Below are 57671 nucleotides of genomic sequence, written 5' to 3'. Positions count from 1 at the left end.
CCGCTTACGCTTCGGCCGATGTGTTCGTGTTCCCCAGCCGTACCGACACATTCGGGCTGGTGATGATCGAGGCGCTGGCGTGTGGCACGCCCGTCGCGGCATTCCCGGTGACCGGGCCCGTCGATGTGCTCAATCCTGCGGTTGGGGCCATGCACGAAGATCTCGACACCGCGATCGCCACCGCGCTCACGCTCGATCGTACCGCCTGCGCGGCCTATGGCCAGACCTTCACCTGGGAAGCGAGTGCCCGACAGTTTCTCGGTGCCCTGGTCCCGGTCGATCATCCCGAGGCAATCGCAGCGTAAGGAGGAAAGCGACACGCTTGCCCTCCCCCAAGAACCGCTCTACACTGTTGTCCAGAATAAGCGGCCGCTCCGAAAGGGGCGGCCCTTTCCGTTTTTAAGGAGTTTTCCGTGGCCCAGCCGCTCATGCCGCACGCGACCGCGTCCTGGCTCGTCGACAATACATCGCTCAGCTTTGAGCAAATCGCCGAATTTTGCGGCCTGCATATCCTGGAAATCCAGGCCATCGCCGATGACACCGCCGCGACCAAGCTGACCGGTCGCGACCCGATCCGCGCGCACGAACTGACCCAGGCCGAAATCGACAAGGGCCAGGCCAACCCCGATTATCGCTTGCAGATCCTGAAGGGGCCCGAGCAGGTTCGCCGCACCAAGGGGCCGCGCTACACGCCGGTGTCGAAGCGGTCGGACAAGCCCGACGGCATTGCCTGGGTGATCCGCAACCATCCCGAGATCAGCGACGGCGCGATCAGCAATCTGATCGGCACGACGCGCACCACCATCGCCGCGATCCGCGACCGCAGCCACTGGAACATCGCCAATATCACGCCGAAGGACCCGGTGACGCTCGGCCTGACCACGCAGCGCGAGCTCGACGCGGCTGTGTCCAAGGCGGCCAAGGCGGCAGGTCTTGAAGCCCCGGTCGATACCCGATTGGAAGGCGACCGCGAGGCCCTGATCACCGAGCTGCGCGCGCAGCGCGACCAGCTTTCGCGCGACGCCGAAGCGGCTGAGCATGGCGAAACCGCCAAGCCCGCCGAGCCCACTGCCGAGACGCTGTTCAAGCGCTGAAAACCTTCTCCCCTCCCGGGAAGGGAGGGGTTGGGGGTGGGTTGCTCTCGGGGGAGCGCCGCGCTCTCCTCATGCCGACCCACCCCCGGCCCCTCCCTTCCCGGGAGGGGAGGAAGCAAGATGACCCAACCGCCCCGTTTCGCCTTCACCATTCACGCCACCGACGGCAAAGCCCGCACCGGCGAAATCGCGATGCGCCGGGGCACGATCCGCACGCCCGCCTTCATGCCGGTCGGCACAGCTGCCACCGTCAAGGGCGTGAAACCAGCCGACGTCCGCGCCGCCGGTGCCGATATCATCCTTGGCAATACCTATCATCTGATGCTGCGCCCCGGAGCCGAGCGCGTGGCGCGCTTGGGCGGGCTGCACGGCTTCATGGGCTGGGATCGCCCGATCCTGACCGATAGCGGCGGCTATCAGGTGATGAGCCTCAGCGACCTGACCAAGCGCGACGAGAGTGGCGTGACCTTCAAGTCGCATCTCGACGGCACCCGCCACACGCTCAGCCCCGAACGCTCGATCGAAATCCAGCGGCTGCTCGGCTCAGATATCGTCATGGCGTTTGACGAACTGGTGCCGACCACCTCGACGCCCGAAGTGCAATCCGCCGCGATGGCGCGCTCGATGCGCTGGGCCAAGCGCAGCCGCGATGCGTTCGACGGCGGCGGTGCCCATGCCGAAAATGCGGCGATCTTCGGTATCCAGCAAGGCGCGCTAGACCAGACACTGCGCGGCGACAGTGCGGCGGCGCTGATCGACATCGGCTTCGACGGATACGCCGTCGGCGGCCTCGCGGTTGGCGAGGGACAGGAGGCGATGTTCGGCTGCCTTGATTTCGCGCCCGGCCAATTGCCCGTCGACAAGCCGCGCTATCTGATGGGCGTCGGCAAGCCGACCGACATTGTCGGCGCGGTCGAACGCGGGATCGACATGTTCGATTGCGTACTGCCGACGCGCTCGGGCCGCACCGGCCAGGCCTTTACGCGCAGTGGCCCGCTCAACATCCGCAATGCGAAGTTCGCCGAGGACACAGGCCCGCTCGACCCGACCTGCGCCTGCCCGGTGTGCGCGACCTGGAGCCGCGCCTATCTGCATCATCTGGTGCGATCGGGCGAAATGCTGGGCGCGATGTTGATGACAGAGCACAACCTTTGGTTCTATCAAGCGCTGATGGCCGATCTGCGCCGAGCGATTGCCGAAGGACGGCTCAAATCCTTCGCCGATACGTTCCGGCAAGAGTATCGAAGCCAGAGCGAGAGGGACCAATGAGCGAAATCAACGAAATCGAAGCCGCCGCCCGCGACCATAAGCGCGTGCGCGATGCGGCTGAAGCCAAGTCGGAAAAAGGCGGCAATTGGCCGCTCGCCCCGATCGCGATCGGCGTCGGCGTGGGATCGGCGGCGTTGGCGGCGGTCTTGCTCTATGTGAACCGGCCCAAGAAGAACTAGCGCACTCCTCTGCCACCGGTGTCTCCCCTCCCTGGAAGGGAGGGGAGATAAAGCGGCAGTGTCCCACCCGATTGACACGCCCCCTGCCTCCGCGACACAAGAGCGCGTGCGCTTCCCTCCATCCGGAGCTTTCCCCATGCTGTCCCGTGCCGCCCTCTTGCTGGGCGCTGCCCTGCTTCCGCTGACCGCCGCCACCGCCAAACCTGCCCCGGCAGCACCCGCCGCAGCCATCAAGCCGATTGGCTTCACCGAACGCACGCTCGCCAACGGCCTTCGCGTCTATGCCATCCGCGACACGTCGACGCCCAACGTCTCGGTGCAAGTGTGGTACGATGTCGGCTCAAAGGATGACCCGGCCGGTCGCTCGGGCTTTGCGCACATGTTCGAACATCTCATGTTCAAGGCGACGCGGAATCTGGTCTCGGAGCAGATGGACCGGCTGACCGAGGATGTCGGCGGTAACAACAACGCCTCAACCAATGACGATTACACCGAATATCACGAGACGATCCCGGCCAACCACCTGCAGCGCCTGCTGTTCGCCGAGGCCGATCGCATGGCCGCGCTCGTCGTCGAGCCGAAGAGCTTTGCCTCCGAACGCGACGTGGTGAAGGAGGAACTGCGCCAAAACACCAATGCGCGGCCTTACGGCAAGCTGTTCTCGCTCTATTTCCCGGCGATCTCCTACACCCGCCACCCATATGCGCGCGGAACGATCGGCAGCCTAGATAACCTGCAGAGCGCGCAAATCGATGACGTGCGCGCGTTCCACGCGACCTATTACCGGCCCGACAATGCCGTATTGGTGGTCTCCGGCAATTTCGATCCCAAGCAGCTCGACGCCTGGGTCGACCAGTATTTCGCCGGGATCAAGCGCCCGACCACGCCGATCCCGCGTGTGACCGTGACCGAGCCCGAGCGCACCACCGCCACGCATTATGTCGTGCGCGAGGCCAATACGCCGCTGCCTGCGGTGATGATCAGCTACCCGATCCCCGCCGACAGCGACCCCGATAATGCCGCGCTGACGGTGCTCAACGCGGTCCTGTCGCAGGGTGAAAGCTCGCGGCTGTATGAGACGCTGGTCTATCGCGACCAGCTCGCGCAGAGCGCCGAAAGCGTGCTCGATTCCAAACAGGGGCCGGGCAATCTCGCGGTGTTCGCGATCCTGGCCGGAGGCAAGAAGGCCGCAGACGGCGAAACCGCGTTGCGCCGCGAAGTCGCCCGTTTGCGCAACACGCCCGTCAGCGCTGCCGAACTGGCCGAGGCCAAGAACGAAATCCTGACCGCTGCGCTTGAATCGCGCGAAACCGCCGAGGGCAAGGGGCGCACGATTGCCTCCTCGGTGATCATCGATCGCGACCCGCGCGCCGCCGACCGGCAACTCGCCGCGATCGGTCAGGTCACCGCCGCCGATATCCAGCGCGTTGCGGCCAAATATCTGCGCGACGAACGCTCGGCGACGATCCAGTATCTGCCCGAGGACAAGACCATCGCTGCGCCGCAGAACGACCGGATCGAAGTCGCCGATACCGTCGTGGTCAAGCCGCTGGTTGTGCCGGGCACGGTTGAGGTGGTGACGCCAGCGAGCGCGGCCGAGCGGATCGCCCCGCCACCGGCTGGCCCCGCCATCGCGGCGAGCGCGCCTGCCCCGCAGGAATTCAAGCTCGCCAACGGGCTGCGCGTGGTGGTGGTCGAAAAGCATGATCTCCCCCTGCTGAGCGCCTTGCTGATCGCGCAGGGCGGCGGCGCGGCGGATCCGGCCGATCGCGCCGGATTGGGCAGCCTCACCGCCGACTTGATGACCAAGGGCACCAAGACGCGCTCGGCCACCGAAATCGCGCGGCAAATCGAATCGCTCGGCGGGTCGATTTCGAGCGATGCGAGCTTCGACGGATCGAGCGTGACCGTAACCGTGAAATCCGACCAGGCCGCGCCTGCGCTCGCCATCCTGGCCGATGTGGCGCGCAATCCGGTGTTCGCATCCGAGGAGATCGAACGGGCACGGGCGCAGGCGATCGACGGCGTGCAGGTCGCGATCAAGAATCCGAGCCAGCTTGCCGGGCTCGTCGCCGCGCGCGCCGCGCTTGGCGATACCGAATATGGCCATCCGCTGTCGGGCACGCCGAACTCGCTCAAGGCGATTACCCAGGCCGACATCCGCCGCGCCTATGCCGAGGCCTGGGCACCCGGACGCAGCACGCTGGTGCTGGTCGGTGACGTGACCCCGGCGCAAGCGAAGACCTTGGCGGAGAGCAATTTCGCCAATTGGACCGCACCCGCCGCGCCACCGGAAGCGGTCACGCCGGTCGCCGCCTATCCCAAACCACGCGTGATCGTCGTCGACATGCCCGGCTCGGGCCAGGCAGGCGTGGTCGTCGCACGCCCGGGCCTCGCGCGCACAGACGCAGCCTATTATCCGGCGGCGGTCGCCAATACCGTGCTGGGCGGCGGCTTCTCTTCGCGGCTCAATCAGGAAATCCGCATCAAGCGCGGGCTGGCCTATGGCGCGGGCAGCAGCCTGCAAGCCGGACGCGATCCCGGTGCCATCGCCGCGCGCACTTCGACCAAGAACCCCAGTGCACCGGAGACGGTGTCGATCATCCTCGCCGAAATGAAGCGGCTTGGCGCCGAACCCGTCACCGCTGCCGAACTCGAAACCCGCAAGGCGGTGCTCGTCGGCAATTTCGGGCGCGCGACCGAGACCACTGGCGGGATTGCAGGGACGATCGGCAGCTATACCGTGCAGGGCGTGCCCCTCAGCGAGCTGGGGCGCTATACCCAGCGCGTCGCGGCGGTCGATCCTGCAGCGGTGCAGGCGGCGGCGGCAAAGCTGCTCGACCCAAGCGTGGCGAGCATCGTCGTGGTGGGCGACGCCAAGCTGTTCCTGCCCGAACTGCGCAAGACCTATCCCGACGCAGAAGTGATCGCGGCGGATGCGCTGAAGCTCGACAGCGCTTCGCTCAAATAGGGTCCGCGCGGCGAAACCCTTGCATTAACCAACAAGTGTTTCGCCGCGGGACGCCGCAAAATCGGTGGCATCGCGGGGCTCCGAGATCGGGTATGGGCGACGCGTGCGCGTGTGGACGATCCTCGGTTGGTTACAGACTCGGCGGCTGAGCAAGCTCGGCCTCGTCGGCCTGTGCGCGCTGATGCTGGCAGGCGTGTCGGCACACGCCGCCTTGCGCGCGATCGTCGATCAGCAGGCCAAGGCGTCCCGCAACGCCGCGCCGCCGACCGGGTATGAAGCCGAGGATCATTTCCCCGGTTCTGCCTATTTCTACACGGCCGATGAGGCACCCGTCCCGGCGCGCGGTGCGACCGGCACGATCGCGCTGCCAGACCTGCCCTTGCCCACCGGCGCAGCGACGCTGGCCCCCGACGGGTCGATCCACCCCGCAGCCCCCTTCTCGCTTGCCAATGTCAGCGCGACCGATCGCGGGCGGGCGCTGCAATGCCTGACCACCGCCATTTACTATGAAGCCGCGACCGAGCCCGATGCCGGGCAGCAGGCGGTCGCACAGGTGATCCTAAACCGCGTCCGCCATCCCGCCTTTCCGGCGACGGTGTGCGGGGTGGTGTTCCAGGGTTCCGATCATGCCGGATGCCAGTTCAGCTTCGCCTGTGACGGGTCGCTGCAACGCGGGACACCTGGCAAGGCGGCGTGGCTGCGCGCGCTGAAAGTCGCCGCCGCTGCGCTGGGCGGCCATGTCATGGCGCAGGTCGGGATGGCGACGCACTACCATACCTATGCCGTCACGCCGGCGTGGAACCGCAGCCTGGTGATGACGGCGGCGATCGGCGCACATTTCTTTCACCGCTGGCAAGGCTGGTGGGGCACGCCTGCCGCGTTCCGCCAGAGCTACGTCGGGGGTGAGCCGGTGCCGGGACCGCTGGCGCGGATCACCCCGACGCCCGTCATCGCCGCTGCGCCTCCGCCCCCAGCCGCCCCGAAGACGGCGAGCGCCGCGATACAGCCCGCCTATGCGCAAGCGAGCCTGCCAGTCGCGCCTCGCCCTGCCGCCGATACGCTGCCAGGCGACTCGCAAATCCTCGACCGCTGGAAGGATTCGGGCAAGCCGCTCCGCTAGCTCCGCGTCACCCCGGCCTTGTGCCGGGGTCTACCATGGTGTTCCTCCAACACCTGCAGGATTTGCCGCCCGGTGGCCCCCGGGACGAGCCCGGGGTGACGAAATGGGCGCGGTCCTCTCGCCTTACTTCCCTGCCCCCAGATATTTGTCGAACCACGCCAGCGTGCGCCGCCGCACATCGGCGGCGTTGACCGGATTGCGGATGCCGTGGCCCTCTTCGGGGTAGATCACCAGGCTGGTCGGCACGCCCATGTCGTGCAGGCCATGCCAATATTCGATCGACTGCGTCGGCGGCACCTCAATGTCGCGTTCGCCGACATAGATGAAGGTCGGGGTCTTGGCCTGCTTGATGAAATTGACCGCCGAGACATCCTCATAGGCCTTGCGGTCGTCGTACATCGTCTTGCCGAAGAACGGCAGCATCCACTGATCGATGCCGTTGGTGCCATAATAGCTCACCCAATTGCTGAGACCCGCCCCCGCGACGATCGCCTTGAAGCGGTTGGTCTGGGTGTTGGCCCACATCGACATGAAGCCGCCATAGCTGCCGCCCGTCAGGCCCAGACGGGCATCATCGACCGGCGCGACCTTCTCGACCGCGTCGATCCCGGTCAGGATATCGCGCAAGTCGCCGCCGCCGAAATCACGCTTGTTGGCGGCGGTGAACGCCTCGCCCTGGCCATAGCTGCCGCGCGGATTGGGCAGGAAAATGTAATAGCCCGCCGCCAGCAAATCGCCAAAGCCCCCGCCAAAATAGGGAACGTTCGCGGAGGAGGGACCACCATGCACGATCGTGACCATCGGCGCTTTCTTGGCCGGGTCGGCCCCAAGTGGCGCGAGCAGCCAGCCCTGGACGGTGAAACCGTCATTTTTCCACGTAATGCTGCGCGCGGTCATCGCCGCGGGGACAGCATCATTGTCATGGGTGATCTGGACCGGTGCTGTGACCGGCCCGGCAAAGATCGCCGGGGCATGGGTGAAGTCCTGCGCGACGGTGGCGACAGTCAGCCCGTCCGCGCTGAACGCGGCCTTGGCATCGCCCGCCGCGAGGCTGGCGGGGCGGCTCCAGCCGAGACCGTCGGCGCGTTCCCCGGCAAAGGTGAACAGCCCCATCCGGTCGCCGCTGAGCGCGGTGCCGCGGATAAACCGATCCTTCCACACCAGCGACGTAACCGTCAGCGTGCTGTGCGGCATAAGATTTTGCGGCTCGCCACCGGCGAAGGGCACGGTCCACACATCGCCGCCGACCGCGCCGAAATCGCTCATCAGCCCGCCAATATAGGCGACGGTCTTGCCATCGGGGGAAACGCGCGGGAAGTTGAGCTGCGTCGTCGGCTTGGCGATCGTGCGGACCGCGCCCGTTTTCGCGTCCACCGCATCGAGCGTCGCCACCCACCAATTGTTATCGCCATTGCCCAGCGCCGAGGTGACCACGAACCCCTTGCTGTCGGGCGTCCAGTCATATTCATAGATATAGCGATCGGCCGGGGACACCGGCTTCACCGCCTCCGCCGAGACCGGCGCGCCCGACACGTCGAACACCGCGATCCGCTGCTCGTCGCTCTTTTCGCCAATTTCGCCGATCTGGCGCACCCAGGCTTGCGCCGCGCCCGCTTCCTTGGCCGCACCGATTGTCACCAGCACCGCCAGCCGCGTCCCGTCGGGCGAGAAGCGCGGGGTTTGCGCGATGCCGCTGATCGTTGCCACGGTGCGCGCCTTGCCGTCGTGATCGAGCGCAAGCGTGACCGTGCCCGCCTTGCGATCGCGCGCGAGCCAGGCGAGGCTGCCATCGGGCGCGAAGGTCAAGCCAGACAGGCCGCAGGCGCTGGCGCACGGATCGAAGCTGCGCTGGACCTTGCCGGTCTTGGCGCTGCGCAGGGTGATGGTGCTTTTGCCCGTCGCATCGCTTTCGACCGTCGCAATCGTGTCGCCCTTTGCCGACAGCGCGAGGCTGCCATAGCCGTGGACCGGTGCCGCGAGCGCGGGCGTGGCGACAGCGGAAAGCAGAAGGGCGAACACAGTGAGGCGCATGAAAGAAAAGCTCCGTCGAGGTGATGGAGCGGTGTAGCACGGTGCTGCGGCGGGGCAACTGCTCGCGCTTCTTCTTCCGCACCATCCAAGCGCACCCGATACTCAAACCCCTCCCCTCCCTGACAGGGAGCGGAGGGGAAGGGAAAAACAAGCGCCCACTATTTCTCCAGCCCCTTGGCCTTCCCCCACGACCGCGCCGCCGTGTACCCAAGATAGCCCGTGCCGAAGAGCGCATAAAGCGGCTCCGGGATACCATTCAGATACGCATTCATCCCCGCCGCGATGTCCCTGGCCATTTGCGGTTGCGCAGCCGCGATCAGGCCCATCGGGATCGCCCACAGCAAGAGCGTATACATAACGTAGAGAAAGCTCGGCCGTGCGCGACTGGTCCAGGGATCGGCGCTTTGCGCTTCGGCCAGGATCGCCGAGATCTGCGTTTTGACCTGCTCCATCTCTTGGGTGCCCTGCAGCGTGAGCAATTTGAGCTTGGCCTCGTCGCGCGCCTTGGGGGCAGGGATGATCTTGTCGATGATGCTGGTGATGGGGCCGATAAGGCCGTCTAGAAGTGCCATAATCATGCTCCTGTTGAAGGTCGGAAGTCCACAAAGTCCACGCTACGTCCCCCCAGTTTCGGGGTTCACGCGAGCTAACCAGTACGGTTCGCGAGCCACCCGTAGAGAAAGGCTTCATTGGCCGGGCGGCGCTCGGCAAGCGCGACATAGCGTTCGCCTTGCAACGCCTCGATTGCCTTGAGCAGCACCGCCTCGCCGCCTGCCCCGCGCCGCTTGAGAAAGGCCGCAAGCGCAGCGAGCGTCACCGCGCCGACATGCCCGTCGACGGGCATGTCGGGATAATCCGTGGCCCCGCGATTGAGCGCGTTGAGGGCGCGTTGCAGGAAGGCGGCTGCGACCGCCGGCCCCATATTGACGCCGCTGTCGAAAAGCTCGGCGGCAAGATGCGGAGCGAGATCGGCGATGGCGTCGAAGCGCGGGACCTCCCAATAAAGCCGCCGATACAGCGCCCGCGCCTGCTCGACGGGAAAATTGCGCATCGGCCCGTCATAGCCGTTCGCGCGCGCCACGGCGGCGGTAATCCCAAAGCGCGTCTCACCGCCCCGGTCGGCGGGGTGGTTGACGTATCCCCCTTCGCGATCCAGCACGGTGTCGATCAAGCTGTCGATGGTCATGGCTACCTCCTGGCATAAGGAAGTAACCTATTTGGTTTTTGTAGGACAGCCGCCTGCTCCTCCTCTCCCTGGAGCGCGATGACATTCCGTTGATCCAGCAAGCCCCTCCCCTTCAGGGGAGGGGTTGGGGTGGGGCCTCTCCCCGCGTGCGTAGGTCTCGGTGAGACGGATACGCCCCACCCCCACCCCCTCCCCTGAAGGGGAGGGGAGTCGCGCGTCGGCAACCGACCGCTTACGGCTTCCCCGACCCCACTTGCGCCAGCAATACATCCACCGCTGCGCGCAACTGCGCATCCTGCCCAGTCGCACTTTCCCCCAACGGTCGCTCGACCGCCAGGTCAACCGGGCGCGGGTGCATTTCCATATCCTGCCCGCGCCCGTCCTGAATGCGCGTGCTCGGCGTGCGTACCGAGGAGCCGTCGATCAACGGCTCAGCCCCGGTAAAGATGATCCATCCCGCCGTCGGCTGCCCGACGACCTTGCCGAGCCCGAGCGCGCGATAGCCTTCGGTGAAATCCTCCGCATCCGAGAGCGAGGATTCGTTGGTGACGAGCACGGTCGGCTTGCCGAGCGCACGCTGCCCCAAGGCCTGGCGCCCCGGCAGCGAGAACAGGTCGCGCGGCGTCATCGTCAAATAGTTGCGCCGTGCGAACACGTCGATCGCATAGCCGTTGATGAAGCCGCCATTGTTGTTGCGGATATCGACCACCACGCCCTGCTTGCCCTGATTTTCCGCATCGAGATCAAGATAGAGCTGATCGAGCGATTCGGACGACATGTCGGCGATATGGACATAGCCGAGCTTGCCGCCCGACAATCGCTCGACCAGCGCGCGGCGATCGTCGACCCATTGGCGGTAAGCGAGCCCGGCCGCGCTTCCGGCCGAAACCGGGCGCACCACCACCTCGCGGCGGCCATTTGCCCCCTCGACGCCCAACCGTACGCGGCGGCCGACGGTATTTTCCAGCAGCGCGTCGAGATTGTCGTGGGCACCGACCGCGACACCGCCGACGCTGACGATGCGCTCGCCCGGCACGATCTTTTCGATCGCGGCGGGGCTGAGCGTCACCACCTCACGCACGACGAGCCCGCGCCCGGCCTCGTAGGCGGAACGATCGAACCGCACGCCAATATCGCCGACGCGGCCCGATGGCAGCGTCCCCGGCCCCGTGAAGGGCCGATTGATGCCGGTATGCGAGGCATTGAGTTCGCCGATCATCAGGCCAATGATCCGGCGCAGTTCGTCGGGCGTGCGGGCACCCGCGACATAGGGCTGGAAGCGCGCGCGTAGCGCCGCCCAGTCATGGCCGTTGAACCTGGCATCGAAGAACTTGCGGTTCAGGATGCTCCACGCTTCATCGAACACGACCTGCTTCTCGGTCGCGAAGTCGACGTCCATATCGGCCGCGACATTGATCGGCTTGGGCTTGGGGGAATCGATCGGCGTTGAAACGACACGTCCGCCGTCGAGATAGAACAGAACCTTGCCATCCCCCGACAGTGCGAAATCGCCCTTGGGACGATCGCTCTGCGTCAATTGCTGTGCGACCGGGGGCTCGTCGGCGAGTTCGTCGAGATTGTAGCTGTAGAGATTGGCCCGCCCCTTTTCCGATGCGCGGAAGACCAACGTCTTGCCGTCGGCGCTGATCACCGGGGTGTCGGCGCTGAGGCCCAGCGGCAGGATCGTCGCGCGCCCGCGCAATCCCTGCCACACGATGGTGACGGGCGGCACTTTGGGCGCGAGCACCGGCGCGGCACTTTTTTTCGTTGCTACCGGCAGCGGCTTTGGCGTGGCGGGCGCGGGGATCTCGGTGGGGACTTCGGGCGCGCCTGGCTGTTTGCCGGGCTTGAACAGGTCGCTGAACTTGTCCTCGCGGAACTTGGGCACGTGCGGCAGCAGATCGATGCGGACGACACGCGAATCCTCGCTGCGCTGCGCGGTGTCGAACAGGATATACTTGCCATCGGGCGACCAGGCGATGCCACCCATCTCGCCATTGCCGAGGAAGCTGACCGGGCGCGCCGCGCCGCCCGCCGCCGGAACGACATGGACGTTCACGAACGAACGCGCATCGCGCAACGGGAAGGCGACATATTGGCCATCGGGCGACCAGGTCGGGCGCGGCCCCTCGCGCCCATCGGTGGCGATTGCACCGGTGAACAGCGTGCGATCGGTGCCACCTGTGCCCAGCGTGACCAGGTGCAGCTCACGGTCGTTGAGCACATAGGCCACCGACTTGCCGTCGGGGGCGTAGCTCGGCACCGAGGCGATGCCGCGCGTGGTCAGCATCGTCTCGCGACCGCTGGCGACATCATATTCGACCAAGGCATGGTCGAGCCCGCGCTCGGAGATGACCAAGGCGCGGCGGCTGTCGGGCGACCACACCACTTCGCGCTCGGCCCCCGGCGTATTGGTGATGCGCTGTGCCGGGCCGCCATCCTTGGCCGGGGCGGCGAAGACTTCGCCGTGGCCGATCACCGCGACCTTCTGACCGTCGCCCGATACGGCCAAGCGGCTGAAGCTCTGCAATTGTTCATGGCGGCGCAGCGTGGCGCTGGCGGCACCGCGCAGCGTGATCGGCACCGGGTTCGTCTGGCCGGTCGCGGGATCATAGCGCCACACGCCGAAATCGCGTTCGAATACGATGGCTGATCCATTCGCCGCCAGCGACGGATAGAGCAAGCGGCCATCGGCGAAGTGCGTCAGTTGTTCGGGGGCTGCCCCCTCGCCTAGTCCTACTCGCCACAGATTTTCGGTGCCGCCGCGCGCGCTCATATACACGATACTGCGGCCGTCGCGGCTCCACATCGGCCAGGCGTGCTTCTCCCCGCCGGGCAACAGACGGCGATAGGCACCGCCCTCGGCGACGGGCTTCAGCCACAGCTCGGTCTCATCGATATGCGAGGTGCCGTTGCGCCACCATTGGCTGCCGCTTAGGCCACGCGCGTTGATCGCCAGCGTGGTGCCGTCCGGCGAGGGTGCGGCCTGGAACTCGGCGAGATATTTCTCGCGGCTGACTTGCATCGGCGTGCCGCCCGAGGCTGCCACCCGGTAGATATCCGCTTGCCGCCCGACATCGGCAACGCCCGAGGCGAAATAGAGATATTTTCCATCGGGCGACCAGGCATCGAGTTCTTCAGCCGATTCCGCATAGGTCAATCGCGTCACCGCGCCGCTGGCGAGATCCAGCACGTACAGATTCTGGCTCCCCCCACGGGTCGAGGTGAAGGCGAGCCGGGTGCCATCCGGCGAATAAAGCGGGCGTCCCTCGGTCGCGGCATCGGTGACGAGCGGGCGGGCGGTGCCGCCGGTCGCCGCCACTTCCCAGATGTCCCCGCCCGAGGCGAAGGCGATGAGACTGCCATCGGGCGACTGGCTCGGCTCGGCAAAGGCCGCCCTGGCACCGCCCTCTTGTGCGGCCGCAGAACGCGACCCGAGTGCGGTCGATGCGAGCAACGTCGCCGCGGCGAATGCAAGGCCCCGGAAGATCATGGAAGCACGCCTCAATATTATAGGAATTTGCTTATCGCCATTTCTCATCAGCAAAGCGTAAAACAGTGTTCATCACAAGCGCCGTCTGCCATGTTAGCGTCGGCTTAACCGAAGAGGTTCAACAGGGCCGAAATGGACCCTATCACTCTCCCGGCGTTTTCTCCCGTGGTGCCAGTCCGCCGACCGCACAGTGCTGCACTTGCTCTGTTTGGCGGCCTCATCCTATTATTGGCCTGGGGCGGCGTCGCGATATCGCGCGGTAATGGGTATGTCGCACCCTTATGGTTGGCCAACGCGGCACTTGCCGCGACCATCTTGCAAGCAGGCTGGCGCAGTGCGTGGTATTGGATTGCGACGGCCTTCATTGCCTTGTGCCTTGCCGCCAGCTTGAACGGGGATCCTCCGCTATTTTCCCCGGTACTCGCGGCGGTCAATTGTGCCGAAGCGATCGGCGGCAGTTGGCTGCTGATGCGGTGGCAGAAACACACGCCCGACATGGCCGACTTTCGCGACCTGCTGCGCTTCGCCCTATGTTGCTGCGGCGTCGCCCCGGCCGTGTCCGGGGTGGCCGCAACGCTCTGGCTGGCTCCGCACGATCTTTGGCATGGCCTGTCGATTTGGCGATATTGGTTTCTCGCCGATAGCCTGGGGATGTTGATCGGCGGGCCGATCGCTTTGATCGCAATCGATAGCTGGAGCAATCGCCGCAAGGTCACCCCCCCGCGCGCGTTCGAGATCGCGGCGATCCTGACCGCCAATGCTCTGGTGGCGGCAATCGTGTTTCTACAACCCGCCTATCCGATGTTCTTCGTTGCACTGCCCTTGATCATTCTGGCCTCATTCCGACTGGGCGTCCGCGGAGCGGCCGCCGCGATCGCGGTGGTCGGTATCATCGGTACGGTGGGAACGCTGTCGGGGCTGGGCCCGGCTTACATGATCGGCGGGACGCTCGCGACACGCGTCCATCTGCTGCAACTGTTCCTGGCTGCGTGTTTCGGAATCAGCCTGCCGTTCGCGGCGGCGATCGCGGGACGCGAGCGCATTCGCGAGGAGTTGAAGCGCAGCCGCGACTTTTCGGAAACCCTCGTATCCTCGATGCAGGAAATCGTGTTCCGGACCGATGCCGAGCGGCGCTGGATCTTCCTGAATCCCGCCTGGGAAACGATTACCGGCTATAGTGTTGCGGAAAGCCTGGGGCGATCAACAACCGAATATCTTTTGCCCGAAGACCGCGCCCAGGGGGACGCGCGTTTCAACAAAATCATCAGCGGAGAGGTGACCGAAGCGACCCTGCGGCAACGCTTCTTCAATGCCGCTGGCGAATGCCGCCATATCGAGACCATGCTGCGCCGCCTCGCCGAGCCGGACGGCAGTTTCGCCGGGACGATCGGTACCATTCGCGATATTACAGAGACGGTTGCGACACAGCACGCCCTGACCGAGAGCGAAGCGCGCTTCCGGCGCCTGGCAGAAACCGCTCCCGTCGGAATTTTCCGCGCAGGTGCCACGGGCGGGCTGACCTATGTCAACCGCGCTTGGGCCGACAAGGTCGGGCTAAGCATGGAGGATGCGCTGGGCAACGGCTGGATGCGCGCTCTGGTCGACCCAACACCCTTTCTGGAACAGCCCGCCTGGGAAGACTTCAAACCGGGCGACGTGCGGGTCCGCGACAACGCCTTTCGGGGTTCGGATGGACGGGAATTGTGGTTCCAGACCGTCAACAGCCCTGAATTTGACGAAAATGGCGTGCTGACCGGCTTTATCGGCGCGATCATCGACATCACCGAGCAACGGCAATCACGGATTGCGCTCGCCGCGAGCAAGCGCTTGTTCGAAACGCTCGCCGACCTTTCGCCCGCTGGTATTTTCCGCACCGATACCGAGGGGCGTGTCACCTATGTCAATCGCGCCTGGATGGAATTTGCCGGGCTGAGCTACGAACAATCGATGGGTTATGGCTGGAGCAAGGCGATCCATCCCGACGACCTGGCACGCGTTTCCAAGACCTGGAACGAAGCGGTGGGCGGTGCCCAAAAAGTCCGCATGGATTTTCGTTTCCTGCGCGACGGAGTCGAGCGCTGGGTCGAGGTGCTCGCCGTCAATGAATATGACTCCGAAGGCAAGCGGATCGGCTTCCTCGGCGTCGACATCGATATCACCGAACGAAAGGCCGCAGAAGCAGCCCTCGCCGCGAGCGAGGAACAGTTGCGCCTGCTCGCCGAAAACGCGACCGACGCTGTGTTCCGCCTGTCGTTGGACGGGGTGTGCCTCTATGCGTCGCCATCGTTCCAGCACATGCTCGGAATCGATCCACAAAGACTGATCGGCCAAAATATCCTCGTCCGTTTTCATGCCGAGGATTCGGATGCCGTCATGGCGACACACCGGGCCCTGGCGGCAGGAGAAATGGAGCGATCGGTTACGACCTTTCGGTGGGAATCGATCGAGCACAAAGGAAAATGGTTCTGGCTGGAGGCCAATAGTGGGTTGGTGCGCGACCCCGAGACGCACCAGCCACTCGAAATCATCAGCTCGATCCGCGACATCACCGTGCGCAAACAGCTCGAATTCGACCTCGATTCGGCACGGCGCCATGCCGAGGTCGCCGCCCAGGCGAAATCGAGCTTCCTGGCCAATATGAGCCACGAAATCCGTACGCCAATGAACGGTGTGCTTGGCTTTACGGATTTGCTGCTCGCGGAAGACCCGCGCCCCGACCAGCAACAAAAGCTGCAGATGATCGCCGAATCGGGGACCGCGATGATGCGGTTGCTCAACGACATTCTCGATTTGTCGAAGATCGAGGCCGGGCATGTCACGCTGGCGCACGATCGGGTCGACCTGCGCCATCTCGCCCGAAGTTGCGCCAAACTGATCCTGCCGATCGCCATGCGCAGCGGGCTGGAATTGCAGACGGAAATCGCCGACGATGTTCCCAATATGGTGATCGGCGATGGGCTGCGGCTGCGCCAGATTATCCTGAACTTGCTCGGTAATGCCGCAAAATTCACCGAACACGGCGCAATCACGCTCAGCGTCGCGATGGTAGATGGCGATGTCGCCATTTCGGTCGGTGACACGGGCATCGGCATCGCGCCGGACCGCCAGGCCGCGATTTTCGGAGAGTTCGTCCAGGAAGACAGCTCGACCGAGCGCCGATATGGCGGCACTGGGCTCGGCCTCTCGATCTCGTCGAAATTGGCCAAATTGATGCAGGGGTCGCTGTCATTGTTCAGCGCGGTGGGGATCGGAACGACGATCACCTTGCGTGTTCCCCTGCCGGTGGCACCCCCTAATGCGCCGGCGATCAAGCCCACCCCGGCCGCGACCTTGCCGCCCGTGCCCGGCGCACGCGTGCTGGTGGCGGAAGATCACGAGGTCAACCAGCTTCTCATAAAGGCAATGTTGACACGACTCGGTTATGATCCGGTCATTGCGCGCGGCGGTATCGAGGCCATTGCGATGGTGCAGGATGCCGCGACACACGGGAATCCGTTTGGATTGGTACTGATGGACATGCAAATGCCGGACATTGACGGACTGGTCGCGACGCAACGCATCCGTCAAGGCGGCATAGCGCCCACCACCTTGCCGATCATCGCACTGACCGCAAATGCCTATGCCAGCGACATCGAGGCCTGCCGCGCGGCCGGCATGCAAGACCATCTGGCCAAGCCCGTCCGCCTCAGCGCGCTTGACCATGCCGTGCGGCGCTGGGCGATACCGCCAACGGGTGTGCCAACCGAAGCACCGCTTCCCGCAAGCGCGGATCCCGAACTGATTGCGCAGTTCGAAGCGCGTGTGCAGCGAACCTTCACCGCGCTCGACATTGCGTTGGGGGAAAACGGAGGGCCTACTACCGACCCGAAACGGGCGATCGATGACGTGCAGGAGGCTTTACACCTGCTGGCGGGCACGGCGGCTTTCTTCGGTAAAGCAGACCTGGGCACCATCGCAGCCGATCTCGACGAGCAGCTCGGTGCCGGGCATCATATCGGCACCGCGGCGTTTCTGCAGGCTGCACGAGCGCAATTGCGGGCTGCTGCTGCCGAGAGCGTGTAAGATGGCGACGATTGTCATGGTCGACGATGACGAGCTGCTATGCGCCATCGTTGCCCGTACGCTGGCACCGCTCGGCCACACGGTGGTCGCAGTCCGCGACGGGGATGATGCGGTGGACGTGTTGTGGGAATGCGGCCCCGATCTGGCGATTCTGGATTGCGCTTTGCCAGGCAAGACCGGCCTCGCCATTCTCCGCGAAATCCGCCAGTCCGCGATGTTCCAGACGTTGCCGGTGTTGATCCTGACGGCGCGGCGCAGCGAATGGCATGCGAAGCTCGCCATGGAGGCGGGTGCCAATGACTATGTCCGCAAACCCTTCAATCCGGGCGCGTTGATCGACAAGATCGAACAGTTGCTGGCGACCCCACCGCCGCCCACCGATGGCGCATCGCTGATCGACATGGCGCGCCTGGCGGATTTGCGCGCTGCCGTCGGCTATGCCCAGGCCGACACGCTCCTCGCGATGATGGCGACCGACATTGTCGAGCGCGCCAACCGGATCGCCACACTGCTAGCCGAAGAGGACTTTCGGCGCGCGGTCACCCAGGCCCATGCGCTCCGCGGCGCGGCAGACGGGATTGGCGCGCTCGATCTCGCCCAGCAGTGCCGCGCGATCGAGCAGGAGACCGAACGCAGCGGAGGCCCGATTGTCGCCTGCGCGACTGCGACCGTCGCCGCAATCGACCAGGCGCGCCGTCACGCAGCGACGTCTAGCGCCTGAAGCGCCAAGATCGCCTGCGTCCTGTTGGTGACGCGCAGTTTCTTGAAAATCTGCGCGAAATGCGTCTTCACGGTGGTTTCGGCGATGCCCAGCTCATACGCGATTTGCTTGTTCTGGCTGCCATCGGCGGCGGCGCGCAGCACGCGGAATTGCGCCGGCGACAATTCTCCAATCAACGACGGCGTCTCGACCGGATCGCTACCTTCCAGCATTTCCGGGGGAAACGAGGTTTCGCCCGACAGCAATGCCGCGATCGCCTTTACCATCGCGGACATCGGCTCGCTTTTGGGAATAAAGCCACTGGCCCCTTCCTGCGCCGCGCGCCGCATCAAGGCGGGCTGATCGCTGCTGGTGACGATTGCGATTCTCGCGTGCGGCTGCAAGCGCCGCAACATCAGCAAACCGGCCAAACCCTGTACATCCGGCAAACCAAGATCGAGGAGGATCAGGTCGAATTTGCGCTCCTGCGCCAAAGCAGTTGCGTCGGAAATCGTCCCGACCTGGTCGATAGCGATTTCGGGCTCGACTTGCTGGGCGGCCATTCCCAAGGCGGTGGCACACATCGGATGATCATCCGCGATCAAGATCGTTCGAGCCAAGCTCTGTCTCCCCCTGCTTCATCGCCTTTCGCGGCGGCCGCTAACCCGCACCGCACCGGCAGACGACCTCTGCCGTCGAAAAATACTACGGAACTTCAAGACATTCAAACGATGTTAGCGTAATTTTTAATAGTACGTCAGTCCGCATATTACGGATTGACGACGGATGAAATTTATTTGCTGCTATGGTAGCCGTTGCCAGTGAGCGGCCTTTCAACACGATGGCGTACCCGCGACCAGCGGTCGATCGCCCTGGCGTTTACGGTCGTCTTGCTCGTCGCCGTAGCGCACGGCCTGCTCTTCTGGCCGGGGATCCTCACCTGGGACGCAATTCGGCAATACGGTCAGGCCCTTAGCGGTCGATATGACGATTGGCATCCGCCCGCCATGAGCTGGCTGTGGCGGCAATTTCGGGTGTTCGGCTCCGGCCCGGCACCGATGCTCGTGCTCCAGCTTGCCCTGTATTGGAGCGGAACCGCATTGTGGCTGCGTGCAACACGGCGCGATCACCGCCGTGCTGCGCTGGTTATCGCCGTGCTGGCCTTGTCACCGGTAATGTTGGTGCTGATCGGCACGGTATTGAAAGACAGCCTGTTCGCCGGTGCGCTGCTGCTGGCAAGCGGCCTGATTGCGGCCGCACGACCGGGCGAGCGCTGGGGCAGGAGCATCGCCGCGATCGTGCTGGTGGCAGCGGCGACGCTGCGCTTCAACGCCGTGCCTGCATGCCTGCCGCTGCTCGTGCTGACGGCCCCAGCGACCTGGCGACGGTCGCTGCCGCGCCTGGCCATGACCAGCGTGCTCGCCGCAATCCCGCTGGCCCTGGCACTGCCGCTCGCCAATGCCGCGCTCCACGCCGAGCGCAGCGGGGTCGAGCTGTCGCTGGTTATTTACGATCTCGGCGGGATCGGGCGCTTCAGCGGTGCCGCCATGTTTCCAGCGGTCGAGGTCGACGACCCGGTTGCGGTCAATGCCCAATGCTACACACCGGTATCGTGGGATCGCTATGCCTGGTGGGGAGCCGATCCGTGCGCGATCGGCTTCACCACGCTGCGCACCCCGCTCAGGGCCGGGCACGGCCCTTATGCCTGGTGGGCGAAGGCCGTGCTGGCACATCCGCTGGCTTATGCCGAGCATCGCCTCGCGCATTTCAACAGCAATTCGCGGTTCCTCGTTCACGATGCCGATTTGCCGGGGTTGTCGCTTGCGTCGGATCCCAATCCGTGGGGCTTCACGCTCGCCCCCAATGCCGCGCGCGATGCGGTGGCGACGGCGGCGCAGGCGTTGCTGCGAACGCCGTTCGGCTGGCCGATCTGCTGGCTCGCGCTCGGGGTCGGGCTGCTGGTGCTGCGGCCAGCGGTACGGACACTCGACCCAGCGGCGGCGATGGCGTGGTCGGCGGTGCTGTACGGCTTCAGCTATCTCCCGCTGAGCGTGGCGTCCGAAGTGCGCTATCATTTGTGGACGATCGCCGCCATCGGCATCGCCGCCGCGCTGACGCTCCCCCGCGCCGATATCCGCGCGCTACCGCGCTGGCGGTGGGTTCTGGCGGGCGTGCCGTTGGTGGTGGTGGTGCTGGGCGTGGTGGTGGCGCGGCTCTAACGAGCACTGGGCAACCGCTTTGCAAGGGAGGAATCTCTGGTCGGGGCGACAGGATTCGAACCTGCGACCCCCACACCCCCAGTGTGATGCGCTACCAGGCTGCGCTACGCCCCGACCGAGGGAGGCGCGTCTAGGCTGGCGCGCGCCGCGATGCAAGCCACTTCCGCGCGAACACCCGTTATTGCTTGATCTGGCCGAGCGGCAGCAGGCGTTTGGCCAGCGCCTGGATCAATTTGGCGTCCCCGCCTTGCACCACCACCGCCAGTTGCACCGCGTGGCGCTGCAGGATTCGGTCCAGCGGAGTCGGCGTGCTGCCCTTCGCGGCGCGCGCAAGCAAGGCGGCGGCCCCGGCATCGGTGCCGTCGATGGCGAGTCGCAGCAGCCCTTCCAGCGCGGGGAACAGCGCGCGGTCGCCGCCCAGCGCGATCGCGCGGTCGAGCGACTCGAGGCCGTCGGCCTTGCGCGCGCCAAGCGCACCGCGCGCCATCAGCGTACCGAGCGACACGACGGCATTGAGGTGCCACGCGCCACATGCCGCCTGCGCCTCGGCATCGCGCGGGTTGCGGCGGACGATCGCCTCGAACTGATCGCGCGCGGACAGCGCGTCGGCACGGTTGCGGGTGAGCTTGGCGCGATAGCTCGTCGCCATTGCCAGCGTCATCAGCGCCTCGGCATCGGTCGGCGCACGCGCCAGCGTCACCCGCGCCGCCGCCTCGACGCTGGCGATCTGGTCCAGCGCCACCGCCTTGTCCCGCGCAAAAAACGCCATCTGAGTCAGCGCCTCGCGCCCGTTGGGCGCTTGCGCGAAGGCCGGTGTTGCGAACGGTGTCGATACCAGAACGGTAGCAGCCAGGAACAGTCTCATGGCAATCCTCCCTCGCGCGGCGGGGCGCGCTATTCTCCGCGCAGCGTCCTCCAGAACGTGCCGTCCCATGCCTTCACGCTGAAATCAACGATTCCGAAATCACCGAGCGCGCGACCGAAGGCCGTCTGGTGCGGTGCCTCGCCATGCGCGCCCAGCGCCTCGACCGAGGCCCAGCGTTCGGAAATATGCAACAGGTCTGGATCGGCGACATCGACGGCGAAGGCGTAGAGTTCACAGCCCTCTTCCGCGCGGACCTTTTCGACATGTGCCGCGAGCAACTCGGTCATCTTTGCCAGATCGCCCGGTACGGTCTTGATATGGCCCATTACGATGATCGTCATATGTCTGTCTCCAACCCGCATGTTGCGTGAACGCACACTAGATGATAGCGCCCGCCGCTTGTAACGAGGTCGCAAGATCTCGCCATCCCCGCATGCCAAGATGCGCAGGCGGGTCCAGCTTTACCAAGGTAGCCCATGTTCGCCACCCCCGCCTTCGCCCAGACCGCCGGTGCCGCTGCGCAGCCCGATGGCTTTCTCCCGATGATCGTCAGCTTCGCGCCGTTGCTGCTCGTGTTCGTCGTGTTCTACTTCCTCATCCTGCGCCCGCAGCAAGCCCGCGCCAAGGCGCAGGCCGCCGCGATCAACGCGGTCAAGAAGGGCGATTCGGTCATCACCGCGGGCGGCGTGCTCGGCAAGGTGACCAAGGTCGAGGACAAGGTGGTCGAGGTCGAGATCGCGCCGACGCTGAAGATCAAGGTCGTCAAGGCGACGCTGGCCGAGGTGACCCCGCTCGGCACCGCCAAGCCCGCGAACGACTGATCCGATGCTGGATTTCCCGCGCTGGAAGGTCGCTTCGATCCTTGGCCTGCTCGCTTGCCTTATGGCGTTGGCGATCCCCAGTTTCCTGCCCGATTCGATCACCGATCGCTGGGGCGGCTTCCCGCACCCCAAGGTCAATCTCGGGCTCGATCTGGCCGGCGGCAGCTATTTGCTGCTCGAGGCTGACACCAACGAACTGGTCAAGAACCGGCTTGAGGCAAAACGCGAGGAAATCCTCAACGATCTGAGCACCGCGACCCCGCCGATCCAGATCGGCGATATCTCCACCGACGGCGGCAAATTGAGCTTCCTGGTGCGCGATGTGCGTCAGCTCGATGCCGCGCGTGAGTTGCTCAACAAACATATCGGCGGTGCCGGGATGACCGGCCAGCGCGATTGGGATCTGAGCGTCGTCGATTCCTCACGCATTGTGATGATGCCGACCCAGGCGGGCATCACCCAGGCGGTCAACACCGCCATGTCCACCGCCACCGACGTGGTGCGCACGCGTATCGACAAGCTCGGCACCAAGGAGCCGACCATCGTCCGCCAGGGCACCGACCGCATCGTGGTGCAGGTGCCGGGGTTGAAGGACCCCAAGGCGCTGAAGGATCTGCTCGGCAAGACCGCCAAGCTCGAATTCAAGATGGTCGACGATACGCCCTATGTGGCGGGCGGCATCGTCCCTGCGGGCAGCCAGGTCCTGCCCTATCCCGAAGGTGGGCCGCAGGCGAAGATCCTGGTCAAACGTCAGGCGATCCTGACCGGCGACCAATTGGTCAGCGCCAGCCAGGGCTTCAAACCCGATTCGACCGAAGCGATCGTCAATTTCGCCTTCAATGCCGAGGGCGGTCGCAAGTTCGCGCGGATCACACAGGATTATACCGGCAAGGCGTTTGCCGTCATCGTCGATGGCCAGGTGATTTCCGCGCCGCGTATCAACACGCCGATCCTGGGCGGCTCGGGCTATATCGAGGGCCGCTTCACGGTCCAATCCGCCAACAACCTCGCCATCGCGCTCAGCTCGGGCAAATTGCCGATCACGCTGAAAGTGATCGAGGAACATAGCGTCGGCTCGGATCTGGGTAACGATTCGATCCACGCCGGCATCCTCGCCTCGTGCATCGCGGTCGCTTTGGTCGTGCTGTTCATGATCGTCACTTACGGCCGCTTCGGTTTCTATGCCGATTATGCCGTGGTCATCAACGTCGTGGTCATCATGGGCGTGCTGGCGCTGCTCAACGGCACGCTGACACTGCCGGGCATTGCCGGTTTCGTGCTGACGATCGGCACTGCGGTCGACGCCAACGTGCTGATCAACGAGCGCATCCGCGAGGAACGCCGTCGTGGCCGCAGCGTGATCCAGTCGGTCGAACTGGGATACAAGGAAGCGAGCCGCACGATCTTCGAGGCGAACGCGACCCACGCCATTTCGGGCCTGATCATGCTGTTGCTCGGCTCGGGCCCGGTCAAGGGCTTCGCGGTCGTGCTGCTGATCGGCATTGTCACCTCGGTGTTCACCGCCGTCACCTTCACGCGGATGCTGGTCGTGTTGTGGATTCGCAAGAATCGCCCGACCGAAATCAATATTTGATCGGCCAGACATATGCGCCTGCTGAAACTCGTTCCCGATAACACCAACCTTCCGTTCGTCTCGCTGCGCAAATGGGCGTTCGGGCTGACGCTTTTGCTGTCGATCGCCGCCGTGGGCATCGTGCTGGCACGCGGCCTCAATCTTGGCGTCGATTTCCGTGGCGGCCTGATGATCGAGGAAAAGTTCGATACGCCGCCCTCGCTCGACACGCTGCGCAGCACGGTCGATCGGCTCAATCTGGGCGAAGTGCGCCTGCAGGCCGTCGGCACCGACGGCAAGACCATCTCGATCAAGCTGCCGCCGCCCAAGGACACCGATGACGGTGCCGCCAACCGCGTCGTCGCGCAAGTGCAGGCGGCGGTGACCAAGGCGTTCCCCGATGCCAAATTCTCGAAACAGGACGTCGTCGGCGGCAAGGTCTCGAACGAGCTGATCGGTAAGGGCGTGCTCGCGGTCGTGCTCGCGGTGATCGGCATCGGCCTGTTCGCGGTGCTGCGCTTCGAATGGCAGTTCGGCGTGTCGACCGTCGTCGCCATCGTCCACGACGTGCTGATGACGCTCGGCTTCTTCGCGCTGACCTGGTTTGAATTCGACCTCAACATCGTCGCCGCCGTGCTGACGATCATCGGTTATTCGATCAACGACAAGATCGTCATCGATGACCGTATCCGCGAGAATATGCGCCGCTATCGCAAGATGGATATGGCCGGCATCGTCGATCTGTCGGTCAACGAAACGCTGCCGCGCACGGTCATGACCTCGGTTACGATCCTGCTCGCTTTGTTCGCGCTGCTCATCTTCGGCGGCCAGGTGCTGCGCGGTTTTACTGCGGCGATGATCCTCGGCATTTTCGTCGGCACCTATTCGTCGATCTACGTGTCGTCCTCGCTACTCATCTCGCTCGGCCTGCGTCCCGATCCCAAGGTTGACGACGCCCCCGTCGCCGGAACGCCCAAGGTCGGCTGATGCGGATCGAACGCGAGCGCGGAGTCGGCCCGATCATCACCGGCTTCTCGCAAGGCGGGTTTAAGGTCGAAGCCGACGCGTTTCGCGGGGTCTATCGCGCGCTGCTGATCTGGCCCGACGGGTCGGACGAATGGGCCCCGCCCGCGCTCGACGCGCTGAACGCAGAAGCGGTCGCGCCGTTGCTGGCGATCGATCCCCGGCCGGAATTTCTGCTGCTCGGCACTGGTGCCACCATGCAACGCCCCCCGCCCGCCTTCGTCCGCGCGCTGGAGGCGCAAGGCGTCGGCGTGGAGGCGATGGACAGTCGCGCCGCCGCGCGGGCCTGGGCCGTGCTGCGCGGCGAGGGCCGTCAGGTCGCAGGGGCGCTCTATCCGCTTTGACGAGCGCGCGGGCGGCGTTATCCTGCCCGTAAAACGCTTGGGGGAGAGTCGCGTCATGACGATGAGAGTATATCTGGCCGCCGCTATGGCCCTGGCCGCTGCCCCCGCTTTCGCCAGCGCGCAAACCGCCGACACGCCGCCTGCCGCCGCTGCCGCGCCCGATTATGGCAAGCCCGAAAGCTGGCTGTGCCGCCCCGGCAAGGTCGATCCGTGCGACGCCAACCAGGATGCGACGATCATCAAGGCCGATGGATCGCGCAGCACCGAGAAATTCTCGGCGACCACCGATCCGAAATTCGATTGTTTCTACGTCTATCCCACCGTCTCGAACGATCCGACGCCCAATAGCGACATGGTCGCGGGTCCCGAAGAGGACTCGGTCGCCGCTTTCCAGGCCGGGCGGTTCGCCAAATATTGCCGGGTCTTCGCGCCGCTCTATCGCCAGGTCACGATCGCGGCGCTCCGCGCGAAGCTGATCGGCAAGCCTGACACGTCGGACCGGGCGATGGCCTATCACGACGTCAAGGCAGCGTGGGAGGAGTATCTCGCATACGACAATCACGGGCGCGGCGTCGTGCTGATTGGCCATAGCCAGGGCGCGGGTATCTTGAAGAACCTGGTCGCCAAGGCGATCGAGGGCACGCCGGCGCAGCAGCAGATCATCTCCGTGCTGATCCCGGGCACCACGGTCGCGGTGCCGGAGGGCAAAGACGTCGGCGGCGATCTGCAATCGACACCGCTCTGCCACACCGCCAAGGATGTCGGCTGCGTTGTCAGTTACGTCACCTTCCGCGCCGATGCGCCGCCGCCCGCCAACAGCCATTTCGGCATTGTCAGCGAGCCCGGCATGGTCGGAGCCTGCGTCGATCCGGCGGCGCTGACCGGAGGTGCCACCACCGACGCGTATCTCGGCGCGAAGGGCGCTGGCATGAGCAGCTTGCCGATGGGGCCGTGGACGACCGACGGTGCCCCCGTCACGACGCCGTTCGTCAAGGTGCCAGGCCTGCTCAGCACCGCCTGCGCCAGCACGGGCAAGGCCAACTATCTTGCGCTGACGATCCACGCCCAGCCGACCGACAAACGCACCGGCACGATCGTCGGCGACATCGTCTATGGCGGGATGACGCTCCGGGACTGGGGCCTGCACTTGATCGATATGCCGGTGGTGATGGGCAATCTGGTCGAGCTCAGCAACCTGCAGGCCAAAGCGTGGCTGGCCAAGCATCCGACGTCACCGGCGGGCTGACACCAGCCCGGCGAGGTGATCGTAGAGCGCGGCAGTATTGGCCGCCCAGGTAAAACGTTCCGCGCCACGGCGTACCTGCTGTGCGCTCGGCGGATCGGCGAGTAAATCGCCGATCGCCTGTGCAAAAGCGGAAGCGCTGCGATCGACGATGCGCCCGAAGGCGCGCTCGGTTACCACCTCCGCCGCGCCGCCCGCGTCGGTAATCACAATCGGCGTACCGCACGCCAGTGCCTCAACCCAGGCATTGGCGAGCCCCTCCGATGCCGATGCCAGCGCCATCACATCCGCCGCGCCGAGCAAGGCGGGTAGATCGCGATGCGGGATGCTGCCGAGCAAGCGGACGCGATCGGTCAGGCCCAGCGCGGAGATTTGGGCCGTCAGCGCCGCGCGGTCTGCCCCCTCGCCCGCAATCAGCAGTGTCGCGCCCGGCAGCGATGTCATCGCCTCCACCACTAGGCCATGCCCCTTGCGCGGGATCAGAGCCCCCAGCGAGACGATCAGCGGGCCGGTGACGCGATAAGGGGCCTTCGCCGTCGCACGATCACGGGGCGCGAAACGATCGAGATCGACGCCAGTATGATGCACCCGAATGCGCGACTCCGTGAGGCCAAGCGCCGCCATGTCGCTGCGCATCGCCTGCGACACCGCGAGCAGCCCGTCCGCCGCCTGCCCCGCCGCAATCACCTGCGCGGCGGTCGCGGGCGCGCGCCCCCAATGATGGATGTCCGCCCCGCGCGCCTTGATCGACACCGGCACGCCGAAATGCCGCCCCAGCGCGACCGCAGCCGGACCATCGGGGAAAAAGAACTCCGCATCGATCACGTCGAACGCGAAATCGCGGCGGAGCGCGGTGAGCAGGGGGACCAGCCGTCGCACCAGTGAACCCGCATGAAACCGCCCGCCGGTGCCGGGCAGCGCGAGAAAGCGCGGGCGGCGGATGTCGAGGCCCTTCCACGTCTCGCGCTCGGGCAAGGCCGCGAGCGGGGCATAATGCCCGTGCCGCGCAAGCGGCCAAGGCGGTATCCCCAGCGGTGCCACCACGCGCAGATCGACCCCTGGATGCGCCGCCAGCCCAAGCGTCTGCCGTTCGACAAACACGCCGAAATTGGGCCGCGACGCATCGGGAAACAGCGTCGAAAGGGTCAGTACGCGCAGCATCGGTGCGATGTAGCGCGAAACACTTACCGTTTCCCTCCCCGGCTTTCAGGGAGGGGCCGGTTTAAATGCGTTTGTCGCCGGGATACGCCAGCAGCAAGTCGCTTCCGACCTCCGCCGCAATTTCACAGCGACCGGACAGCGTCAGACACTCGCCCGCTTGCCACGCAACGCCATCGACGACACCGGCACCGGCGACCGGCACCAGCCACGCCGTCACGCCCTCGGGCAAATCGATTACGCGGTGACCGGCCGCAAAGCGCTCGACCACGAATTTCGGCCCTTCGGCCAGCACCTGATGGTCGCGGCCGTCCGGTGCAGGGGTCGGCAGCGGCACGAACGGCACGGGGTTGGATACCGCCACGCCCGCATCGAGATGGAGCTCCCGGTCGCTGCCATAATCGTACAGGCGATACGTCAGATCGACATTCTGCTGCACCTCGATCACAGTGATGCCAGCACCGATCGCGTGGATCGTCCCCGCTTCCGAATAATAGAATTCGCCTGCCTTTACCGGTTTCCAGTCGAGCAGACGCTCGATCGAACCGTCGAGCGACGCCGCGCGCAACGCCTCGTGCGTCATCGGTTCCAGCGTGCCGAGCGCGATCGTCGAATCGGGTTCGGCTGCCAGGATCAGCCACGCCTCGTCCTTGCCGCGCGGATAGCCCGCCGCCTGCGCTGCCGCATCGTCGGGGTGAACCTGCACCGACAGTTTTTCGCTGGTGAAGAGATATTTGATCAGCAGCTCGGGCTCGCCTGCATGCGGCGTCTGAAACCACACCTCACCGATCTTCTCGCCGCCAGGTGCCGGATTGGCGAAGCCGGGCCACAGTTGCGTGCGCCCCCAGGGTTTCTCGACGCGTTTGGTGGCAAGCAGGGTGGCGGTCACAGGGGTACTCCAATCGAATCCGAAAATGGCAACGCTCCGATAGCGCGAAGCGATCCGTATTGAAAACGCGCCGTCGCAAGCATGCCGTCGAAAAGGATTGTTCGCGCATCCGGGGTTAGGCTAAGGCTTACGCCGATGCGTACCCCCCTTACCCGCTCGCCCCTTTTCCGCAGCCTCGCGGTCGGCCTGATCGCCGCGACCGTGCTCACCTCCACGGGGTGCGCGCGCAACCGGACCAAGGGCGACATACCCTATGTCGCGCGCGACGTCGGCACGCTGTACACAGCAGCGAAGCAGCGGCTCGACAATAAGGAATATAAGCTGGCAGCGGCGCTGTTCGACGAGGTCGAGCGGCAGCACCCCTATTCGGTATGGGCGCGTCGTGCACAGTTGATGAGCGCGTTCAGCTATTATCTCGCGCATGATTACACCGCTTCGATCCAGTCCGCACAGCGTTTCATATCGGTCCACCCCGGCAACCGCGACGCGGCTTATGCCTATTATCTCGTCGCGCTCGGCTATTATGAGCAAATCAGCGACGTCACGCGCGACCAGAAGATCACGCAGCAGGCGCTCGATGCGCTTGGCGAATTGACGCGCCGCTACCCCAACACGCGCTATGCCGCCGATGCACGACTCAAGATCGATCTCGTGCGCGACCATTTGGCCGGCAAGGAAATGGAGATCGGTCGCTTCTACGAAACGCGCGGCCAATGGCTCGCCGCGACGATGCGCTTCCGCAAGGTGGTCGACGATTATCAGACGACCACGCACGCACCCGAGGCGCTGATGCGGCTGACCGAAACCTATCTCGCGCTCGGCGTGCCCGATGAGGCTCGCAAGGCGGCGGCCGTGCTGGGGGCCAATTATCCCGGCACGCAATGGTATAGCCGCGCGTACAAATTGTCGGAGGAACACCCCCCCGTCGCGGTCGCGGCGATCGCGCCGGGCCAGTTGATCGTGCCGCTGCCCGACAAATCGCTTCCCGACAAGCCGCTCAAAACCCACGAGCCGAAGCGCGACGCGCGCGCTTTGCCGACCTCGGGCGGTTCGTCGACCAACCCAGGCAACCCCAACCCAGGCAGCTGAAGTTCGACCAAAAAGAACGATACCGGAACATCGATTGTTCGGGTAAAGCGGGCGGCAGACCCATGCTGATCTCTCTCGCCATCCGTGACGTCGTGCTGATCGAGGCGCTGGACCTGCACTTCGGGCAGGGCCTGGGCGTGCTGACGGGTGAGACCGGTGCCGGCAAATCGATTCTGCTCGACGCACTGGGCCTCGCGCTCGGCGCGCGCGGCGATGCCGGGCTGGTGCGGCAGGGCGCGACGCAAGCCGTGGTCACCGCCACCTTCGACACACCGCACGCGACCGGGCCGATCGCTACCTTGCTCGGCGAGAACGGCTTCGACGTCGATCCCGGCGAGCCGTTGATGATCCGCCGCATCGTCAAGGCCGATGGCGGCAGCCGCGCCTTCGTCAACGATCAGCCAGCCTCCGCTGGCCTGCTGCGCGAACTCGCGACCTATCTCGTCGAAATCCACGGCCAGCATGATGATCGTGGGCTGCTCAACGCGCGCGGGCACCGTGCCTTGCTCGATGCGTTCGGACGGATCGACGCGGGCGCTACGGCGACCGCCTATAAAGCATGGCGCGATGCCGAAGCTGCGCTGGCGACGGCGCGCGCGACGATCGACACTGCCGCACGCGACCGTGAGTGGCTGGAACACGCCGTCGCCGAACTGCGCGCGCTCGCCCCCGAACCGGGGGAGGAAGAAGCCCTCGCCGAACGCCGCCGAACGATGCAGCGTTCGGAAAAGATCGCCGCCGATCTCGCCGCGATCGAAAGCTGGCTGGAGGGATCGGACGGTGGCCTTGCGCAACTCCGCCAGGCGGCGCGCGTACTGGAGCGGATTGCAGAGGACCACGAGGCGCTCGCCGAAGCGCTGGCGGCGGTGGACCGCGCGGTGATCGAGGGCGCGGTCGCCGAGGAGAAACTGCGCGAGGCCAAGGCCGATCTGTGGTTCGATCCCGCCGCGCTGGAGGAGGATGAGGCGCGGCTGTTCGAACTGCGCGGCATGGCGCGCAAACATCGCGTCCAACCCGATGCACTGGCCGAGTTGGCTGACGACCTGACCGCCAAGCTGGAGGCGCTCGATGCCGGGGAAGAAGGCATCGCCGCGCTCGAAGCGAAGCTCGCCGCTGCGCGCGCGACTTATGACAGGGCCGCCGCCGCGTTGAGCGAGGCGCGCACCGCCGCCGCAGTGCGGCTCGACGCTGCGGTCAAGGGGGAGTTGATCCCGCTGAAACTCGATGCCGCCCGCTTCCGCACCGTCGTCGCGCCAGCGCCCGGCGAACAATGGTCGGCGGCGGGCAAGGACCGCGTCGAATTCGAGATTTCGACCAACCCCGGCGCGCCCTTCGCGCCATTGGTCAAGATCGCCTCGGGTGGCGAATTGTCGCGCTTCATCCTCGCGCTGAAGGTTGCGCTGGCCGATCAAGGCGGGGCCGCGACGATGATCTTCGACGAAATCGATCGTGGCGTCGGCGGTGCCGTGGCGAGTGCCATCGGGGAACGTCTGGCGCGGCTGGCGCAAGCGACGCAATTGCTGGTGGTCACGCATAGCCCGCAAGTCGCGGCGCGAGGGCAGCACCACCTGCTGATCGCCAAGAGCCATGACGGGACCGTCACCCGTACCGGCGTGACGACGCTCGACGACACGGCCCGCCGCGAGGAAATCGCACGGATGCTGTCGGGCGCGACGATCACGCCCGAGGCGCGCGCGCAAGCCGATAGGTTGTTGGAGACGGCGTAAAGCCATCCGTATCGGCAACCCGCAAACCCAGCACCGAATCCGTCACCCCGAGTTCATCCCGGGGTGACGGAACGACGGCGGATCGGCTGTTAAAACGGCATCGTCACGGTAAACATGATGCCCTTGTCATTGGTCCGCCCCTGCCCCGCATATAGATTGCCTCGCACCCCCTTGCCGAGATCGATGCCGATCCCCGGCCCGCCCACTTCCGCATATTTTTCCGGCAGCGGACGCGCGCGGAATTTCTCGGCTACGTCTTGCCTGCCGCATACAACGATGTCGCTGCCGGGCTCTGCAGTGGGACAAGAGGCCGGGTGCCAGGCGGCGGGCAAATCGACACTCGCGCGATGTGACCGCTCGTCCTCTGGAGGTGCAGACTGTGCCAGGGCCAACATCATCAGGATCATGGTCGGCCCCTCTGCCGGGATGTTCGGGAAAGGCTAACGGCCATCTGCCACCGACACAATCCGCCGCCGCGCAATCTCCACGACATTCCTCGCACAACCTGCTACAGCCGTCCTATCGCGCGAGTCCGCTCTCAAGCATCGCGCGGCTGAGAGACGTCCCGCGCTCCCGCTTGCCTGGCATCGGATGCGCACTCTTGGCTCTCCTTTCCCGCTTTCTTGCACAGCCCGTCCGCTGCGGACCTTCCGCGCACGGCTGATGCGTCGCGATCGGATGCGCCGGCCGGGGCCGGACGTCGCATCCGTCTTCGATCTCGGCCCCATCCGGTACCGACGCTGCGGCGCGGCACCGGCACGTAAGGAATTAGGTATGGCTATCGGCACCGTTAAGTTCTTCAACGCCGACAAGGGTTATGGTTTCATCGCGCCCGAGGGCGGCGGTGGCGATGCCTTCGTCCACATCAGCGCGGTGGAAGCCGCCGGCATGGCGACGCTCGACCGCGACCAGCGCGTTTCCTACGAGCTGGAAGAAGACCGTCGCGGCAAGGTTTCGGCCGTTCGGCTGGCGCAAGCCTGAGCCAATACGGGGTGTCGCCAAGCGGCGGCACCCCGCTTTCTCGTTTCCCGTCCTATTTGCGGAGATATCCCACGAACACCACCGCCCTGTTCTATCGCGACCGCGCCCGTCAGGCCGAGTCCGACGCGGCTACGGCCACCCTCGACAATGTTCGCGGCCGCTGGCTGCGCGCCGCCAAGGCCTGGGACGAAATGGCCAGCCGCGCGGAAAAGACCGCTGAGCGCCGTTCGACCAACGAAGAGGCCAAGCATCTCGCCGAAATGGACGCCAGCGAAGACGATTAGCGGATTGAAACCGCTACCCGTCCTCCGCTAGCGAAGGGGGATGGCCCCTGCCCTCCCCACGACCGATGATACCGCCGCAACCGAGCTGGCCCGGCTGGCGGAGGTGATCGCGCACCACAACCGCCTGTATCACACCGACGACGCGCCTGAGATTTCCGACGCGGACTATGATGCGCTGGTGCGCCGCAATGCCGCGATCGAGGCGGCGTTCCCGCATCTGGTGCGCAGCGATTCGCCCAGCGTTCAGGTCGGTGCCGCCCCCGCCGCGCATCTCGCCAAGGTCGCCCATGCGCGGCCGATGACCAGCCTCGACAATGCCTTTACCGACGAAGACGTCGCCGATTTCGTCGGCCGCGTCCGCCGCTTCCTCGCTTTGCCCGAGGACGCACCGGTAGAACTCACCGCCGAACCCAAGATTGACGGCCTGTCCTGTTCGCTCCGCTACGAAAACGGGCAGCTCGTCCAGGCGCTCACGCGCGGCGACGGGCAGGTCGGCGAAGATGTCACCGCCAATGTCCGCCACATCGCCGACATTCCGCAAAGCCTCCCCGCCGACGCGCCCGCCATCTTCGAGGTGCGCGGCGAAGTGTATATGGCCAAGGCCGATTTTGCCGCCCTCAACGCGCGCCTGCTCGCCGAGGCCGAGGGCACGGGCAAGGAGGCGCGCCAATTCGCCAACCCGCGCAACGCCGCCGCCGGATCGCTGCGCCAGAAGGACGCCGCCGTCACCGCGACGCGCCCGTTGCGTTTCTTCGCCTGGGGTTGGGGCGAGGCGAGCGCGCTGCCCGGCGCGACGCAAAGCGGAGTGATCGCCGCGATCAGAGACTGGGGCTTCCCGGTGGCGCAGGGCTTCGCCCACGCCGCGACCGCCGCGGATGCGCTGGCCGTGTATCGCACGATCGAACACCAGCGCGCCGACCTGCCGTTCGATATTGACGGCGTGGTCTACAAGCTCGACCGGCTCGACTGGCAGGAGCGGCTCGGCACCGTCGGCCGCACCCCGCGCTGGGCGATCGCGCATAAATTCCCGGCCGAACGCGCCGAGACGACCTTGCTCGCGATCGACATCCAGGTCGGCCGCACCGGCGCGCTTACCCCGGTCGCGCGGCTCGAGCCCGTCACCGTCGGCGGCGTCGTCGTCGCCAATGCCACGCTGCACAATGCCGACGAGATCGAGCGGCTCGGCGCGCGCGTCGGCGACCGCGTCGTGCTGCAGCGCGCGGGCGACGTCATCCCGCAAATCGTCGAGGTGCTGACCCGCGCCGAGGACCGCCCGGCCTTCGTCTTCCCGACCACCTGCCCCGAATGCGGCTCGCTCGCCGAGCGTGGTGAGGATGAGGTGGTGGTGCGTTGCACCGGCGGGCTGATCTGCCCGGCGCAGCGCGTCGAGCGGCTGATCCACTTCGTCTCGCGCCACGCCTTTGACATTAGCGGCCTGGGGCTGGTGCGGATCGAGGAGTTCTTCCGCGACGGCCTGATCGCCTCCCCCGCCGACATCTTCCGCCTGCACGAACATCGCGAGGCGCTGATCACGCGCGAGCGCATGTCGGAGCTGGTCGTCGACAAATTGCTCGCCGCGATCGACCTGCGCCGCAAGATCGGGCTCGACCGCTTCCTGTTCGCGCTCGGCATCCGCCATGTCGGGGAGATTACCGCGCGTGACCTGGCGCGACGCTATGTCAGCATGGCCGCCTTTTCCGACATGATCGAGCGCGTGCTGGCGGTCCGCACCGAGCTTGTCCCCGCATTGGGCGAGACCGACCTGAAATTCGTCGTGCGCCGTGGCAAGGCGCTCGCCGCCGCGATCGAAACGGCGGGCATCGGCCCAGAAGTCGCCGATGCCTTGATCGAATTCTTTGCAGAACCACACAATCGGGACGTAATTGCCGCCTTGCTGCGCGAGGTCGAGCCGCTCGATATCGTCCACGAAACCCGCGAATCCCCCGTTAGCGGCAAGACGGTCGTGTTCACCGGCAGCCTGGAGACGATGAGTCGCGACGAAGCCAAGGCCCAAGCGGAAGCACTCGGCGCGCGCGTGTCGGGCTCGGTGTCCGCCAAGACCGATCTCGTCGTGGCCGGGCCGGGTGCGGGCTCGAAGCTAAAAAAGGCCGCAGAATTAGGCATTTCCGTCATCGACGAAGCGGGTTGGGCGGAGATTGTTGCGGCTGCGGGGTAAAGGGGATCGCGACGCCGAAGTCCGCCAGTGATGCCATTTTGCAACGCATCATTACTGAATGCTTCATGTACCTTGCGGAATCGTGATTGTCATCTAACCGAAATATTTAAGTCGCATGGGGGCGCCAGGCGACGAGACAGTCGCGTTTTCCGCGATCAGGAACACAGGGGCAATATCATGCGACATAATCTTCTTCTTGGCGTGGCCGTAGCCGCGCTTATGATTCCGGCTGCGGCAAGCGCCCAGGAAACGACAGCGATTATCCGCGGCTCGGTCACCGCCAACGGCGCTCCGGTTAACAATGCAACGATTACGGTCACGGACACCTCGTCGGGCACCGTTTCACGCGCATCTACGGACTCGTCTGGCAGCTTTTCGGCATCCGGCCTGCGCGCTGGCGGTCCCTATACGATCGACGTGACAAGCGCCGCCGGCAACACTCAGATCACCGGAATCTTCACGGTTGTTGGTGCTCCTTACGATCTTCCGATCGAGGTCGGCGCAAAATCTGACAGCGGCGCTGACATCGTCGTGACCGCCAAATCAATCAAACGAGCCGGCATTACGTCGGATGGTCCGCAGACCGTCCTCAACCAACGCGACGTCAGCAAAGTCGCCTCGGTCAATCGAGACATTCGCGACATCGAACGTCGCAGCCCCTTCGCGACGTTCGACCGCAGCAGCGGCGGCGGCAGCGCCGTATCCTTCGCTGGCGTAAATCCCCGCTTCAACCGCTTCACCATCAACGGCGCGCAGGTTGGCGACAACTTCGGCCTTAACCCTGATGCCAGCCCCACCAAGCGAGGCCCGGTTCCGTTTGACGCGATCGGTCAGGTGTCGGTTTCGATCGCACCGTATGATATCCGCCAGAGCAATTTCCAGGGCGGCGTCATCGACACGACCCTGCTGTCGGGCACAAATTCCTACCACCTGAACGGTTTCTATTCGCAGAGCACCGACGGTCTGCAGGGAAATCAAATCGGCGCGCTGCCCGTCGCTTTGCCAAAATATAAGAGTGAGACCTACGGCGTTACGGCCTCGGGTCCGATCATCAAGGACAAGCTGTTCGTGATGGTTTCGTATGAAAAGAACACTGACCCCCGCCCACTCAGCCCCGGAGCGGTAAACCAGGTCCCCAATCTGACCGACGCGCAGGTAGCCTCGGTCCAGTCGATCGCAAAAAGTGTTTATAACTACGACGCCGGCGGGGTTCTTGCGATTACGAACAACCTCGACGAGAAAATCGTCGGTAAAATTGACTGGAACGTCACTGAAGGCCAGCGCCTATCGCTTACTTACATCAACGCATACGATGCGCAGGACAACCTTCAAAACAGCAGCGGATCGACGACGTCGCCTGCTCTTGGTCTCGCCTCGAACGGTTACAAGCTGACCGAACTGCTGCGTACCGGTATTGCCCAGTTGAACTCGGATTGGAGTGACCGGGTCTCGACCGAAACGCGTTTCGTTTACAAGGCCTATACGCGTGGCCAGAATCCTGAATTGGGCCGCGGCTTTGCGCAGTTCCGCGTCTGCACCGCCCCGACCAGCGTCCTTACGCCGGTTGCTGGTAACGGCGACAATGCGACCTCCTGCGGCAGCGGCAACCCGGTTGTCGCGCTTGGCCCGGACATCAGCCGTCAGACCAACGCTCTGTTCACGGACACTTATGACGGCTCCTTCCTGCTGCGCTTCAAGGCTGGGCAGCACGATTTCAAGGGCCTGTTTGAATACGCCGAGAACCGCACGACCAACGCCTTCCTGCAATATAGCGCTGGCTCCTATTACTTTGACTCGATCGCCGATTTCCAGAATCGCAACGCGAGCTCTTTCGACTATCAGAACGCACTGACGCTGAACCCGAACGACACGACGTCCAATTTCAAATATGGCGTCTACACCTTCGGCCTTCAGGACGATTGGTCCGTCACACCCGAACTGCGGCTTACCTATGGCGTCCGGTACGATCTCTATGGATCGCGCAGCCAGGTTATTAACAATCCGAATTTCTACAATCGCTATGGCTTTTCGAACACCAACAATTTTGACGGCCTGGGCGCGTTCCAGCCGCGCGTAAGCTTTAGCTACAAGCCGCTTCCGTCGCTTAGCCTGCGTGGTGGCATCGGCATTTTTAGCGGCGGTACGCCCGACATCTATTTCTCGAACTCGTACGGCAACAGCGGTTTCATCCAGAACCGTATCTCGACTGTAAACCGTGCAACGGTTGCGGCGGGGAGCACGGCGACCGCAACGTGCGCGGCTCCCTATAATACCGGTGCGAATGCTGCACTCTGCGCGATTGCTCTCAACGGTGTTACGGGGTCGTCGATCCCGGGCGCAGTCAATACATTCCTCGCCTCCAATACGGCGTCGCTTCTGACGGCACCCACGGCATCGGTAGCACCGGACTTCCGCTTGCCTTCGCAGACCCGCGCAACGCTCTCGGCCGATTACCGCCTGTTCGGGGTTGATCTGGGCGCGGACTATGTATTCTCGAAGGTCAATCAGGCCGTTACCTTCACCGATCTGCGCTCGCAGATTGTCGGCACCCTGCCGGACGGCCGCCCACGCTACACTTTCCTGCCGACGCCGGGCGCTGGCATCCAAACCGCCGATACCAACACGGACATCCAGATCGGCAACACGTCGCGTGGTCGCAGCCACATTTTCACGCTGCGCGCTAACAAAGACTTTGCATGGGGCCTGTCGGTGGGTGGCAGCTACACCTGGCAGGACGTGAAGGACGTCAGCAACGCGACGTCTTCGGTGGCAAGCTCGCTTTATGCCGCCCAAGCCTCGATTGATCCGAACAACGCCAGCTACGGCATCAGCAGCAACGAAACAAAGTGGCAGTTCAAGTATAGCGTCGGCTTCGATCACGCCTTCTTCGGCGACTATCGCACCGTCGTGCAACTGTTCGGTGAAACGCGCGCCGGACAGCATTACAGCTTCTCGATGCAGGACACTTCGACGGGTCGCTCGTCGGTATTCGGCACCACCGGGAACAATGATCGTTACCTGCTCTACGTGCCGACCGGCCTCAACGATCCGTTGGTCACCTATGCCGCGAATGATACGACAACTGCGACCGCGCTCGACAACCTCATCAACAATACGCAGTTGAAGAATTTCCGCGGAAAGATTGCTCCTAAGAACATCGCCCGGGCACGCGCTAATACCCGTATCGACCTCCATCTTGAGCAGGAACTTCCGGCCTACGTCTTCCATTCGCGGATTTCGTTGTTTGCCGACATTGAGAATCTGCCCAACCTGTTGAACAAGAACTGGGGCGGTCAATATTATACCGGCTTCCCGTACACTTCGGCGGTGGTGCAGGTAACCTGCCTCAACGCGGCGGGAGCTGCACTCACGGGTGTGGTCGGGTCGGCGACCAATCCAGCCGGGGCTTGCGCCAAGTATCAATACAGCAGCTTCAAGTCGCCGAACGAAACGGTGAACACTGCTCAGTCGCTGTACCTCATCCGCGTCGGCGCACGCTTTAAGTTCTAACGCGCTCTTACCCTAAGAAAGTTGGCCGCCGTCCCTTGGGACGGCGGCCTTTTTTTTAACTCTACGGCCCGTCCGGCGTGAACGTCAGCCCGCCCCCGCTTCCGCCACCTTCGCATAGATTGAGGTGATCGGCCGCGCGAACACCCGGCCCACCATCGGCTCGAAGAAGGACAGCGGCGCGCTGTCGTAATTCGGATCAAACGCGGCCTGATCGTATTTCTCGCAAAACTCGGCGCAGGCCTCGAAATGCGGGTGGCCGCGGTACGATTCGCGCATGTCGCGGTCGCCGCCGATGTAATGGAAGAAATAATAGCCCTGGAACACCCCGTGCGTGTTGGCGATCCAGTGCAGTTGGTCCGACACGAACGGTCGCAGCATCGCCGCGCCGATCTCGGGATGGTTGAAGGTCCCCAGCGTGTCGCCAATGTCGTGCAACAGCGCCATCACCACATAGGCTTCATCGCGGCCATCGCGGTACGCGCGCGTCGCGGTTTGCAGCGAATGTTCGAGCCGATCGACCGGGAAGCCGCCATAATCGCCGTCCAGCAACTGCAAATGCGTCAGTACGCGCGCAGGCAAGCCCTTGGCGAAATCGGCGAAATGGCCGGAGATAATGCTCCAGTCGGCCTGGGTGCCATGCTCCATCGCGCTGAAGCGCGCGCGGTCGGGCTGATGGTTCATGCGGCTCTCTCCTCTCGTCTTCCTCCCCTTGTGATGAAGCGGGAGGGCCCGCGTTATCGCGGTGGCGCGGACGATAGCGTACTTTGCGCATCGCTCCCAGCCGGGCTAAGACAGCCACATGTCGCTTCCCCCCCAACCCGCGATCCTCTCGCGGCCGTTCTTCGAGGACAAGAACCGCGCCTTCTGGACGCTGCAGGCGGCCGGGTGGACCGGCTATCTGATCCTGCGCAGCGTTTCGAGCATTTCGAACGCCAGCGACATGACCAGCATGGTGCCGGTCGTGATCGAGTCGATCGTCGGCTACAGCATCACGCTCTTGCTCTCGACGCTCTACCATTATTATCGCCGCCAGCCGCGCTTTGCGATGGCGATCCTGACGGTGCTGACACTCGCCGCCGCGACGTTGGTCTATGCCGTGCTCGACGCCTTTTCGTTTTCCTTCATCAACGCGCGTAATCCCGGGCTCAACCTCGGGCTGGTATTGGGCACGATCTTCCTCAACTTCACTGTGCTGGCCGGGTGGACCGCGCTCTATTTCGGCATCAATTTCTATCTGATCGTTGAGGATCAGATCGATCAGCTTGCCGCCCTCGAAAACACCGCATCATCCGCCCAGCTCGCGATGCTGCGCTATCAGCTCAACCCGCATTTCCTGTTCAACACGCTCAACTCCATCTCCACATTGGTGCTGCTGAAGGAGACCGAGCGCGCCAATGCCATGCTCGGGCGACTGTCCTCCTTTTTGCGCTATACGCTCGCCAACGAACCCACCGCCAATGTCACCGTTGTGCAGGAGTTCGAGACGCTGAAACTCTATCTCGAAATCGAGAAGATGCGCTTCGAGGACCGGCTGCGCCCAAGCTTCGAGCTCGACCCACGCGTCGCCAAGGCGCGGCTGCCCTCGCTGCTGCTGCAGCCCTTGGTCGAGAATGCGATCAAATATGCGGTGACGCCGCAGGAAGACGGTGCCGAAATCGCGGTGACCGCGCGGCTTGCCGGAGATCGGGTGCAGATCGTCGTATCCGACACCGGCCCCGGCTTGAACGAAAGCCGAGGACGGCCGAGCGTTTCTGCGAGCCAGCCCCTTTCAACCGGGGTCGGGCTTGCCAATATCAGGGAAAGACTGGCCCAGGCTTATGGGCCGGACCATAGATTCGAGACGCGATCGATCCCGGGGGGCGGTTTCGGGGTCGAGATCGAAATCCCGTTCCAGCTCGAGGAACCGAAGAAAGAGGCCGCATGACGATCCGCACCATCCTCGTCGACGACGAAAAACTGGCAACCCAGGGCCTCGCCCTGCGGCTGGCCGCCCATGAAGATGTGGAGATCATCGACACCTGCCAAAATGGTCGCGAGGCCATCCGCTCGATCAAGACCAACAAGCCTGACCTCGTTTTTCTCGACATTCAAATGCCCGGCTTCGACGGCTTCTCCGTCGTCCAGGGCCTGATGGAGGTAGAACCCCCGCTGTTCGTGTTCGTAACCGCCTATTCCGACCATGCGCTGAAGGCATTCGAAACCGACGCGGTCGATTATCTGATGAAGCCGGTCGAGGAATCGCGCCTCGCCGACACGCTCGACCGCGTGCGCCAGCGCCTGACCGAAAAGCGCGGGATCGAGGAGGTCGACAGGCTGAAGGAAGTGATCGCCGAGATCGCGCCGGACTCGGTCGAGACGCTCACCGATGGCGGCGAACAGGTTTCGTCCAACCGCTTCGAAAAGCTCATCAACATCAAGGACCGCGGGCAGATTTTCCGCGTCGATGTCGACACGATCGAACTTATCGAAGCAGCGGGCGACTATATGGTCATCAAGACCGGCGACAATTCGCTGGTGCTGCGCGAAACGATGAAGGATCTCGAACGCCGCCTCGACCCGCGCCGCTTCCAGCGCGTGCACCGCTCGACCATCGTCAATCTCGATTTGGTCAAAGAGGTGAAGCCGCACACCAATGGCGAATGTTTCCTGGTGCTGCAGTCGAACGCGCAAGTGAAGGTGTCGCGCAGCTATCGCGACGTGGTCGCGCGCTTCGTCCACTAAATCGCATTACCGTCACCCCGGGCTTGTCCCGGGGTCCACCCCTGCCAACAACAATCGCGCGCAGAACACGAGGACATGGTGGGTGCCGGGACAAGCCCGGCATGACGGTTATTTTGCGTTAAGCGTCGGTCTCGGCACCCTCGGCCGGCCGCTCGAACCATGCCTCGACCTCACCCGACAGCTTGAGCGTCAGCGGCTGTCCATGGCGATCGACCTTCTTGCCCAGGGCAACGCGAATCCAGCCTTCGGAGCGGCTATATTCCTCCACGTCATGGCGCTGCGCGCCCTTGAAGCGAATGCCGATGCCGCGCGACAGCGCCGCTTCGTCATAATGCGGGCTGCGCGGGTTGGAAGACAGGCGGTCGGGGGGGAGATCGGTCTCGGTCATGATTGCGGCTCATGGCGCAAAATGGGCGCGTACGCCAGATACGAAAACGGCGCGGAGCCGAAGCCCCGCGCCGTGTTGCCGATCGCTCCGCGATCAATCGCAGACGCGGACGCGGACCCAATCGTCATAATAGCGATCGTAGCGCCGCTCGATCCAGCAGCGGTCATAGCCCGCACGCGCGCGATAGGCGTAATAGCCGTCATTGGGGTAGTAACCGTGGCTGCGGTAATACCGGTCGTCATAATAACGATCGTAGCCGCGCTCGCGGTAATAGTCGTCGCGGTAGCGATCATTGCGGTTCGACGCGAGCGCCGCGCCCACTGCAAGGCCAGCGATACCCGCGACGATGGCGGTGCCGGTGCCGTCATTATGGCCATAATAGCGATGGCCCCATCCGCCACCCCAGCGCTGCGCCTCCGCCGGAGCCGCCGCCGTCAGAGCCGTCGCGCCGAGCGCCGCTGCCAGACCGATCTTCTTCAACAGGCTGTTCATCTCGAATCTCCTCACTCCAGCAGCCCTGCATGCATCTCCCTATAACGCATTGGCGGACTAGCTTGTTGCAACCAATATGCGAGTCGCCCTGAATGCGGGCGGAATGGTGTGTTTAACCGGTGTTCAGCGAAGGAAAGTCGCGATGGCCTATTGGCTGCTCAAATCCGAACCCGACAGCTACAGTTGGGATGATCTGCTGGCCGAGGGCAGTACCGAATGGACCGGCGTGCGCAACGCCGCCGCCGCCTTGCATCTGAAGGCGATGCAGGTCGGCGACCGCGCCTTTTTCTACCATAGCGGCGGTCCCAAGGAGATTGTCGGAACGGTCGAGATCGCGCGCACCGCCCGGCCCGATGGCGACGATCCGCGCTGGGTGTCCGTCGCGGTCAAACCGCTCGCCGCTTTGCCACGGCCCGTCCCGCTGGCGACGATCAAGGCAACGCCGGGGCTTGCCGATCTGGCGATGCTGCGCCAGTCGCGGCTTTCGGTATCGCCCGTGCGCGACGCCGAATGGACGACATTGCTGGCGCTGGGTGAAGGGTAAGGGTTTGATGCGGGTTCGCGCGTTGCTGTTGATCGGGGCGCTCGCGCTCGTCACCGCTGCCAAGGCACCCCCTGCCCCGCCCCCTTCCCGCGAACCCGCAATCGTGCGCGTGCGGCTGGTGACAGGCGCGGGGCCGATCGTGATCGCGCTCGATGCGCGCCATGCCCCGGCGACGGTCGCCAATTTCCTCGCCTATGTCGACGATGGCCGGTTCGAAGGCACCAGCTTCTACCGCGCGACACGCCGCAAGACCGCGCCCAAAACGGGTTTCGTGCAAGGCGGCATCGGCACCGATGCGCACCGCATGCTCGGTCTGGTGCCGCTCGAGCCGACCAGCCAGACCGGGATCAAGCATCTCGACGGCGTGCTGTCGATGGCGCGCTATGACCGCACCGATTCGGCGACGGGGAACTTCTCGATCATGGTCGGCCCCAACCCCTCGCTCGACGCGCGACCGGGCTTTGTCGGCTATGCCGCCTTCGGGCGCGTGGTTGCAGGCATGGACGTGGTCAAGCGGATGCTCGCCGAGCCGACCTCTCCGGGCGGCGAGGGAGCGTTCAAGGGCCAGTTGATGGTCAAGCCGATCCCGATCCTGCGCGCCGAACGGCTCGACGGCGTGGCGAAACCGACCGGTGCGCCCAAGGTGTGGCAAATGCTCAAAGGCGTGAAGCGCTAGAGTCTAATTTTGAGGGAGAATCCACCTCCGTTCGCCTTGAGCCTGTCGAAGGGCCCTCTCCGCAAGAGAAGGGCTCGCATAGGGCCGGGGGCGGGGCTTCGACAGGCTCAGCCCGAACGGAATTGGGATGGTCCTCTTTAAGAGGAAGCGCCCCTAGCGCCCCCGCACGCAAAAAGGGCGGGGAATGTCGCCATCCCCCGCCCCTTCCGACACGCTAAGCCGTAAGGCTTAGAAGTGCGTGATCAGGCCCATCATCGGGCGGAAGCTGTGGAAATCACCATAAGTGTTCACTTCGGCACGGATGCGGACGCCGGCATTGCCGGTGATGCCCTTCAGGCCGATGTCCTTCGGGCCGAACTCGGTGCCGATCCCGTAGGTGATGTCGCCATACTGCTTCTTGCTGGTATTGCCGGTCGAGTAGGTCGAATAATGATCGAACTCGACCCACTGATAGCCGACCTTGCCGTAGAACATGCCGCTGTCACCGGCGCGCACGCCGAAACGACCGGCTGCGCCATATTCCCAGTTGATGTTGCCAGAGACGCCTTTGGCAAGATTGCCTTCCGCACCGACGAACACCGGCCCCAGCGGCACGTTGATGCCGGCCACGCCCTGTACCAACGCGCCTGCGAGACGGTAGTTGTTGCGCAGCGAGCCATCGGCGTTCAGCGCCTGCGGGATACCGTGGTTGCGCTCGTTATCGAACTGTTCCCAGCCGCCCATCACGCCGATGTAAGGCTCGATGCCAAACGCGCGCGAGCCGTCGGGTGCGGTCGGCGTGGTGTCTGCCGGTGCGGCCGGTGCGGCGTCCTGCGCGAAAGCCGGGACGCTGGCGAAAGCCGCCAAGGCGACGGCGGCGAGTTTGAAAGTACGCATAATAATGACCTTTGTTCGACTGTTAGGGGTGCCGACGATCGCGTCGGTGTCCCGCAGCCGACCCAACAAGGGTCATCACGCTAAGTTGCACTGCAGCAAGGATAAAGTCCTGACGGCCCGTTTCGTCACATATCTGCAACAGTTTCTTGCTGCAGGATGAACGAAACGGGGGGTCTGGCGGCCCGTGCCGCGGTCGCTGCGTTCAGGCCTTGTGCGCGTAAAGCGAGCACCAGCCCGATGGCGCGATATCGCCCGCAACCAGCTTGCACGCCTTGGGGGCTTGCCACTGGAGGCAGGTGTCGCACCGCGCCTTGCCCTTGGGTTGGGGCTGATAATGGACAGCCTTTTGCGGCAGCTTGGTCGCGGCGGCGGCAGGTGCGGCGGCGACAGCGCCCACCAGCAACGCACCGCCCCCGGCCGCCGCAAGCGACAAGAGCCGACGACGCGACAAATCGGTGGATTTCGGATCGGTGGACATAGGTGCTCCTGTGGTGTTCGTGCGCTGGCAACGGGAACCGTCGCCATCGCGAGTGCAGCGCGACGGCGACGCGCCCCCGCGCGCGCTATGCGCCCTGCGGCGGAGCAAGCGAAAGCTGCGGAAGTTACTTATTGGGTGCCGCGTGGGCACCGATTAGGGCATCGCCCCATCCCCGCTCCGTCGCCGGCGATTTCTTCCACCGAGCGCCAAAAGCAGCGCAGCGCGTCAGCCCTGCCCCGCCATACCCCCAAACAAAAAGGCCGGACGCTGTCGCGCCCGGCCCCGGTGTTACCACGCTCTCGCGTCGCTTACGACTGCTTCGCCCGCGCCGCGCGCTTGCGCTCGTTCGGGTCGAGGTAGCGCTTGCGCAGACGGATCGACTTGGGCGTCACTTCGACCATTTCGTCATCGTCGATATACGCAATCGCCTGTTCCAGCGTCATCTTCTTCGGCGGAGTGAGGCGGATCGCATCGTCCTTGCCGCCCGAAGCGCGGAAGTTGGTCAGCGCCTTGGTCTTCATCGGGTTGACTTCGAGATCATCCGGCTTGGCGTTTTCGCCGACGATCATGCCCTCGTACAGCGCCTCGCCGTGCCCGACGAACAGGATGCCGCGCTCTTCGAGCGGCCCTAGCGCATAGCTATTCGCTTCGCCCGCACCGTTCGAGATCAGCACGCCGTTCTTGCGGCCTTCGATATTGCCCTTGTGCGGGCCGTAACGCTCGAACAGGCGGTTCATGATGCCGGTGCCGCGCGTGTCCGACAGGAACTCGCCGTGATAGCCGATCATCCCGCGCGACGGCGCGGAGAAGGTGATGCGCGTCTTGCCGCCGGTTGACGGACGCATGTCGGTCAGCTCGGCTTTGCGCAGGTTCATCTTCTCGACGACGGTGCCCGAATATTCCTCGTCCACATCGATGATGACCGTTTCATATGGCTCGGTCTTCTTGCCGTCCTCATCTTCCTGGAACAGCACGCGCGGACGCGAAATGCCCAGTTCGAAACCCTCACGGCGCATCGTCTCGATCAGCACGCCAAGCTGAAGCTCGCCGCGACCGGCGACTTCGAAGCTGTCCTTGTCGGCGGCTTCCACCACCTTCACGGCGACGTTCGATTCGGCTTCGCGGAACAAACGGTCGCGGATCATGCGGCTGGTCACCTTGGTGCCCTCACGCCCCGCCATCGGCGAATCGTTGACGGCAAAGCGCATCGACAGCGTGGGCGGATCGATCGGCTGTGCGTGCAGCGGCTCGGTCACGGTGATGTCGGCGATGGTGTTGGCGACGGTCGCGACGGTCAGACCGGCGAGGCTGATAATGTCGCCTGCCTTGGCTTCGTCGACCGGCACGCGGTCGAGCCCGCGGAACGACATGATCTTGGAGGCGCGACCGGTCTCGATGATCTTGCCATCATTGTCGAGCGCGTGGATCGGCTGGTTGACCTTGACCGTGCCCGAATTGACGCGGCCGGTGAGGATGCGGCCGAGAAACGGATCGCGGTCGAGCAGCGTGACGAGGAAGGTGAACGGCACGCCGGCCACTTCCACGGCGGGTGGCGGAACGTGGCTGATGATCGTCTCGAACATCGGGATCAGCGTGCCTTCGCGCGCGTCCATGTCGGTCGAGGCATAGCCGTTGCGGCCCGATGCGTAGAGCACGGGGAAATCGAGCTGCTCGTCATTCGCGTCCAACGACACGAACAGGTCGAACACTTCGTCCAGCACTTCCTGGATGCGCGCGTCGTTGCGATCGACCTTGTTGACCACGACGATCGGCTTCAGGCCCAGCGCCAGCGCCTTGCCGGTGACGAACTTGGTCTGCGGCATCGCGCCTTCCGACGAATCGACCAGCAGGACGACACCGTCGACCATCGACAGGATGCGCTCCACTTCGCCGCCGAAATCGGCGTGGCCGGGGGTATCGACGATGTTGATGCGCACGCTCTCGGTTTCGCCCGGCGGAGTCCAGTCGACCGAAGTCGGCTTGGCGAGAATGGTAATGCCGCGCTCTTTTTCGAGGTCGTTCGAATCCATCGCGCGCTCTTCGATGCGCTGGTTGTCGCGGAAGGTGCCGGACTGGCGGAAGAGCTGATCGACCAGAGTTGTCTTACCATGATCGACGTGTGCGATGATGGCCACGTTGCGGAGGCTCATGTCTGTCTCGTTACAAAATCGGGAAAAGGATCGCGTGCCCCTAGCCGAAACGGTGCGGTGCAACAAGGCCGGGCAACACACTGTGCTGCCCGGCCCGTTTCGATCAAGGCTGAACGAAGTGCGGCGATCAGAACTTGCCGCTGACTTCGACGCCGTAAACGCGCGGTTCGCCACGGATATAGGTCGGAATACCGAAACCGCCACCGGTGTTGCCCGCGTCGATCAGATATTTACGGTCGAGCGCATTGCGGGCGAAACCGCCGATTTGATAACGCCCGCCCGCCAGCTCGACGCCCGCCCGGACGTTGACCAGTGCATAGCCGCCCTGGCTGATCGCCTCGGAATTGGGCAGCTCGAAATATTCCTTGCTCTGATAGGTGGCCGAGGGCGTGGCGTAGAAGGTCATGCTTCCGGCCGGAACGCGCAAGGTCGCGCCGCCCGAAGCGCTATATTTCGGCTGCAGGCGGAACTGCGCGCCCGAATAGACGCCATAGGCCGGGTTATTGGCGATCTTGCCATCGACATAGGCAAAGTTGCCGAACAGCTGCAGCAGCGAATTGACCCGCCAATTGCCCTCCAGTTCGACGCCGGGGTTGCGCGCCTTGCCCGCGCTTTGCGTGGTGGTCTTGCCCGCGCCGTCGGTAACGGTCACCTGGAAGCCGTTATAATCCTGGTAGAAGACGCCGAGCGATCCGCTGAACGCGCCGATCTTGGCCTTGATACCGGCTTCGTAATTCCACACGACTTCGTCGGGCACCACTTGCAGGCTCGGCACCGCCACGCCACCCGAAGTCGCCGCGGACAATTGCACCACCGGCGAGCGGCGGCCTTTGCTGATCGTGGCATAAAGGTTGATGCCATCGGTCAAACGATACAGCGCGTTGAAGCGCGGCAGGATCGCCGAGAAGCTGCGCTGCGCAGTGAACTTAACGCCGCCCGTGCTGACCGTGGGCAACAACGGCACGCCGGCAAGCACCGAATTGGGCTGCACCGAGCTGTAGCCCGACTTGCGCTTCTCGATCAGGATGCGCGCACCGGCGGTGAGTTCGAGCCGCGGGGTCGGCAGCCAGGTGCCGTCGGCGAAGACCGAATAGGTGTCGTTGGTGCCGTAGTTGGTGAAGACCGAGGAATACGGAATTGCGGTCGCCGCGCCGCGCGTCAGCAGCGCGGTCGCCCCCGCCGCGGCAACGGTGCCATTCGGCAGGACGCAACCCGGGCCGCTCGGAATGCCAGCCGCGAGCAAGGCGGCGCGCGTCCCGGCGGGCAAGGCACCGGCGCAGGTCAGATAGGTGCCCTCTTCGGTCGAGAAGGGCACGCGCTGCAGATTGTTTTCGAAGAACGCGTTCCAGCCGAACGACGCGCGGTAGGTGTCGCCGGTGAAGTTGAAGCGGCCTTCATGGCTATATTGGTCGCCGCGCGCGTCCTCGGCAAATTCCAGATACCAGGCCGGGCCGCCATCGGCGTCGAACACTTCGTTGCTGTTGAACTTGCGATAGCCGTTGACGGTGGTGAAGGTGACACCTGGGGCCAGTTCCGCCGTCAGCGTGAAGTTCGCGTCATAGACGTCACGCTTCAGGCCGAGCTTGGAGCCCCCCAGCACTTGCGCACTATAAGGCGAACCCGACAGTTCGGCGTAGCTATAGTCGCCGCCATTGCCGCCGGTCGGCGCTTGCGCGCGCGAGCGGAACGCCGTGCCAGGGTTGCGCTGGCCGTCATAGGTCAGCACCAAAGTGGCGGTAAGCGCATCGGTCGGTGCCCAGCGCACCGAACCGCGAATGCCGCGCTGATCCTGACCATTGAGATCGTCTTGCTTGGTCTTGCCCTGATTCTGGTTGGGCACATTGGGGTCACCGGCGATGTTGCGGACAAAGCCGTCATGATATTTGTAGGCGAAGGCGAGACGCGCCGCGAGCGTGTCATTGCCGACATTGACGAAGCCCGAGACCTGGCCGCGATTGTAATTGCCGTAGGACGCAATGATCCCGGCCGAGGTTCCAGCCCTTGGCCGGGCCGAGATGATGTTCACCGCGCCAACTGCCGAGGCGGTGCCGAACAGCGTTGCCTGCGGCCCCTTCACGACTTCGATCCGCTCCAGATCGAACAGATCCTGATACGCGCCACGCGTGCGCGAAATATCGACGCCATTGTAATAAAGCGAAACGCGCGCGCCCTGCTGCGCCGAGCCGCTGTCCGAGGTGATGCCGCGGATCACGAAGCCGGGGTTATTGTCGCTCTGCTCCTGGATACGCAGGCCCGGGATATACATCGCGACTTCGGCGAGCGAATTGACACCAAGCTCCTGCATCTTGGCACCGGTCACTGCCGTCACCGTAATCGGCACGTCCTGGAGCTTCTGCTCGCGCTTCTGCGCGGTGACGATGATGTCACCGCCTTGCGCATCGGGCGTCTCCGCAGCGGTAGCCGACTGGGCGAGTGCCGCCGTTGACGAACAACCGAGGAGAACGCCCGCAAACGCGAGCGAGAAGGAACGACGCATCGATAACCCCTTTTGTTTTACACACTTTGTTGCGGTGCGGTATCGGCACCTCGCGTCGGATTCGGGTCTTTATCGTGACGATTGCGTGACAATTGGTGTATTATAAAAACGATACACTTGAACCCCGCAGCATTCCGCTTCATTTAGGGGCATCCCCGGCTGGAGTGACGACATGGCGACCGCTGCCGATAGCGAAACGACCCCCCTGGTGCTGACCCCACCTGACCCGGTGCCCGCGCTCGCGCCCGAAAAGGCGGTGGGTCTCGTCCCGGTCGAAGACGGCGTGCGCACCAAGCTGCAAGCCAAGGTCGCCGATTTCGTCGACGATCTCGTCGCGCAGGATGTGAACTCTCCCGAATTCGGCAAGCGCGTCGATGCCATCTCGGCGATGGGCCAGAAGGAAATCCGCGCCGCCGCCGATCAGTCGAACCGCTTTCTTGATCGCCCGGTCAAGGCGATGGACGGCGAGACCGGGATCGGTGCCGACCTTACCGAACTGCGCCGTACGATCGAAAAGCTCGATCCGTCGGTCAACGGCAAGCTCATTTCGGGCCGCGGCCTGCTGAGCAAGGTCTTTGGCGGCGGTATCAACACCTATTTCGACAAATATCGTTCCTCGCAATCGCACATTTCGGCGATCCTCAAGACGCTCGCGCGCGGCAAGGACGAGCTGTTGATGGACAATGCCGCGATCGACACCGAGCGCGCCAATCTGTGGACTGCAATGGGGCGGCTCGAACAGATGATCGTGCTGTCCAAGGAAATGGATGCGCGGCTGGAAGAGAAAGCCAACGATCTCGACCATAGCGACCCGGCCAAGGCCAAGGCGATCCGCGAAAGCGCGCTCTTCTATGTCCGCCAGCGCACGCAGGACCTGCTGACGCAAATGGCGGTGACGGTGCAGGGCTATCTTGCGCTCGATCTGGTCAAGAAGAACAATGTCGAGCTGGTGAAGGGGGTCGATCGCGCCTCCACCACCACCGTTTCCGCCTTGCGCACGGCGGTCACGGTGGCGCAGGCGCTCGCCAACCAGAAACTGGTGCTCGACCAGATCACCGCGCTCAACACGACAACCGCGAACATCATCGATGCGACGGGCAAGCTGCTGAAGTCGCAGACCGCGACCATCCACGAACAGGCCGCCGCCTCGACCATCCCGGTCGAAACGCTGCAGCGCGCCTTCCAGAACATCTATGACACGATGGACGCGATCGACAGCTTCAAGCTGAAAGCGCTCGATTCGATGAAGGCGACGGTCGGCACGCTGTCCAACGAAGTCGAAAAGTCGAAGGGCTATATCGCCCGCGCCGAGGGTGCCGCGCAGAACCGCCTGTCCGGCCCCGACGCCAGCTTCAAGCTGGAAGCGGAGTAACCCCCGTGACCGATGTCGATCGCCAGATCGCACGCGCCGGCGAATTGCTCGAGCGCACCCGCGCCGGTCGCGAGGCGCTGGTCAAGCGGCGGCGGCAAGGCACCGCCATCGCCCGACGCCTCACGCTGGCGGCAAGCGCCGACCTCGCGATCGTCGTCGCGGCGATCGCGATCGGCTGGTTCGTGCCGCTCGGCATGGGTGGCGCGCTGCTGGTCGGCGCGTTGCTGGTGGCGGTGACGCTGTTCCTGTTGTTCGCAACGCTGACCCCTGCGGTGCGCGCCGAGCAACTGACGCAAGTCCCGCTGAAAGCGCTGCCGCTGATGACCGAGCAATGGCTCGATACCCAGCGCAAGCTGCTGCCCGCGCCGGCGCAGACATTGGTCGACGGCATCGGCGTGCGGCTGGAAACGCTGTCGCCACAACTCGCCACGCTCGACGAACGCGAACCCGTCGCCGCCGAAGTGCGCAAGCTGATCGGCGAGCAATTGCCCGAACTGCTCAAAGGCTATGCCAAGGTCCCCCCGCCCCTGCGCGGCGTCGCGCGGAACGGCAAGAGCCCCGATGCGCAACTGGCGGACGCGCTGAAGCTCATCGACGACGAGATCGGCGATATGTCGGCCCAGATCGCGCAGGGGGACCTCGACTCGCTCGAAACGCGTGGCCGGTTTCTGGAGATCAAGTATCGGGATGAGGTTTAGCGCACAACGGCCCTTGGTCGGATCGTCTCCCCATCCGTTCGTTTCGAGCGGGTTAAGACAAGGTCATCCTGCTTTAGCCCGGGAAGGCGTGGATTGCTGAAGGACGACCCCGCGCGGTCGGACAAACGCCGTCTTTGCTATGGTTGCCCCTTCTTGCCTGCTCAGACCGATAGCGTCCGCGCGCGTTCGCTCAGGCGTTCGACCGCCGCCGCATGGATGCCGGGCGCGGTCGCCAGCACGCCGAACGCTTGCGCGCGCGGCGTGTTGAAGGCAAGCGGCGCGCCAAAGGCATCGGTAACCGTTGCCCCCGCTTCCGCCGCGATCAGCGCGGCGGCGGCGACGTCCCATTCATAGCCCCAGCGCAGTGTCGCCACGAGATCGGCCTCATCCGCTGCCACCATCGCGATGCGCAACGCGATCGAATTGGGCTTCGCCACCGCGACCAGATCGCGGTCGGCCTTGGGCAGGCCATCGCTTGGCACGCGCGATCCGCTGAACACGCGCCGGTCGCCGACATGGATCGCAGCGCCATTGCGCGTCGCCCCGTGCCCCAAGACCGCCTGCCACACGTCATTGCGGGCAGGCGCATCCAAAATGCCGATCGTCACCCGGCCGTGCTCGACCAGCGCCACCGACACCGCCCAGCCGTCCCGCCCACGAATAAAGTCCCGAGTGCCATCGATCGGATCGACCACCCACACCCGCCCGCAGGCGAGACGGTCGGCATTGTCGGCGGTTTCCTCGGACAGCCATCCGGCGTCGGGCAACAACGCGGACAACCGCGCGTGGAGCAATGCGTTGACGTCGAGATCGACCTGGCTGACCGGGTCGTTCGGCCCCTTCTCCCAGCGGTGAAAATCGGTGCGCCAATGCCGCAGCGCCAGCGCCCCCGCCTCCTCGGCGATCGCTGCCACTGCGTCGGCCAGGCCCGCATCAGCCACTCGCCACCGTCATCCCCTCGATCCTGAGCGTCGGCACATTGGTACCATAGCGGAATTCCAGGTCGTTCGCGGGCGTCAGGTTAAGGAACATATCCTTCAAATTGCCGGCAATGGTGAACTCGGCAACCGGCCCGGTAATCTCCCCCCGCTCGATCCGGAATCCCGCTGCCCCTCGGCTGTAATCACCGGTAACGCCGTTAACGCCCATGCCGATCAGCTCGGTGACGAACACGCCGTCGGTGATGTCGGCGATCAAGGTTTCCGGCGGGACATGTCCCGCCGCCATATGCAAATTGCTGGTCGAAACCCCGGGCGCGCCGCTCACGCCGCGCGCGGCATGGCCGGTCGGCTCGAGCCCCAATTGCCGCGCAGATGCGCTGTCGAGCAGCCAGCGTTCAAGCATCCCCGCCTCAATGATCGCGGTCGGCGACACCGGCAGCCCCTCGCCATCGAACGGGCGCGAGCGCAGGCCATGCGGGCGGTGCGGATCGTCGAGCACGGTCACGCCGCTCGCAAACACCTGCGTGCCGAGCGCCTCCAGCAGGAAGCTGGTCTTGCGCGTAATCGCCTGCCCCGAAATCGCCCCGGTCAGATGCCCGAGCAGGCTGGAGCCCACACGCGGATCGAACACCACCGTCATCGGCCCGCTGGCAAGCCGTCCGGGATTGACGCGGGCGACCGCGCGCTCGCCCGCGCGCGTGCCGATCACCTCGGGCGCTTCCAGCGCGCGCAAGTGGCGCGCCGAGCTATAGGCATAGTCGCGCACCATCGCCCCGCCCTCGCCCGCCAGTACGCTGGCCGACAGGCCATAACCGGTCGCGGCATAAGCGGCGGCAAAGCCGTGGCTGGTGGCGAGCGCCCAGATCGAGCGCGAGGCGCTGGCAGAGCCGCCCTCGCTATTGGTGACGCCCGCCACTGCCCGCGCGGCATCTTCTGCGGCCAGCGCCGCATCGCGCAGCCCCTCGGGGCTGGGCTCGCTGCCACCCTGCGCCAAATCGTCGATATCGAGCAACGGGGGGGTGCCGTGCATCAGCCGCTCGGCCGGGGCGAGACCGGCCCAGGCATCCTCGGGTGCCTCGCGCGCCATCGCGATCGCGCGGTCGACCACAGCGGCAAGGGCACCGTCCGACAGATCGGAGGTGGACACGCTCGCCGAACGCTTGCCGACGAACACGCGCAGGCCAAGCTCGGCGCTTTCCGACCGCCCGACATCCTCCAGCGCGCCCAGCCGCACCGAAATGTCGAGCGCGGTGTCGGCGGCATACACCGCATCGGCGGCATCGGCCCCGGCAGCGCGCGCGCGGGAGACGATAGCGGCGGCGCGATCGCGCCCTTGGTCTGGGGTCAACATGAGCGAAGACTTAGGAGCGGCGGCATCACCGCGCAACCGCACGCAGTGTCGTTCAATAAGGCCAGGGTGTGCCCACCACCACACAGGCCAGGAACATCAGCAGCCCGGCAAAGCGGTTGGAGCGGAAGCGGCGCAGCGCGCCCGCGCCGTTATCGGGCGACAAGGTTGCGACTTGCCAAAGGAAATGCCCCGCCACCGGCAGCAGCGCGACCAGCGCCAACCAATCGGGCCGCAACAGCCAGATCGCCCCCGCCCACAGCGCCAGCGCCGCCAGATAGAACAACCCGACGCCCAAGCGCACCCGCGCGCCCATCCGCAACGCCGAGGACCGCACGCCGATCAGCGCGTCATCCTCACGGTCCTGCAGCGCATAGATCGTGTCATAGCCGACCACCCAGCAAATCGACCCGGCATAAAGCAGCAGGCCGGTCGCGGTGAGCGCGCCCATGATGTCGCTCCACCCGACCAGTGCCGCCCAGGAAAAGACGAGGCCCAACCACACTTGCGGCCACCAGGTAATGCGCTTCATGAAGGGATAGGCAGCGACCGGGGCAAGGCTCAGCAGCGCGACCACGCCCGCATACAGGGTGAGTTGCAGCAGCACGAGCAGGCCAAGCAGGCACAACACCAGCAGCCAAACCCACGCCGCCTTCAGCGACACCGCCCCGCTCGCCAGCGGACGGCTGCGCGTGCGCGCCACTTGCCGGTCGAGATCGCGGTCGACAATGTCGTTATACACGCACCCCGCGCCGCGCATGGCGATGCTGCCGAGCAACAGCCACAGGATCAAATCCCAGCGCGATACTGCCCCGCCTGCCAGCGCCACACCCCACGCCCCCGGCCAGAACAACAGCCACCACCCGATCGGCCGATCGAATCGCGCCAGCAGCGCAAACGGGCGCACCGCAGCGGGCAGCAAGCCGACAAGGCCGCGATGTTCGGTATCCGGGGTAAGATCGGCAGCAGTCATGCGCGCTCCATGCACCAGCCAGCGGCCGCGCAACAGCCCCGGCGCGCATCGCCTCGACTTCGCCACGCTCTGCGCCGATAGCGGTGCCAAGACCCGAATAAGGGCGCGGTTTTCCAAAGGCGGGCAGCGTGATCCATCTCTCCGTCGCGATCGGGCGGTTCTTCGAGGCGTTGCTGTGGGCGGTGGCGCGCGGCGTCGGCGTGATGGCGGGATGGGCGATGCTGGCGGTGGTGGGGCTCGCCCTGTTCGCCGTGGCGCTGCGGGCGCTGTGGCAGGGACGCAAGTGAACGCCGCCGATTTGCCAGGCCCCACGCCCCTGCTCTAAGGCGCAGCCATGCCCGCCACCCCCGCCTGGCCCCCGCAATCGACCCCGCGGCTGTTCGTCGAGACACCGCTCGGCCTCGGCCCGCTACGCGTCGATGGCCCGCAAGCACACTATCTGGTCAGCGTGATGCGGATGAAGGCGGGCGATCCGGTCAAGCTGTTCGACGGCACATCGGGCGAGTGGCTCGGCGTCGCCGCCAGTGTCGGCAAGCGCGACCTCATGCTCGACGTCACCCAAAAGCTGCGCGAGGCCGAGACGGTGCCCGATCTGTGGCTGTGCGCCGCCCCGATCAAGAAAGGCCGGATCGACTGGGTCGCCGAGAAAGCGTGCGAGCTTGGCGTCGCGCGCCTCATACCGGTGCTGACCCGCCGCACGATCGTCGACCGATTGAATGGCGAGCGGCTTCGCGCGCATATGATCGAGGCGGCCGAACAATGCGGTCGCACGGCGGTGCCCGAGCTGACCGAGCCAGTGAAGCTGTCCGCCCTGCTGCGCGACTGGCCCGCAGACCGCGCGCTGTTCTTCGCCGACGAAACTGGCGGTGCGCCCGCTTTGGCAGCAATGCGCGCGGCAAGTGGTGCGGCAGCGATCCTGATCGGTCCTGAAGGCGGCTTCGACGATGACGAACGCGCCGCGATCCGAGCCGTGCCAAGTGCTGTCGCCATCGGCCTGGGCCCGCGCATTCTGCGCGCGGACACGGCAGCGGCGGCGGCGGTCGCGCTGTGGATGGCCGCGCGCGGCGATTGGTGAGGCGCATCGGTAGCTAAACGAAACGCGCTGGCGGGCGGCCTCAGGCGGCGCTAAGGCGCGATCATGACCACGCGCCCCGAAACCAAAAAGAGCTCTCCCGTGATCGAATCGCGCGACCAGCTCGTCGCCAGCTTCGCGCGGGGCGAGAAGGCTCCCGATCGCTGGCGGATTGGCACCGAGCATGAGAAGTTCGTCTATGCCGATAGCGATCATCACGCGCCGAGCTACACCGAAAAGGGCGGCATTCGGGATTTGCTGGACGCGTTGACCGCATTCGGTTGGGAACCCGTGCTGGAAGGCGGCAACGTCATCGCGCTGAACGGCACCGACGGATCGATCAGCCTCGAACCGGCCGGCCAGTTCGAACTGTCGGGTGCCCCGCTCGAAAATCTGCACCAGACCTGCGCCGAGACCGGGCGGCATCTGCAGCAGATCAAGACGATCGGCGACAAATTCGGCATCGGTTTCCTCGGCCTCGGCATGTGGCCCGACAAGACCCGCGCCGAGCTGCCGATCATGCCCAAGGGCCGCTATGCGATCATGCTGCGCCACATGCCGCGCGTCGGCAGCATGGGCCTCGACATGATGCTGCGCACCTGCACGATCCAGGTGAACCTCGATTACAGTTCCGAAGCCGACATGGTGCAGAAGTTCCGCGTCGGGTTGGCGCTGCAACCGCTCGCCACCGCCTTGTTCGCCAATTCGCCCTTCACCGAGGGCAAACCCAACGGGATGCTGTCGTACCGCAGCCACATCTGGTCCGACACCGATCCCGCGCGCACCGGCATGTTGCCGTTCGTGTTCGAGGACGGTTTTGGATATGATCGCTACACCGAATACGCGCTCGATGTGCCGATGTACTTCGTCTATCGCGACGGTCGCTATCTCGATGCTGCGGGCCTGTCCTTCCGCGATTTCCTGAAGGGCGAATTGTCGGTCCTGCCCGGCGAGAAGCCGACGCTCGACGATTGGAATGACCACCTCTCCACCGCCTTCCCCGAGGTGCGGCTGAAGACCTTCCTCGAAATGCGCGGGGCCGATGGCGGGCCATGGGGGCGGATCTGCGCGCTGCCGGCTTTGTGGGTCGGACTGCTCTACGATCAGGGCGCGCTCGATGCGGCGTGGGATGTGGTCAAGCATTGGACGATCGAGGAACGCCAGGCGCTGCGCGATGCCGTGCCCAAGCTCGGCCTCGATGCGCCGATCGCAGGCGGGCGCACCTTGCGCGCGATTGCGGGCGAGGTGATCGACATCGCCAGCGCGGGCCTCACCGCACGGGGCCGCACCGATTCGAGCGGCAGCAACGAAACCGGCTTCCTCGATCCGCTGCGCGAGATCGTCCGCAGCGGCAAGGTGCCCGCCGAACTGCTGCTGGAGAAATATCACGGCGTCTGGAATGGCGACGTGTCGAAAGTGTATGACGAGCTGCGGTTCTAGCCGCGCTTTGCTTCGCTCCCCGCCTGCGCGGCGTGGGCGAGGGACTCCACAAACTTCGCGTTCAAGCGGCCAAGGTCGGCCAAGTCATCCTCACTCCAAGCGGCAAGCGCGCGCGCCAGCAAGCGCTGCCGCGCGGCCGCAACCGAGCGCGCCAGACCCTCGCCCGCAGGCGAGAGCGTAACCATCCGGATTCGCCTGTCGCTTTCTCCAGCACCTTTCGCGACCAGGCCCAGTTGCGCGAGCTTGGCAAGCTGGCGGCTGACCGTCGTCGAGTCCCGCCCGACCTGATCGGCCAGCGCCGCCACGCTCAGCGTGCCGCGCGTGGCGATCGCCACCAGCAGCGGCACCAGCGCGCGGTCGATCTCCACATCCGCCTCTTTCAGCAACAGGTCCACGCGCTGCGGGCTGCCGAAAAAGCCCAGCAGATCAACGAGCGCGCGAGCGACGGTATCGATACTACCTGTATTATACACTCTTTACCCCAAGCCTACAAAGTGGCATAAAGACTGTATGATACACACATCTCCCACGCTCGTCATCGCCGGCAGCGTAAGACCGCGCCGGATCTCCCCGCACATTGCGCAATGGGTCGCGACGCTGGGCCGCGCGCAAAGCGATGACGCCTACGAAGTCGTCGATCTGCGCGACTGGCCGTTGCCGATGGATGATGAGGCGGAAATGCCGCAGCGCGCCAGTTACGCCTCGGCATTGACCCTCGAATGGAGCCGGAAGATCGCAAGCGCGGCGGCGTTTGTCTTCGTCACACCGCAATATAATTGGGGTTATCCGGCCGCGCTGAAAAACGCGATCGACCACCTCTATCGCGAATGGGCCGACAAGCCGGTGATGATCGTGTCCTATGGCGGGCATGGCGGCGGCAAGGCGGCCGCGCAATTGCAGGAGGTGTGCGAAGGGATCGGGTTACGGCCGATCGCTACGCGGCCAGCGCTGCGGCTGTCACGGATGCAGATCGAGGCCAATTCGGGCGAAATCGATCC

At 64.8% G+C, this 57671-nt stretch carries 51 protein-coding genes and 1 tRNA gene (2 of these 52 running past the window's edge); 30 read left to right on the top strand and 22 right to left on the bottom strand.

What is annotated here, in order from left to right:
• The 6 genes from EJC47_RS11855 to EJC47_RS11825 all read left to right on the top strand — a co-directional run.
• Positions 1-305: the 3' portion of a glycosyltransferase family 4 protein gene (locus EJC47_RS11855; RefSeq protein ID WP_126847882.1), read on the top strand. Its footprint begins 733 nt before the window's first position; only the last 305 of its 1038 coding nucleotides appear in the window; the start codon falls outside the window, past its left edge; it ends in the stop codon at positions 303-305.
• A gap of 108 nt (positions 306-413) precedes the next feature.
• Positions 414-1094: a DUF1013 domain-containing protein gene (locus EJC47_RS11850; protein ID WP_033966017.1), complete on the top strand. Its 681-nt coding sequence runs from the start codon at positions 414-416 to the stop codon at positions 1092-1094.
• A 120-nt stretch (positions 1095-1214) separates the two neighbouring features.
• Entirely contained in the window at positions 1215-2363 is a 1149-nt protein-coding gene (gene tgt, locus EJC47_RS11840) for a tRNA guanosine(34) transglycosylase Tgt (protein WP_126847879.1), read from the top strand.
• Complete coding sequence (locus EJC47_RS11835; RefSeq protein WP_126847877.1) at positions 2360-2542, top strand: hypothetical protein; 183 nt, start codon at positions 2360-2362, stop codon at positions 2540-2542. The genes tgt and EJC47_RS11835 overlap by 4 nt, the downstream gene beginning before the upstream one ends.
• 136 nt (positions 2543-2678) lie before the next feature.
• The gene (locus EJC47_RS11830; RefSeq protein WP_126847874.1) at positions 2679-5513 is read left to right on the top strand and encodes a M16 family metallopeptidase; all 2835 of its coding nucleotides are present in this window, start codon (positions 2679-2681) and stop codon (positions 5511-5513) included.
• Positions 5514-5616: 103 nt separating this feature from the next.
• Complete coding sequence (locus tag EJC47_RS11825; protein WP_126847872.1) at positions 5617-6633, top strand: cell wall hydrolase; 1017 nt, start codon at positions 5617-5619, stop codon at positions 6631-6633.
• Positions 6634-6756: 123 nt separating this feature from the next.
• On the opposite strand, the gene EJC47_RS11820 is transcribed toward EJC47_RS11825, so the two are convergent.
• From EJC47_RS11820 to EJC47_RS11805, 4 genes are all read right to left on the bottom strand, one after another.
• Positions 6757-8664, bottom strand: coding sequence for an alpha/beta hydrolase family protein (locus EJC47_RS11820; RefSeq protein ID WP_126847870.1), 1908 nt, complete (start codon positions 8662-8664; stop codon positions 6757-6759).
• Positions 8665-8822: 158 nt separating this feature from the next.
• Positions 8823-9236 (bottom strand): holin family protein, encoded by a 414-nt coding sequence (locus tag EJC47_RS11815; protein ID WP_126847868.1) that lies wholly within the window; start codon positions 9234-9236, stop codon positions 8823-8825.
• A 74-nt stretch (positions 9237-9310) separates the two neighbouring features.
• Positions 9311-9850 carry a glycoside hydrolase family 108 protein gene (locus EJC47_RS11810; RefSeq protein WP_126847866.1) on the bottom strand — a complete coding sequence of 180 codons (540 nt, stop codon included), beginning with the start codon at positions 9848-9850 and terminating at the stop codon, positions 9311-9313.
• 232 nt (positions 9851-10082) lie between these two features.
• Positions 10083-13343: a S41 family peptidase gene (locus EJC47_RS11805; RefSeq protein ID WP_126847864.1), complete on the bottom strand. Its 3261-nt coding sequence runs from the start codon at positions 13341-13343 to the stop codon at positions 10083-10085.
• Positions 13344-13475: 132 nt separating this feature from the next.
• On the opposite strand from EJC47_RS11805, the gene EJC47_RS11800 reads away from it, so the two are divergent.
• Positions 13476-17405, top strand: coding sequence for a PAS domain S-box protein (locus tag EJC47_RS11800; protein WP_260591558.1), 3930 nt, complete (start codon positions 13476-13478; stop codon positions 17403-17405).
• 1 nt (position 17406) lies between these two features.
• Positions 17407-18126, top strand: a complete 720-nt coding sequence (locus EJC47_RS11795) for a response regulator transcription factor (protein ID WP_033965562.1) — start codon at positions 17407-17409, stop codon at positions 18124-18126.
• Here the strand turns inward: EJC47_RS11795 and EJC47_RS11790 are convergent.
• Positions 18102-18725 carry a response regulator transcription factor gene (locus EJC47_RS11790; protein WP_033965563.1) on the bottom strand — a complete coding sequence of 208 codons (624 nt, stop codon included), beginning with the start codon at positions 18723-18725 and terminating at the stop codon, positions 18102-18104. The genes EJC47_RS11795 and EJC47_RS11790 overlap by 25 nt on opposite strands.
• Before the next feature lie 201 nt (positions 18726-18926).
• Here EJC47_RS11790 and EJC47_RS11785 point away from each other — a divergent pair, with 201 nt between their 5' ends.
• On the top strand, positions 18927-20324 hold the full coding sequence (locus tag EJC47_RS11785) for a hypothetical protein (RefSeq protein WP_260591557.1): 1398 nt from the start codon (positions 18927-18929) through the stop codon (positions 20322-20324).
• A gap of 37 nt (positions 20325-20361) precedes the next feature.
• Here the strand turns inward: EJC47_RS11785 and EJC47_RS11780 are convergent.
• The 3 genes from EJC47_RS11780 to EJC47_RS11770 all read right to left on the bottom strand — a co-directional run bounded on the left by EJC47_RS11780 (position 20362) and on the right by EJC47_RS11770 (position 21530).
• Positions 20362-20438: transfer RNA gene (locus tag EJC47_RS11780), tRNA-Pro, on the bottom strand.
• Between the two features lie 64 nt (positions 20439-20502).
• Positions 20503-21189, bottom strand: a complete 687-nt coding sequence (locus EJC47_RS11775) for a hypothetical protein (protein WP_126847862.1) — start codon at positions 21187-21189, stop codon at positions 20503-20505.
• 29 nt (positions 21190-21218) lie between these two features.
• Positions 21219-21530 (bottom strand): putative quinol monooxygenase, encoded by a 312-nt coding sequence (locus tag EJC47_RS11770; RefSeq protein ID WP_033965565.1) that lies wholly within the window; start codon positions 21528-21530, stop codon positions 21219-21221.
• Between the two features lie 135 nt (positions 21531-21665).
• Here EJC47_RS11770 and yajC point away from each other — a divergent pair, with 135 nt between their 5' ends.
• The 5 genes from yajC to EJC47_RS11745 are packed head-to-tail and all read left to right on the top strand — an operon-like array spanning position 21666 to position 26196.
• Positions 21666-22010 carry a preprotein translocase subunit YajC gene (gene yajC, locus EJC47_RS11765; RefSeq protein ID WP_033965566.1) on the top strand — a complete coding sequence of 115 codons (345 nt, stop codon included), beginning with the start codon at positions 21666-21668 and terminating at the stop codon, positions 22008-22010.
• A 4-nt stretch (positions 22011-22014) separates the two neighbouring features.
• Complete coding sequence (gene secD, locus EJC47_RS11760; protein WP_126847860.1) at positions 22015-23604, top strand: protein translocase subunit SecD; 1590 nt, start codon at positions 22015-22017, stop codon at positions 23602-23604.
• A gap of 12 nt (positions 23605-23616) precedes the next feature.
• A complete protein-coding gene (secF, locus tag EJC47_RS11755; protein ID WP_126847858.1) occupies positions 23617-24570 on the top strand; it encodes a protein translocase subunit SecF in 954 nt (317 codons plus the stop codon).
• Complete coding sequence (locus EJC47_RS11750; RefSeq protein WP_126847855.1) at positions 24570-24950, top strand: Mth938-like domain-containing protein; 381 nt, start codon at positions 24570-24572, stop codon at positions 24948-24950. The genes secF and EJC47_RS11750 overlap by 1 nt, the downstream gene beginning before the upstream one ends.
• A 55-nt stretch (positions 24951-25005) precedes the next feature.
• Complete coding sequence (locus EJC47_RS11745) at positions 25006-26196, top strand: DUF3089 domain-containing protein (protein WP_126847853.1); 1191 nt, start codon at positions 25006-25008, stop codon at positions 26194-26196.
• Here the strand turns inward: EJC47_RS11745 and EJC47_RS11740 are convergent.
• Positions 26182-27354, bottom strand: coding sequence for a glycosyltransferase (locus tag EJC47_RS11740; protein WP_126847851.1), 1173 nt, complete (start codon positions 27352-27354; stop codon positions 26182-26184). The genes EJC47_RS11745 and EJC47_RS11740 overlap by 15 nt on opposite strands.
• Before the next feature lie 61 nt (positions 27355-27415).
• On the bottom strand, positions 27416-28240 hold the full coding sequence (locus EJC47_RS11735; protein ID WP_126847849.1) for a class I mannose-6-phosphate isomerase: 825 nt from the start codon (positions 28238-28240) through the stop codon (positions 27416-27418).
• A 135-nt stretch (positions 28241-28375) separates the two neighbouring features.
• Between EJC47_RS11735 and EJC47_RS11730 the strand changes: the two genes are divergently transcribed.
• Both EJC47_RS11730 and recN read left to right on the top strand, forming a co-directional pair.
• Positions 28376-29329: an outer membrane protein assembly factor BamD gene (locus tag EJC47_RS11730; RefSeq protein WP_033965572.1), complete on the top strand. Its 954-nt coding sequence runs from the start codon at positions 28376-28378 to the stop codon at positions 29327-29329.
• 62 nt (positions 29330-29391) lie between these two features.
• Complete coding sequence (recN, locus tag EJC47_RS11725) at positions 29392-31056, top strand: DNA repair protein RecN (protein ID WP_126847847.1); 1665 nt, start codon at positions 29392-29394, stop codon at positions 31054-31056.
• An 89-nt stretch (positions 31057-31145) separates the two neighbouring features.
• Here recN and EJC47_RS11720 read toward each other — a convergent pair whose 3' ends face one another.
• A complete protein-coding gene (locus EJC47_RS11720; protein ID WP_126847845.1) occupies positions 31146-31463 on the bottom strand; it encodes a hypothetical protein in 318 nt (105 codons plus the stop codon).
• A 367-nt stretch (positions 31464-31830) separates the two neighbouring features.
• Here EJC47_RS11720 and EJC47_RS11715 point away from each other — a divergent pair, with 367 nt between their 5' ends.
• From EJC47_RS11715 to EJC47_RS11700, 4 genes are all read left to right on the top strand, one after another.
• Positions 31831-32037, top strand: a complete 207-nt coding sequence (locus EJC47_RS11715; protein WP_010185321.1) for a cold-shock protein — start codon at positions 31831-31833, stop codon at positions 32035-32037.
• 56 nt (positions 32038-32093) lie between these two features.
• A complete protein-coding gene (locus tag EJC47_RS11710) occupies positions 32094-32321 on the top strand; it encodes a hypothetical protein (RefSeq protein ID WP_231565191.1) in 228 nt (75 codons plus the stop codon).
• A gap of 40 nt (positions 32322-32361) precedes the next feature.
• Positions 32362-34497, top strand: a complete 2136-nt coding sequence (gene ligA / locus EJC47_RS11705; protein WP_126847842.1) for an NAD-dependent DNA ligase LigA — start codon at positions 32362-32364, stop codon at positions 34495-34497.
• 177 nt (positions 34498-34674) lie between these two features.
• Entirely contained in the window at positions 34675-38007 is a 3333-nt protein-coding gene (locus EJC47_RS11700; protein ID WP_126847840.1) for a TonB-dependent receptor, read from the top strand.
• Between the two features lie 84 nt (positions 38008-38091).
• Here the strand turns inward: EJC47_RS11700 and EJC47_RS11695 are convergent, their stop codons facing one another.
• Entirely contained in the window at positions 38092-38688 is a 597-nt protein-coding gene (locus EJC47_RS11695) for an HD domain-containing protein (RefSeq protein WP_126847838.1), read from the bottom strand.
• A 118-nt stretch (positions 38689-38806) separates the two neighbouring features.
• On the opposite strand from EJC47_RS11695, the gene EJC47_RS11690 reads away from it, so the two are divergent.
• A complete protein-coding gene (locus EJC47_RS11690) occupies positions 38807-39931 on the top strand; it encodes a sensor histidine kinase (RefSeq protein WP_126847836.1) in 1125 nt (374 codons plus the stop codon).
• Positions 39928-40728, top strand: coding sequence for a LytR/AlgR family response regulator transcription factor (locus EJC47_RS11685; protein ID WP_010404257.1), 801 nt, complete (start codon positions 39928-39930; stop codon positions 40726-40728). Before EJC47_RS11690 ends, EJC47_RS11685 begins: the two co-directional genes overlap by 4 nt.
• Before the next feature lie 118 nt (positions 40729-40846).
• On the opposite strand, the gene EJC47_RS11680 is transcribed toward EJC47_RS11685, so the two are convergent.
• Both EJC47_RS11680 and EJC47_RS11675 read right to left on the bottom strand, forming a co-directional pair.
• The gene (locus EJC47_RS11680) at positions 40847-41116 is read right to left on the bottom strand and encodes a DUF3297 family protein (protein WP_033965580.1); all 270 of its coding nucleotides are present in this window, start codon (positions 41114-41116) and stop codon (positions 40847-40849) included.
• Between the two features lie 93 nt (positions 41117-41209).
• Positions 41210-41608: a hypothetical protein gene (locus EJC47_RS11675; RefSeq protein ID WP_033965581.1), complete on the bottom strand. Its 399-nt coding sequence runs from the start codon at positions 41606-41608 to the stop codon at positions 41210-41212.
• A gap of 142 nt (positions 41609-41750) precedes the next feature.
• Here EJC47_RS11675 and EJC47_RS11670 point away from each other — a divergent pair, with 142 nt between their 5' ends.
• Both EJC47_RS11670 and EJC47_RS11665 read left to right on the top strand, forming a co-directional pair.
• Entirely contained in the window at positions 41751-42152 is a 402-nt protein-coding gene (locus EJC47_RS11670; RefSeq protein ID WP_126847834.1) for an EVE domain-containing protein, read from the top strand.
• Positions 42153-42159: 7 nt separating this feature from the next.
• Complete coding sequence (locus EJC47_RS11665) at positions 42160-42828, top strand: peptidylprolyl isomerase (RefSeq protein WP_126847832.1); 669 nt, start codon at positions 42160-42162, stop codon at positions 42826-42828.
• Between the two features lie 228 nt (positions 42829-43056).
• Here the strand turns inward: EJC47_RS11665 and EJC47_RS11660 are convergent, their stop codons facing one another.
• From EJC47_RS11660 to EJC47_RS11645, 4 genes are all read right to left on the bottom strand, one after another.
• Positions 43057-43704 carry an outer membrane protein gene (locus tag EJC47_RS11660; RefSeq protein WP_033965583.1) on the bottom strand — a complete coding sequence of 216 codons (648 nt, stop codon included), beginning with the start codon at positions 43702-43704 and terminating at the stop codon, positions 43057-43059.
• A gap of 202 nt (positions 43705-43906) precedes the next feature.
• A complete protein-coding gene (locus EJC47_RS11655) occupies positions 43907-44182 on the bottom strand; it encodes a hypothetical protein (RefSeq protein ID WP_126847830.1) in 276 nt (91 codons plus the stop codon).
• 308 nt (positions 44183-44490) lie between these two features.
• Positions 44491-46332, bottom strand: a complete 1842-nt coding sequence (gene typA, locus EJC47_RS11650; protein ID WP_033965586.1) for a translational GTPase TypA — start codon at positions 46330-46332, stop codon at positions 44491-44493.
• A gap of 127 nt (positions 46333-46459) precedes the next feature.
• Positions 46460-48829 (bottom strand): TonB-dependent receptor, encoded by a 2370-nt coding sequence (locus tag EJC47_RS11645; RefSeq protein WP_126847828.1) that lies wholly within the window; start codon positions 48827-48829, stop codon positions 46460-46462.
• Positions 48830-49001: 172 nt separating this feature from the next.
• On the opposite strand from EJC47_RS11645, the gene EJC47_RS11640 reads away from it, so the two are divergent.
• Positions 49002-50201, top strand: a complete 1200-nt coding sequence (locus EJC47_RS11640; protein WP_126847826.1) for a toxic anion resistance protein — start codon at positions 49002-49004, stop codon at positions 50199-50201.
• Positions 50202-50206: 5 nt separating this feature from the next.
• Positions 50207-50899: a hypothetical protein gene (locus EJC47_RS11635; RefSeq protein ID WP_126847824.1), complete on the top strand. Its 693-nt coding sequence runs from the start codon at positions 50207-50209 to the stop codon at positions 50897-50899.
• A gap of 161 nt (positions 50900-51060) precedes the next feature.
• Here the strand turns inward: EJC47_RS11635 and EJC47_RS11630 are convergent, their stop codons facing one another.
• Genes EJC47_RS11630 through ubiA form a run of 3 tightly spaced genes read right to left on the bottom strand, consistent with a single transcriptional unit; the run spans position 51061 to position 54161 of the window.
• Entirely contained in the window at positions 51061-51840 is a 780-nt protein-coding gene (locus tag EJC47_RS11630; protein WP_033965589.1) for a 3'(2'),5'-bisphosphate nucleotidase CysQ, read from the bottom strand.
• Positions 51833-53191 carry a TldD/PmbA family protein gene (locus EJC47_RS11625; protein ID WP_126847822.1) on the bottom strand — a complete coding sequence of 453 codons (1359 nt, stop codon included), beginning with the start codon at positions 53189-53191 and terminating at the stop codon, positions 51833-51835. The genes EJC47_RS11630 and EJC47_RS11625 overlap by 8 nt, the downstream gene beginning before the upstream one ends.
• Before the next feature lie 52 nt (positions 53192-53243).
• Positions 53244-54161 (bottom strand): 4-hydroxybenzoate octaprenyltransferase, encoded by a 918-nt coding sequence (gene ubiA / locus EJC47_RS11620; RefSeq protein WP_126847820.1) that lies wholly within the window; start codon positions 54159-54161, stop codon positions 53244-53246.
• A 128-nt stretch (positions 54162-54289) separates the two neighbouring features.
• Here ubiA and EJC47_RS21030 point away from each other — a divergent pair, with 128 nt between their 5' ends.
• The 3 genes from EJC47_RS21030 to EJC47_RS11610 all read left to right on the top strand — a co-directional run bounded on the left by EJC47_RS21030 (position 54290) and on the right by EJC47_RS11610 (position 56673).
• Positions 54290-54448, top strand: a complete 159-nt coding sequence (locus EJC47_RS21030) for a hypothetical protein (RefSeq protein WP_185867649.1) — start codon at positions 54290-54292, stop codon at positions 54446-54448.
• A gap of 47 nt (positions 54449-54495) precedes the next feature.
• On the top strand, positions 54496-55236 hold the full coding sequence (locus EJC47_RS11615; protein WP_126847817.1) for a 16S rRNA (uracil(1498)-N(3))-methyltransferase: 741 nt from the start codon (positions 54496-54498) through the stop codon (positions 55234-55236).
• A 63-nt stretch (positions 55237-55299) separates the two neighbouring features.
• Complete coding sequence (locus tag EJC47_RS11610) at positions 55300-56673, top strand: glutamate--cysteine ligase (protein WP_126847815.1); 1374 nt, start codon at positions 55300-55302, stop codon at positions 56671-56673.
• Here EJC47_RS11610 and EJC47_RS11605 read toward each other — a convergent pair.
• On the bottom strand, positions 56670-57146 hold the full coding sequence (locus EJC47_RS11605; RefSeq protein WP_126847813.1) for a MarR family winged helix-turn-helix transcriptional regulator: 477 nt from the start codon (positions 57144-57146) through the stop codon (positions 56670-56672). The genes EJC47_RS11610 and EJC47_RS11605 overlap by 4 nt on opposite strands.
• A 37-nt stretch (positions 57147-57183) precedes the next feature.
• Here EJC47_RS11605 and EJC47_RS11600 point away from each other — a divergent pair, with 37 nt between their 5' ends.
• Positions 57184-57671, top strand: the 5' portion of a protein-coding gene (locus tag EJC47_RS11600; protein ID WP_126847811.1) for an NADPH-dependent FMN reductase. The gene runs 97 nt beyond the window's last position; the window shows 488 of its 585 coding nt (coding positions 1-488); it begins with the start codon at positions 57184-57186; its stop codon lies off the right edge, out of view.

Origin of the sequence: Sphingomonas sp. TF3 (genome assembly GCF_003985085.1) — a bacterium.
In the GTDB taxonomy this organism is placed as follows: domain Bacteria; phylum Pseudomonadota; class Alphaproteobacteria; order Sphingomonadales; family Sphingomonadaceae; genus Sphingomonas.
This window is presented reverse-complemented; position numbering and strand designations above follow the sequence as displayed.

Coding starts and splice junctions, on each gene's coding strand:
- tgt (WP_126847879.1), top strand. CDS start 1,215: ATGACCCAACCGCCCCGTTTCGCCTTCACCATTCACGCCACCGACGGC.
- EJC47_RS11835 (WP_126847877.1), top strand. CDS start 2,360: ATGAGCGAAATCAACGAAATCGAAGCCGCCGCCCGCGACCATAAGCGC.
- EJC47_RS11830 (WP_126847874.1), top strand. CDS start 2,679: ATGCTGTCCCGTGCCGCCCTCTTGCTGGGCGCTGCCCTGCTTCCGCTG.
- EJC47_RS11820 (WP_126847870.1), bottom strand. CDS start 8,664: ATGCGCCTCACTGTGTTCGCCCTTCTGCTTTCCGCTGTCGCCACGCCC.
- EJC47_RS11815 (WP_126847868.1), bottom strand. CDS start 9,236: ATGGCACTTCTAGACGGCCTTATCGGCCCCATCACCAGCATCATCGAC.
- EJC47_RS11810 (WP_126847866.1), bottom strand. CDS start 9,850: ATGACCATCGACAGCTTGATCGACACCGTGCTGGATCGCGAAGGGGGA.
- EJC47_RS11805 (WP_126847864.1), bottom strand. CDS start 13,343: ATGATCTTCCGGGGCCTTGCATTCGCCGCGGCGACGTTGCTCGCATCG.
- EJC47_RS11800 (WP_260591558.1), top strand. CDS start 13,476: ATGGACCCTATCACTCTCCCGGCGTTTTCTCCCGTGGTGCCAGTCCGC.
- EJC47_RS11795 (WP_033965562.1), top strand. CDS start 17,407: ATGGCGACGATTGTCATGGTCGACGATGACGAGCTGCTATGCGCCATC.
- EJC47_RS11775 (WP_126847862.1), bottom strand. CDS start 21,189: ATGAGACTGTTCCTGGCTGCTACCGTTCTGGTATCGACACCGTTCGCA.
- EJC47_RS11770 (WP_033965565.1), bottom strand. CDS start 21,530: ATGACGATCATCGTAATGGGCCATATCAAGACCGTACCGGGCGATCTG.
- yajC (WP_033965566.1), top strand. CDS start 21,666: ATGTTCGCCACCCCCGCCTTCGCCCAGACCGCCGGTGCCGCTGCGCAG.
- secD (WP_126847860.1), top strand. CDS start 22,015: ATGCTGGATTTCCCGCGCTGGAAGGTCGCTTCGATCCTTGGCCTGCTC.
- secF (WP_126847858.1), top strand. CDS start 23,617: ATGCGCCTGCTGAAACTCGTTCCCGATAACACCAACCTTCCGTTCGTC.
- EJC47_RS11750 (WP_126847855.1), top strand. CDS start 24,570: ATGCGGATCGAACGCGAGCGCGGAGTCGGCCCGATCATCACCGGCTTC.
- EJC47_RS11745 (WP_126847853.1), top strand. CDS start 25,006: ATGACGATGAGAGTATATCTGGCCGCCGCTATGGCCCTGGCCGCTGCC.
- EJC47_RS11740 (WP_126847851.1), bottom strand. CDS start 27,354: ATGCTGCGCGTACTGACCCTTTCGACGCTGTTTCCCGATGCGTCGCGG.
- EJC47_RS11730 (WP_033965572.1), top strand. CDS start 28,376: ATGCGTACCCCCCTTACCCGCTCGCCCCTTTTCCGCAGCCTCGCGGTC.
- recN (WP_126847847.1), top strand. CDS start 29,392: ATGCTGATCTCTCTCGCCATCCGTGACGTCGTGCTGATCGAGGCGCTG.
- EJC47_RS11720 (WP_126847845.1), bottom strand. CDS start 31,463: ATGATCCTGATGATGTTGGCCCTGGCACAGTCTGCACCTCCAGAGGAC.
- EJC47_RS11715 (WP_010185321.1), top strand. CDS start 31,831: ATGGCTATCGGCACCGTTAAGTTCTTCAACGCCGACAAGGGTTATGGT.
- ligA (WP_126847842.1), top strand. CDS start 32,362: ATGGCCCCTGCCCTCCCCACGACCGATGATACCGCCGCAACCGAGCTG.
- EJC47_RS11700 (WP_126847840.1), top strand. CDS start 34,675: ATGCGACATAATCTTCTTCTTGGCGTGGCCGTAGCCGCGCTTATGATT.
- EJC47_RS11695 (WP_126847838.1), bottom strand. CDS start 38,688: ATGAACCATCAGCCCGACCGCGCGCGCTTCAGCGCGATGGAGCATGGC.
- EJC47_RS11690 (WP_126847836.1), top strand. CDS start 38,807: ATGTCGCTTCCCCCCCAACCCGCGATCCTCTCGCGGCCGTTCTTCGAG.
- EJC47_RS11685 (WP_010404257.1), top strand. CDS start 39,928: ATGACGATCCGCACCATCCTCGTCGACGACGAAAAACTGGCAACCCAG.
- EJC47_RS11680 (WP_033965580.1), bottom strand. CDS start 41,116: ATGACCGAGACCGATCTCCCCCCCGACCGCCTGTCTTCCAACCCGCGC.
- EJC47_RS11675 (WP_033965581.1), bottom strand. CDS start 41,608: ATGAACAGCCTGTTGAAGAAGATCGGTCTGGCAGCGGCGCTCGGCGCG.
- EJC47_RS11670 (WP_126847834.1), top strand. CDS start 41,751: ATGGCCTATTGGCTGCTCAAATCCGAACCCGACAGCTACAGTTGGGAT.
- EJC47_RS11665 (WP_126847832.1), top strand. CDS start 42,160: ATGCGGGTTCGCGCGTTGCTGTTGATCGGGGCGCTCGCGCTCGTCACC.
- EJC47_RS11660 (WP_033965583.1), bottom strand. CDS start 43,704: ATGCGTACTTTCAAACTCGCCGCCGTCGCCTTGGCGGCTTTCGCCAGC.
- EJC47_RS11655 (WP_126847830.1), bottom strand. CDS start 44,182: ATGTCCACCGATCCGAAATCCACCGATTTGTCGCGTCGTCGGCTCTTG.
- typA (WP_033965586.1), bottom strand. CDS start 46,332: ATGAGCCTCCGCAACGTGGCCATCATCGCACACGTCGATCATGGTAAG.
- EJC47_RS11645 (WP_126847828.1), bottom strand. CDS start 48,829: ATGCGTCGTTCCTTCTCGCTCGCGTTTGCGGGCGTTCTCCTCGGTTGT.
- EJC47_RS11640 (WP_126847826.1), top strand. CDS start 49,002: ATGGCGACCGCTGCCGATAGCGAAACGACCCCCCTGGTGCTGACCCCA.
- EJC47_RS11625 (WP_126847822.1), bottom strand. CDS start 53,191: ATGTTGACCCCAGACCAAGGGCGCGATCGCGCCGCCGCTATCGTCTCC.
- ubiA (WP_126847820.1), bottom strand. CDS start 54,161: ATGACTGCTGCCGATCTTACCCCGGATACCGAACATCGCGGCCTTGTC.
- EJC47_RS11615 (WP_126847817.1), top strand. CDS start 54,496: ATGCCCGCCACCCCCGCCTGGCCCCCGCAATCGACCCCGCGGCTGTTC.
- EJC47_RS11610 (WP_126847815.1), top strand. CDS start 55,300: ATGACCACGCGCCCCGAAACCAAAAAGAGCTCTCCCGTGATCGAATCG.